We start from the raw sequence: 57,671 nt of genomic DNA on the forward strand, positions 1-57,671 counted from the left end.
GCCATCCACTGGCGCGGTTCACAGTCGATAGCATTGAGCGCGGCGATGACCATCCGTTCGTTGCAGGCGGCGGCGCAGATCCACATCGCTCGGGTGGTTTCTCTCGCCCAGCCATAGCTGCGGTAAAGCCACGCACGGTGATTCCAGTATTGCGCCTCGGCAAGCCAGGCGTGAGTGGAGCGGGGACGAGCGCGTTGCCACTTTTTGATCAGCGCTAATCCTTGCGGCCCAGCCTCAACCAGCGTGTCCATATCGTAAAAAGGGTTGTCCATTTGATTCCAGGCGAAGAAATAGCGCTTTTCCGCTTCGCGGCTGGTAAAGCTCTCCGTCAGCGCCTGGTTGTAGCGTTCGTCCAGTTCGTCATAGCGTTCTTCGCGCAGCAGGCCGGGAATATCGGCGATATGCCACTCTCGTTGCCCGTCATTGAGGGGATTTTTGTGGTTGCACATCTCAAACATAGCGTTGAGCAGACGATCATCCTGTTCCATAAAGCGTCCTTTAAATCGGCTCGAAAATTTTGAATTCATTCCACGGCAGTTGTCGCCAGCGGCTGACCGGGTCTTGCAAATAATGGGTGGCTTCCTGTAAATCCCGTCCGGCAAGCGCTGTTGGCGTGTCACGTAGCGTGAGCCATACCCGGCGGGCGCGAACGTAGGCGGTGGCGTAATCCTCCCAGGAATCAAAACAGTCCTGAGCGCGCTGGGCGTTAAGTAATAACACCAGCCAGGCCTGATGTACGTCGCACCAGCCGAGCCCGGCGATACAGCGGGTCAGAAAGGCGGTGCGCATGCAGTCGAAAGCCAGCGCGTCGCGGACCTGGCCCTGGGCCGCCAGATGATGATAAAACGTGCGCGGCGAGCTGCCGATGCCCGCAGGCCAGCGGCGTAAGATATCCTCGACCTTGTGGCGTAACGCCGCGCCGTCGAGGTTTTCGCTCAAGCCCAGCTCTTTTTTTACCTGCTGTGCCAGATAGCGGCGTTTGTCATCGTCAAGTTTGAAGACCAGCTCAACGCCTTTGATCGGTAGCCCGTTGCGCCGGGCGAGGATATCGGCTAGCGCCAGCGCCCATTGCCGCCGTCGGGTATCGCGACGCAGATCCTTCAGGCGATCTTTTTCTTTCTCCTCGGCGATACGAGCCGCAATCAGCGGTTTGTTTTTTTTGTAGTTGCGCCAGCTAAAAAATAGGGCGGCAATAATAAGAACAATCCAGAACATTAGCGCTCCTCCCTGGTTGCAGAAAGATAGCGCGTGGTTTGTAGCGTCAGGCTTTCAATTTCGAAAGGTTCGCTACTGGTGTTTTTCCCGGCAAGCGTAGGGTGCCATTCATGTCGTGGAAACAGCATTTCCGCAGCCGTCGCCACGTTAGGATCAACAACCTGAAGGTAGCGTAGCGCCTCCGGGGCGCTGTGCAGCAGCAGCCACTGTAAAGCCACCGGGGGAGTGGGGAAGTGTTCCATTAAATGAAAATTGTCATGCAGCACATTGAGCAGAAAATTGAGGTCATGAATATGAGTAATAAATTTCCAACCTGAATATTCCGGCGTCGATTCATAAACTATTCCCATCCCTTCGCAATCAGCGTGGCGCTCAGGAAGTGGTTGCAGATGGCGTAACAGAGATAAAACATCGTTAGCATATTTCTTAATAGGATGGCGATTTTGCTTACCTTTAATCTGATCAATGCTCAGGCCGTTATTACCAACCACCAGGCTTATTGTGACGTGGGGAATATTATTGCCGTCGCGCAGGCTGAACAGGCGAAGTTTCTGTTGTTCAATTTGCCGGGCGTAGTAATCACCGTAGCCGCCGGAAAGCGCGCCTTTATTATCAAAATCTCCGACGCAGTGTTGCATATGCCAGGATTCATACGCCATCTCACTGCGCAGGCCGGGGTTTGTTGCATCAAGCTCAACCAGCACACCGTTATTCACCGCCATCACCGGTTTTAGCGCCTCGCTGTTGGAGGGATACCAACCTTGTTCACGCAGGCGCTGCATTTTTTGATGCTCCGCTTCGCGCATTGCCAGCACGGTAAAGCAGTTGATGCGCTGTAGTTTAGTTTCCAGCCGCGTTCCTTCCTGCCGCGAAAGAAATTCCACTAAATCTCTTTCCATTGCCACGAGTTGCGGGTGCTGAACGTTAAGGTAGTAAAAGCGCTCATCGCCACCCAGCTTTGGCACCAGCCAGGCGGGGATTTCTGCATCAGCGCTAAAATAAACGGCATAATCGGCGACGGAGCGCACAGGATAAACATGAGGAAAGTCACCGATGATCCAACGATAAAAATGGTTGCTTAACCAGCGCTGGATATTTTCGCTGTCGCCGCGTTGTTGGCTCCGGGAAAAAATAGACGATTTTACATTTGGCGCATTTATTATATTGCGTGGTTTATAGCGGTGAGATGACGTTTCTGTCATAAAAATCCATGTATAATTAAGCTGGCATTATGCTTATGTATTTTTAGATTCACTTAATGAATTAATGCGCAATAAGTTTAAAAAACTACTCACAGTATATCGGTAAACTAAAAAGATCGGCCAAATAATTTATTGTCCCCGATCGCGTTCGTCATGGTTTTCGGGATACCGCTCGGCCAAAGGAAAGAGGACAGTGTGTTAATTCCGCCAGAATAGCGTTGGCGGAAAATATCGTCTTACGACCTTGTTATTGTTATGCTAATAATCATTATACCAGGCGACACGCATCCGCTTCCCAGCGATATCCCACCCCGTAGACCGCGCGTATAAATGACTGTTCGGCATCCAGCGATTCCAGCTTGCGGCGCAGGTTTTTAATGTGGCTGTCGATAGTACGATCGGTCACCACACGGTAGTCGTCGTAGAGGTGGTTTAACAACTGCTCGCGGGAAAAAACTTTACCCGGTTCAAGCGATAAGGTTTTTAGCAGGCGGAATTCAGCGGGGGTTAAATCCAGCGCTTTACCACACCAGGAGGCCTGAAAGCGGCTTTCATCAATCATTAACGGGCTTTCGGCATCCTGCTGCTGGAGTTCGCGCTGCGGTTTACAGCGGCGCAAAATGGTTTTCACGCGGGCCACGACTTCGCGTGGGCTGTAAGGCTTACAGATATAATCATCGGCGCCGATTTCCAGCCCAAGCAGCCGGTCGATCTCTTCGATTTTGGCCGTGACCATCACAATGGGGATGTCGGAAAAACGGCGAATCTCCCGGCATAGCGTCAGACCATCGGTACCCGGCAGCATCAGATCCAGCAGGATCAGATCCGGTGGCGTTTGACGCACATACGGCAGTACCTTGTCGCCATGATTGATGAGCGTGGGGGCGTAACTTGCCGCGCGTAAGTAGTCAATAAGCAGCTGTCCCAGCTTGGGTTCATCTTCAACAATCAAAATGCGCGGCGTGTTTTCATCAATGGGTAATTCAGTCATACTTCTCTCTGTAAATCGCGATCCAGCGGTAACTCTACTGTAATGCTAACCCCGCCAAAAGGCGAATGAGCGGCGTGAAGATGACCGTTATGCGCGTGTACAATATTGACGCATATTGCCAGCCCTAGTCCAGAACCGCCGCTGGCGCGGTTACGGGACACTTCCGTGCGGTAAAAACGGTCAAAAAGCTTCTGTAACTGTTCATCGCTGACGCCCGGTGCAGAATCGGCAAAGGTCAGGAATAATGATTTGTCGCGTTGTTCGGCGGAAATATGCAGGCCGCCGCCGCTGTCGGTGTAGCGCAGACTGTTTTCCAGTAGATTATTAAACAGTTGCATCAGGCGATCCGGGTCGCCGAAGACGGTCATGCTATCCGGCAACGCGTAATGTAACGTTAGCCCCCGGCTGGTAAAGCGCTCTCTGAACGCGCCGCCAGCGACTTCCAACAGGGGAACAAGATCGACGGTCGTTTTTTGGTAAGCCAGCGCGCCCTCGTCAGACAACGACAGCTGATGCAGGTCGTCAACCAGTTTGGTAAGCGTACCGACTTCCGCCTGTAGCGAGGTAACCGATTCTGGCGTGAACTGGCGAACGCCATCCTGAATGGCTTCCAGTTCGCCGCGCAATACCGCCAGCGGCGTGCGCAGTTCGTGGGAAATATCCGCCATAAAGTCGCGGCGCATCTGCTGGTTTTTTTCCAGCGTACTGGCAAGCTGGTTAAAGTCCTGCGCCAGTTTTCCCAGCTCATCGGCGCTGGTTGGGGTCACGCGCGTGGTAAAATCCCCCGCCGCCAGTCTGTGCGTACCCTCGACCAACCGTTTGACCGGGGCGAGCAGGCCACGCGCCAGCAAAAACGTCGCCAGCGCGGCCAGCAACGTTGATAACGCCACGATCATCCAACTGGCGCGCCGCTGCTGCATATCAAAATTAATATCCGTATTGCGCGTCAGCCGCTCGACAGGAGAGGCGATAATCGCGCCGACTTCGGCGCCATTGACCAGAATGGGGCGGCGAGTACCGTCATGCGGCACCGGACCGCGTGGGCCGACCAGCACCCGGCCATTTTGATCGACGACCCAGAATTGGGTGCGCCAACCGTGCGGCGGCATACCGGGGCCGGGTTTATCCCGGTCGTTGTCATGCTCAAATGAACGCAGAATCTGGAAAACGAAGCGATCGTTGTTGCGTAAAAAACGCCAGTTGCCGTGTTGCTGGTACTGGTCGCCCAGCGCATCGCCCAGCATTTGTAGCCGCTGCTCGTTGCCGTGTTTGATATAGTCAATAAATCCGCGTTCAAAACTGACGCGCACGGCCCAATGCATACTGATCAGCAGCACGATGCAGGTGGCGAAAATCGCCAGAAACAGCTTGCCGGTGATTCCGGGCCGCCAGACTTTCATTACAGGCTCCTTTTACGCCGTGAAATGACCATGTTTTGCTGTGTATCGTTCGGCACGCGGGCAAAAATTATCGCCGGTAGCGCGATAATAACCGCCATACATAACCAGGTATACATAAAGACGTGATGTGTGGCGCTACTGTCTATCCCGATATGCTGTTGGCCAAACATACCCAGCAGCATTCCGGCAATAGTGACGCCGATACTCATCGAGAGCTGCATAATCATCGATAATAAGCTATTGCCGCTGCTGGCCAGCGTATCGGGAAGGTCTTTTAGCGTTAAGGTGTTCATGGAAGAAAAGCGCGCCGAGTTCACCATTCCCTGCAAAAGCAGTACCAGCGGCAGGAGATAATACCAGCCGAGCAGCGCGACCGACATAAACAACAGGCTAACCAATGCCAGTCCGAGCGTAGTCGCCACCAGAACCCGACGATAGCCAAAACGGTTAACTATCTGCACCACAATCCGCTTCATTCCCATGCTGCCCAGCACCATGGGGATCATCATCAAACCGGCATGAAACGGTGAAAAACCAAGACCAATTTGTAAAAAGACCGGCGTCATAAACGGCAGCATACCGCTGCCGATACGCCCGGCAAAACTGCCCAGCAACCCCAGTGAAAACGTGGGCGTGCGGAACAATCGCAGGCTGAATAACGCGCCTGAGTTTTTTTTGGCATGGAAGAGATAGAGCAGAATGGCTGCCGCGCCGCCCGCAGCAAGTCCGGCTAATGTCCAGGGCGAGATCCCCATGCTTTTACTACCGTCCAGCGCCAGCGTGAGTACCGCCATGCCGATAGCTAACAGCAGGAACCCCGGCAGATCAAAGCGCCGGGTCTCTATGGTGTAGTTTGGCATCAGCATAAAGGTCGCCATAGCGCCGACAATTCCCACCGGGATATTGATCAGAAAGATCCAGTGCCATGAAGCATATTCCACCAGCACCCCGCCCAGCGCGGGGCCGAGTAACGGCCCGATCTGACCCGGCAGGGTGACGAAGGTCATCGCCGCCATATATTGCGCGCGCGGCACGATTTTCATGACCGTCAGGCGTCCGACCGGCACCATCATCGCGCCGCCTACGCCTTGTAAAACCCGCGCTAATACCAGTTGATTAAGCGTGCCGGAGAGGGCGCAAAACAGCGAACCCAGCGTGAACAGCACGATGGCGGCAAAGAAAATATTACGCACGCCGATTTTGTCTGCCAGCCAGCCGCTGGCGGGGAGCATCACGGCGACGGTAAGAACATATGACACCACTACCATGTGCATATGCAGCGGGCTTTCCCCCAGGCTTTTCGCCATGGAGGGCAGCGCAGTGTTGACGATGGTGGTATCCAGCGACTGCATAAAAAAGCCGAATGCCACAATCCAGAGTTGCCAGCGGGTGTTGTCAGGAAGTTCTGTCATATCTCTACTATCGGTTTGCTATTTTTACGCGAAAAACGCAGCCGCAGACGATCGAAAAAGAGGTACACCACCGGCGTGGTATAGAGCGTCAGGAGCTGGCTCATGACCAAACCGCCGACAATGGTTATCCCCAACGGCTGCCGTAATTCCGAACCGTCTCCGCCAGATAACACCAATGGCAGTGCGCCGAACAGCGCCGCCAGCGTGGTCATCATTATTGGACGGAAGCGTAACAAGCAGGCCTGGAAAATGGCTTGTTCCGGCGTCAGGCCGCCGCTTCGTTGCGCTTCAAGCGCAAAATCGACCATCATAATGGCGTTTTTCTTCACAATGCCAATTAATAGCATGATCCCTATCAGGGCGATTAGGCTGAAAGGGGCATTGAAGAGTTCCAGCGCCAGAAGCGCCCCAACGCCCGCCGATGGCAGAGTAGAGAGAATGGTCAGCGGATGGACGTAGCTTTCGTACAGTATCCCCAGCACAATGTAGACGGTAGCGATCGCCGCCACTATCAAAATAAGCTGCGAATTCATGGTCTGCTGGAACACTTGCGCCGTTCCGGAAAAACTGCCGCGTACCGTCGGGGGGACGCCAAGCTGCGTCATGGTGCGATTAATGGCCTCCGTCGCCTGCGATAACGATGTGCCGGTCGGCAGGTTAAAGGCAATCGTGGACGCCGCGGAAAGTCCCTGATGGTTCACCGACAGCGGCGCATTGGCGGGCCGCCATTGGGCGAAATAAGAGAGGGGGATCGCTTTTCCGTCGCTGTTGATAACAAACATTTTCTCCAGCGCGCTGATATCCTGGCTATAGCGCGGATCGACTTCCATCACCACTTTATACTGGTTCATCGGCTGATAAATGGTGGAAATTTGCCGCTGGCCGAAAGCATTATTTAACAGACTGTTTGCGGCCTGAACATCAATGCCCAGTCGTGACATGGTGTCGCGGTCGTAGATAAGGTTCATCTCCGCGCCGTTATCCTGCTGGTCGGAGTTTACGTCCGCCAGTTGCGGCAGGGCCGAGAGCGCTTTGCGTATTTTCGGCTCCCACTCGCGCAGCGCCGCCAGAGAGTCAGACAGCAACGTATATTGGTAACTGGCGTTAGCCTGCCGCCCGCCGACGCGAATATCCTGTACCGCCATCAGAAACAGCCTGGCGCCGGGTTCTTTTGCCAGTTTGACCCGTAGTCGGTCAATGACTTGCTGCGCCGTCTCTTTGCGTTCGCCGCGCGGCTTCAGCGTAATAAACATCATGCCGCTATTCACCCGCGAGCCGCCGGTAAAACCAGTGACATTATTCACCGCCGGATCGTCGCGAATAATTTTCATAAAATCCTGCAGCTTGCCGCGCATGGCCTGGAAAGAGATGCTCTGGTCAGCCTGAATACCGCCCATCAACACGCCGGTGTCCTGCTCCGGAAAGAATGTTTTAGGGATGGCGATATAAAGCCAGATGTTCAGCGCAACGGTGCCAAGAAAAACCACCCCGACAAGACGCGTATGGTTAAGCACCCATTTTAACGACGTGCCGTAACCCTGTTGCAAGGCGACCAGCAAACGGCCAACGCCCCGTTTACGCGGTTGGGTGCGCGGTTTGCTTGATTTAAGCATCCAGCCGCACATCATCGGCGTCAGCGTGAGCGAGACCACCAGCGATATGCCAATCGCTACCGAGAGGGTAACGGCGAATTCCCGTAATAAGCGTCCTGGCAGGCCGCCCATTAACAGCAGCGGCAGAAATACCGCCACCAGCGACAGACTCATGGAGATGACCGTAAACCCGACTTCCCGCGTACCCTGTAATGCCGCCTGCAAAGGTTTCATTCCCGCCTCCAGATGGCGGGCGATATTTTCCAGCACCACAATGGCATCATCAACGACAAATCCGGTCGCGATAGTCAGCGCCATCAGCGACAGATTGTTGAGGCTGAAGCCGCACAGATACATGGCGGCGAAGGTGCCGATGAGCGAAACGGGAACGGCGACGGCGGGGATTAGCGTGGCGCGCCCGGAACGCAGGAATAAAAACACCACCAGGATCACCAGCGCGACAGAGATAGCCAGCGTCTCTTCTACCTCTTGCAGCGATGCGCGAATCGTCGGCGAACGATCCTGGGCGATTTGTAAATCGATAGCGGCGGGGATCATTGCCCGCAGTTCCGGCAGTTTTGCCCGGATGCCGTCGACCGTCTGAATAATATTGGCCTCCGGCAGCTTGCGGATCATCAACAAAATAGCGGGTTTAGCGTTCGTCATCCCGGCGTTACGGACATCCTGCACCGAGTCGGTGACGCTGGCGACGTCGCCCAGGCGTACCGCCGCGCCGTTGTTATAGTGAATAATCAGCGGCTGGTATTCGGCGGCGGTTTTCAGTTCGTCGTTGGTCTGGATTTGCCAGCGGTGGACGCTATCTTCAATTGCGCCTTGCGGTCGGCGTACGTTGGCGCTGTCGATCGCTTCGCGGACCTCATCCAGCGAGACGCCCTGGTTAAAGAGCGCCTGCGGGTTTAAGCCTACACGTACCGCGGGCAGGGAGCTGCCGCCGACGTCAACGTCGCCGACGCCGTCAATTTGCGCGATGGTTTGCGCCAGTTGGGTAGAGGCGAAATCATACAGTTTGCCCTGTGACCAGCTCTCCGAGGTGAGCGTTAAAATCATAATCGGCGCGTCGGACGGGTTGGCCTTGCGATAAGTCGGGCGGCTGGGCATTCCGCCTGGCAACAAGCTTTGCGCGGCGTTAATGGCGGCCTGCACGTCGCGCGCCGCGCCGTTAATATCACGATCGAAATTAAATTCGAGAATAATGCGCGTACTGCCGAGCGAGCTGCTGGAAGTCATTTCATTGACGCCTGCAATGCGTCCCAAAGAGCGTTCCAACGGCGTCGCCACTGACGAAGCCATGGTTTCCGGCGAGGCGCCCGGCAGCGAGGCGCTAACCATAATCACCGGGAAATCGACCTGCGGCAGCGGGGCGACCGGCAGCAGACGAAAGCCCAGAATGCCGCACAGCGTAATGGCGGCGGCAATCAAAATGGTGGCGACCGGGCGGTAGATGAAAAGGGCGAAAAAGCGCATCTACGCCTCCTCTTTATGGCGCGGAAAGCGACTTTTCACGTACAGCGACAGGCGGTCAAACAGGAGATAAATCACCGGTGTGGTAAACAGAGTTAATACCTGGCTGACCAGTAGGCCGCCCACCATCGCGATCCCCAACGGGCGACGTAATTCCGCGCCAACGCCGGTACTCAACATTAATGGCAATGCCCCGAGCAACGCCGCCAGCGTGGTCATCAGAATCGGTCGAAAACGCAGCAGACAGGCCTGGAAGATAGCGTCGCGCGGACTCATCCCCTGTTCGCGTTCGGCGGCGAGGGCGAAGTCAATCATCATGATGGCGTTTTTCTTCACGATGCCGATCAGCAAAATAATGCCGATAATGGCGATAATATCGAGCTCGCTACCAGCGATGATCAGCGCCAGCAGCGCGCCGACGCCCGCCGTAGGCAGCGTTGAGAGAATCGTGATCGGATGGATAAAACTCTCATACAGCACGCCGAGCACGATATACATCGCCACCACGGCGGCGACAATAAGCCAGACGGTGCTGCCCAGCGCCGCCTGGAAGGCGAGCGTACTGCCCTGAAACTGCGTTGTAATATCCGCTGGCAGGGCGAGCGTTTTTTCCGTATCGAGAATCGCCTGCACCGCATCGCCGAGCGAATAGCCCTCCGGCACGTTAAACGAAAATGTCGTGACCGGGAACTGATCTAAATGATTGATGGAGAGCGGAGCGAAGCGCTGCTCAATGCGGGCAATCGCGCTGAGCGGTACGGTGCCGCCGTCGCGGCTCGTCAGGCGAATCGTCTCCAGCGCCGCCAGGCCCGGCGTGCTGGCGGTATTATGTTCCAGCACGACGCGGTACTGGTTCGCCTGGGTATAAATCGTTGAAATCAGGCGTTGTCCGAACGCGTTGTAGAGCGCGTTATCCACATCCGCCATGCTGATACCCAGACGGCTGGCGCTGTCGCGGTCGACATTCACCCAAGCCGCTAATCCTCGATCTTGCCAGTCGCTGCTTACCTCGGAAAGCTGTGGTAACGACTGTAGCGCGTTCTGCAGTTTTGGCACCCAGTGGCTGAGCGCATCGAGCGTCGTGGCCTGCAGGGTAAACTGATACTGCGTGCGGCTGACCTGCGTGTCGATGGTTAAATCCTGCGTCGGCTGGAGATACAGCGCCACGCCGGGAATCGTCGCCACGGCGGTTTGCAGCCGGGAGATCACCTGCTGCACGCGGTCATCACGCGCATCCAGCGGCTTGAGGTTAATTTGCAGGCGCGCGCTATTGAGCGTGGGGTTAGCACCGTCTACGCCAACAAAAGTCGTCAGGCTTTGCACCGCCGGGTCCTGTAATATCCGCTCCGCCACCTGGCGTTGACGTTGCGCCATACTGGCATACGATGACGATTGCGGCGCCTGCAGCGTCCCCTGGATAATGCCGTTATCCTGTACCGGAAAGAACCCTTTCGGAATGACTATCCACAGCATAACGCTGAGCAGGAGCGTGGCGAATGCCACGCTCAATGTAAGCCACGGATGGTTGAGCACTTTCGCTAATCCGCGTCCGTAGCTGGCGATCACGCGGTCAAACATCCGCTCGCAGGCGCGGGAAAAGCGGTTTTGTTTACGCAGAGACTGCTGGCTGAGCATACGCGCGCACATCATGGGCGTGAGCGTCAAAGAGACGACGGCGGAGATTAAAATCGCTACCGCCAACGTCACCGCAAATTCGCGGAACAGTCGACCAACAATATCGCCCATAAAGAGCAACGGGATCAGCACCGCAATCAGTGAAAAGGTGAGGGAAATAATGGTAAAGCCGATTTCGCCCGCGCCTTTGAGCGCCGCCGCCAGCGGTTTTTCTCCTTTTTCGATGTAGCGCGAGATGTTCTCGATCACCACAATTGCATCGTCCACCACGAAACCCGTGGCGATAGTGAGCGCCATCAGCGTCAGGTTATTAATGGAAAAATCCAAAAATACCATCACCGCAAAGGTGCCGATAAGCGACAGCGGTACGGCGACGCCGGGAATAATTGTGGCGGGAATATTACGTAAAAACAGATAGATAATCATGACGACCAGCGCGATCGCCAGCATCAGTTCAAACTGGGTATCGCGCACGGAAGCGCGAATATTGGTGGTGCGATCGGACAGGACCGTGACCTTCACCGATTTCGGCAGGCTTTCGGTAAGCTGGGGCAGCATCTGGCGAATGCTGTCCGCTGTCGCAATGATATTGGCGCCAGGCTGGCGTTGAACGTTCATCACGATAGCCGGCGCTTGATTCGCCCATGCGCCGAGCCAGCTATTTTCCGCCCCCTGTTCGACGGTGGCGACATCGCCCAGCCGTACCGGCGCGCCGTTTTGATACGCGATGATAAGCCTGCGGTATTCGTCGGCAGACTGCATCTGATCGTTAGCAGAAAGCGTCACCGCCCGTTCGGGGCCATCCAGACTGCCTTTCGCCGAGTTGACGTTGGCGCCGGTAATTGCGGTACGGACCGTTTCGCTGGTCAGACCGAGCGCGGCGACAGCCTGAGCATTCAGTTTTACGCGTACCGCAGGGCGCTGCCCGCCGGCAAGCGTCACCAGTCCGACGCCGGAGACCTGCGAGATCTTCTGCGCCACGCGGGTTTCTACCATGTCCTCTACCTGGGTCATCGGCATCGCGTTTGAGGTGACGGCAAGCGTCATAATCGGCGGGTCCGCCGGATTGACTTTGCTGTAAATCGGCGGATTCGGCAGGTCGGAAGGCAATAAATTGGTGGCTGCGTTAATCGCCGCCTGTACTTCCTGCTCGGCAACGTCCAGCGGCAGCGTCAACTGAAACTGTAGCGTTACCACCGACGCGCCGCCGGAGCTTTGCGACGACATCTGCTTCAGTCCTGACATCTGGCCGAACTGGCGCTCAAGCGGCGCGGTGACGGCGGAGGTCATGACATCCGGGCTGGCGCCAGGGTAGAGCGTAACAACCTGAATAGTGGGGTAGTCGACCTCCGGCAAAGCGGCGACGGGCAGGAAGCGATAGCCGATAATCCCGGCGAGTAAAATCGCCGCCATCAGCAGAGTGGTAGCCACGGGGCGCAGAATAAACAGACGCGAAGGGCCGCCCGTGCTGCCCGGAGGTAATACCTGCATCAGGCGCGCGCTCCTTTTTGACCTTCATGGCGGGAAGGGGATTTTTCATCCGCCACGGTGGTTTGCGGCTCAACGACCTCGACTTTTGCGCCTTCCGTCAGCCGATCAATACCATCGGTAACGACGCGATCGCCTGCCGACAAGCCTGCGCTGATCACCACGTTTCGGTTATCCTGAATACCGATTTTTACCCGCTTCTTGCTGACGTTATTTTCGTCGTTCAGCACCCACACAAAGTGGCCCTCATTGCCCATTTGCACCGCCGCGGCAGGCACCACAACGGCATTTTGTTCGGTATCGACCAGCATCCGGGCGTTCACAAATTGATTGGGGAACAGCGTATCGTCCTGATTGGTAAAGCGCGCTTTAATTTTGATCGTTCCCGTCGTGGGATCAATCTGGTTGTCCAGACTGAGCAACACACCTTCGCTCAATTTGTGCGAGTTAGTCCGATCCCAGGCTTCTACGACCAGCGTTTTCCCCGCTTTCTGCGCCTGAACCACGGTCGCGATATCGCTTTCCGGCAGAGTAAAAATGAGATCAATCGGGTGCGTTTGCGTAATGACGACAATACCTGCGGTATCGCTGCTGGAAATCTGGTTGCCGACATCCACCTGTTTCAGACCCACGCGTCCCGAGACCGGGGCCGTGATACGACTCCAGTCGAGCTGTAACTGCGCGCTGGCGACATTGGCTTCATCCGCTTTAATGGTTCCCTGGGTTTCGTTGACCAGCGCCTGTTGCGCATCCAGTTCCTGACGGGAAACCAGATTGGTTTTTGCCAGTTGCTGATAGCGCGCCAGATCACGACGTGCATTCGCCAGCGTAGCGTTATCTTTTGCCAACTGTCCCTGAGCCTGCGCCAGGGCGACCTTAAACTGGCTGGGATCGATTTGCGCCAGCAGATCGCCTGCGTTGACCTGCTGACCTTCCTGAAAGTGCAGGGCGATGAGTTGACCATCCACGCGGCTACGTACCGTAACGGTATTCGCGGCGGTCACGGTACCCAGCCCGCTCAGATAGCGCGGTACGGCCTGCGTGGTCGCGGTCGCGGCCTGTACCGGCGCCAGAGGGCCGTCGCGCATACCGCGGCGACCTGCGGCGGCGGTATGCGGCGCTTGCGCGGCGACGCCCGGCGCGGCGGTCGGGCTTTCGCTACGGCTATGCCAGAACCAGAATGCGGCGGCGGCCACTACAACCCCAATCGCTATTGCCCAGCGGAAAGTATTACTGCCTTTCATCGGTATAAGTTTCTCATCCTGAAACGTTTTGCGGAATGTTGCTCCCTCTATTGTAGTCAGCAGGGAAGGGAGAAAAATGGAGGAATTATGGAACACGGTCGGGATTATTCTGAATGGCGACCCGCTTTGCGAGGCGCTACGCAACTCTCATCGGTGAAAATCGTTAACGCGCCGGAGTGCGGTAAAGTGGCGGCACGGCAATGAAGGTAAGCCACCGATTTCAGCAGGACGCTGAAACGGGAAAGCCCCTCCCGAGGAAGGGGCCAAAATAAGGAAAGGGTTATGATGAAGGTAGTCATCATACTGGTGATACTCTTAGTGATTAGCCTACCAGCTTACTAAGACACCAGGGGGAGGAGGAATCCTCCCTTACCCTCACTCCTGACGTTAAGCCACATCAAGAATAATGTCAATCCATCAGCGCTGGGCTTGCGAGGCGCTTAGCGGAAAACGACCTCCGCCCAGCGCGCCAGTCCTGCGGTGACGGAGCCGAAATCATCGCCGCCAGCGACGGGTATGCCCGGTAGCTGTTTGGAAAGCGCTTTTTTAATCAATGGCGAACGGGCGCTGCCGCCGGTCAGATAGATGACATCCGGTTTTTCCTGCGCGCTGTCCAGCGCCAGTTGCACCTGTTCCAGAATGCGCGTCAGCGGTTGATCCAGCGCCGCTTCCAGTCCTTGCTGGCTGATAGCGACCGCCAGGTCGTCGCTGATAAATGGCAGCCTCGCCATAACATCCGCCTGGCCGGAAAGGGCGATTTTGCTCTCTTCCGCGCAGCGTACCAGGCGGTAGCTAAGCCGCTGACGCCAGACCTTGAGCAACAACGCGACCTTGTCTGCTTCACGCGCGTTGCGAACCAAATCGTTCAACAGACGACCATTCGCGCTACTGTAAAAATCGCTTTGCGCCGGGACGTCGTTAATCGCGACGGCGTTCCACCACGGCAGCACCGGCAGGGCGATGCCTTTTTCGGTTTCGCCGCCCATGCCCAGCAAAGGCATCAGATTTTTAAAGGCCAGCGCGATATCCAGATCGTTTCCGCCCACGCGGCAACCGCTGTGCCCCAACAGGCTGTTTTCACGATCGGCGCGCTGACGCCACTGCGGCCCCATCAGCAGCATGGAACAGTCGGTGGTGCCGCCGCCAATATCCACGACCAGCACACGCTTCTCTTCCCGCAGCGTAGCCTCGTAGTCCAGGCCCGCCGCGACCGGTTCGTACTGGAATACCACCTCCTGAAAACCGGCGCGTTTTGCCGCCCGCTCCAGAATACCCTGCGCCTGGCGGTTCGCGTCATCGCCGCCGAGTCCCTGAAAGTTGATCGGGCGACCGATCACCGCCTGGGTAATGGCCTCCGGCAATTGGCTGTGCGCCGTATGACGAATATGTACCATCATGGCGCAGACTAAATCTTCAAACAGCGCGACCTGCTGCGGTTTCAGGCCGCTGGCGCCTAAAAAGGATTTCGGCGATTTGACAAACCAGACCTCCTGGGGATCGTCAATATAGTGCGCCAGCGACGCCAGACCAAACTGTACGCTTTGCGCGCCAACCTCAATATCTTCCTCGCGGTTGTAGCGTATCGCGCGGCGTAGCAGCGCCTGGGTTTCTTCGTCCGTTGCCGGCACATCATGATGGCGATACAGCCACTCGCTGACCGCTTCGCGCGTCGGCGCGCACAGCATAGACGGCAGTAATGCGCTGTTATTCTCCATTGTCAGCAACTGTGGATGCCCGTCGCGCATAATGGCGACCGAGCAGTTTGCCGTACCGTAATCAAATCCTATAAACACCTTAAAATCCCCATGCCAGTGAAGAAGGGGCGTGACTTTAGCGAAATGTCGTCGCGGCGACAACTGGAATATGAAAGCAAGGCGTTACGTGCGATTAGCGTTTATGCTGAAAGGTCAAATAAAGGAGAAAAGTATGTTTACCCTGAGCTGGCAACCGCCTTACGACTGGTCGTGGATGTTGGGCTTTCTTGCCGCGCGTGCGGTGGATGGCGTGGAAACGGTAGGCGAGGGCTTTTATGCGCGCAGCCTGGTGGTGGGCGAGCATCGTGGACTGATCAGCGTGAGCCCCCATCTGCCCACCCACACTGTGCAGGTCAGCGTGAGCGCCGGATTACTTCCTGTCGCGCCGGCGTGTCTGGCGAAGGTTTCGCGTCTGTTTGATCTTGACTGCCAGCCCGCGCAGGTTGCCGCCGTGCTGGGGCCACTGGGCGAGGACAGACCGGGGCTGCGTTTACCGGGATCGGTTGATACGTTTGAACAAGGCGTGCGGGCGATACTGGGGCAACTGGTGAGTGTCGCGATGGCGGCCAGGTTGACGGCGAAAGTGGCGCGCCGCTATGGCGAGGCGTTGCCGGATGCGCCCGATTATGTCTGTTTTCCCGGTCCGGAAACGCTGGCGTTGGCCGATCCGCTGGCGCTTAAAGCTCTGGGGATGCCGCTGCGGCGCGCCGAAGCGCTGATTCATCTGGCGCAGGCGACGCTGGCGGGAAAACTGGCGCTCGCCGCGCCGCCGGATATTGAGCAGAGCGTTAAAAATTTACAAACGTTTCCGGGAATTGGCCGCTGGACGGCGAACTATTTCGCCCTGCGCGGTTGGCAGGCAAAAGATATCTTTTTGCCCGATGATTACTTAATTAAGCAGCGCTTCGCCGGGATGACGGCCGCGCAGATCCGTCGCTACGCGGAGCGCTGGAAACCGTGGCGTTCCTACGCGCTACTGCATATCTGGTATACCCACGGCTGGCAACCGTCAATGGATAGCGAAATAGCTGGTATTCAGTAACAAATCCAGTGGTTGCGCTTCGGCGATAGTGTCGCCATAAATTAGATCCACGCCAATACGGGAGAGCGTATCCAGCACCTGTGGGTTTTGTACCGGCCCGGCGAGCGTTTTGATGCCCAGATGCTGGGCGTGTCCCTGGATGATCGAGGTCAGCATTTCATCCATTAAACTTTCATGAACGTTGGCGATAAGGTCGCTATCCAGCAGTAAATAATCGACGATATGCGGGGGCAGTAAATTAAACAGCTGTAAATCGCGCCCGACATGGCTGAGAATCACCTGGCAGCCGCGTTGCCGCAGTTTTCGCAGAGTCGCAGCGGCGGTCTGCGCCTGCTTAACGATAACGTCAGCCGGGATAATCAGATGTAATAACCGTGGCGGCAGTGGGCTATGCTCCAGTTGTTCCAGCAGCTCATCAATAAGGGTCGCGCTGTATAATCCCGCGGCGGACAGCGGCAGCGCAACGCTTAATCCCTTGCTGGCGACGGCGGTCGCCGCATGGTGGAAAAACTCATGGAATACCCGTCGGTCAAGCGCGTGATGCAGCGCGGAGTCGGCTAACCCTGCCCGGAACGCGCGCTCTTCCATCACTTCCCCTTCGCTGGTCCACAGCCTGAGTGAGACCAGCCAAAAGCTGGTGGCCTCCGGCGTACGCGGCGGCGCGACGTTTCTGGCAAGCATCAGCAGGTGGTTATTTTTAATCATATGCCACTGTTCTTCCAGCGGCATCATTCCCTTTGAGGAGGTTAATGCGTGCTGCGGTTCGTACACGGTCAGACGGCCTCGACCGCTATTTTTCGCGGCGTAGCAGGCAATATCGGCCTGAGACACGACCTCTGTGAGCTGGCAGTTATGTTCATTTATCATTGTGATCCCGGCGCTGGCGCCGATCCGATGCAGGCGTCCTTCCCACATAAAGTGATACTCATTAACGGCGTTGATAAGCCGCGTCACGATAAAGCGCGCGCTGTCACTATTACAATCCGGCAGCAACAGGCCAAACTCATCGCCACCCAGACGGGCCAGGAGATCGCCGGAGCGAAGCATACTGAGCATCAGTGATGCGAGCTCGCGTAATAAGGCATCGCCGGCGGCATGTCCCGCGCTGTCGTTAACCGCTTTAAAACGGTCCAGATCGATAAACACCAGCGCATGATGTTGAGGCGATTCCTGTATTGTTTGCAGGCGCTGTTGAAGCTGTTTTTCAAAACTGGCGCGGTTGGCAAGATGGGTTAGGGCGTCATGCGTTGCGCTGTAGCTGAGCTGGCGTAACATTTTTCGTGATTCGGTAACGTCCTGGATAACCAGAACCGAACCAATCTTATCGCCATCAAGCGTACTGAGCGGCGTGATACTATAATGAATATCGTAGCTGCCGCCGTTATGACAATGGAGCACTATCTCCTGTTCCATGTCCGATCGCGACCTGTCGGCGCGATAAATATCCTCCAGCAGCGGCCCCTTATTACCTGACGTAATGCGCAGAACCGTTAATAATGGCGCGCCTAAAGCATCCTCTTGCCGCCAGCCGCTCATCTTCTCGGCGATCGGGTTCATAAAGGTGATATTCATCGCGACATCAATACACACCACCGCTTCTCCGATAGAGTCAAGCGTGATGTGCAACCGTTCTTTTTCCTGAAACAGCGCCTCGTTCGCCTGTGTAATTCGCTCCATCAACCGCTGGTTTTCCTGCTCGCTTTGCTTGAGATCGTTAATATCTTCAATCTGAGCAATAAAATAGAGAGGTTGATTGTCTTTATGACGAACCAGCGAGACGGCCAGCAGCGCCCAGACGACATCGCCGTTGCGGGTGTAGTAGCGTTTTTCCATGGAATAGCTGTTGATGTCGCCGCGCACCAGCATGTTTAGCTGTTCAAGGTCGTTATTCAGGTCTTCCGGCCAGGTCAATTGCTGAAATGTCATCGTGCGTAATTCATCCTGGCTATAGCCAAGAAAATGGCTCAGAGATTTATTGACCTGTAGCCACTGACCCTCCGTACCGACCAGCGCCATACCAATGGCGGAATACTCCATCGCGTTGCGAAAGCGGGATTCGCTCTCGGTGATATGTTTGCGTTCCGTGCGAAACGCGTACATCACCATCGTCATCATATTGGCAGGCAGCAGGATCATTAAAAAAGGCAGCCACGGCATATTGACCATCACGTCGGTTTTCGGCGTGGCGAGCAGCGTGGGGTCATTGGCCAGCATGAGCGAGACCACGATAACGGTAGCTAAAAAAATTAAAAACGCCTCCATTCGCGGCAGGCGCACCGCACTCCACATCAACAGGACGATAACGCACGTAAACGGCCACGGAATATAGCGCATAGCGAGCCAGCTTAGCGCCAGCGTAATGACCAGCGTCAATAGCGTTTCCAGCAACAGATGCGGGTCGCGATGACGCAACAGATAGTGTGGTTTAAACAGTAAACCTAACGGCACCAGCGTCAGCGCGCCGATGGCTTCCGATAATACCCAAATCAGAAACGCTTTCGAGGCGACCGCTTCCGGCGCTATCAGCCAAAATAACAGGCCGCCGAGTAGCGGCGGAATCACGGCGCTGCCGATAGCCAGACGAAACCAGTCATTCAAATTTTGTAAGGGGTTGTAGCTGGGGAGCAGTTTTCGCAGCAGTATCGCGCCAGTGGCCGCCTCGATAATATTTATTGCCGTCCAGCTAAAGTTAAGCGAGGCGGCAGGAAATAAAGTCAGGGAGGCGCCGATGCTGCCGAGCGAGCAGGCGACCGCGATCCCTGGCCACAGACGGCCCGCATGGCGGTAAAACGCGACCATCATAATGGAGGTGGGGAACCACAGCGGCGCGAGTTGGGTGCCGACACGCGATAATACGAGCGAAAAGAGCGTAAAGACAAACGCGACCAGGCCTAAACTGACCAGACGCAATAGCGGGTGGGGGACGGTAACGAAAACATGTTGGGATGGTTTACTCATTACCACTCTATCCGAATCGCCGGTAACGTCGCGGAATACCGGACGCGTCAGTTTACTCTGTGATTATGCTAGTATAAACGCGTAATGATTTATACGCTGGCTGAATATAAATTGTGGCTCCCGGCGTATTCCTCCTCCAGACGGGTCGATAAAACCGCTGCCCGCGTTAAAACTGAACGCTTTTACGTCGCGACGTCGAATGCGCCGCCAACAAATTCACCGTGGCATAGCGCCGGACTGGTATCGCGCTGCTGAAATCCCTATAATTGCCGCGTTTGGCGTTTCGGCGCCCCCCTTCCTTACATCCAGGTTAATCAGGTCGCTAAATTTATGACTGATCAGTCTCATCAGTGCGTCATTATCGGTATCGCTGGCGCATCGGCTTCCGGCAAGAGTCTTATTGCCAGTACCCTTTACCGCGAATTGCGTGAACAAGTGGGTGACGAACATATTGGCGTTATTCCCGAAGACAGTTATTACAAAGATCAAAGCCATCTGTCGATGGAAGAACGCGTAAAAACTAACTATGACCATCCGAATGCGATGGATCACAGCCTGCTATTTCAGCATCTTCAGGCGCTCAAGCGCGGTTCGGCGATTGAATTACCGGTATACAGTTATGTTGAGCATACCCGTATGCAGGAAACGGTTCGCGTAGAACCGAAGAAAGTGATTATTCTTGAAGGTATTCTGTTACTGACCGACGCGCGTTTGCGTGAAGAGATGAACTTCTCTATTTTTGTCGATACGCCGCTGGATATCTGTTTGATGCGCCGTATCAAACGCGATGTGAACGAGCGTGGTCGCTCAATGGATTCGGTGATGGCGCAATATCAGAAAACGGTGCGTCCGATGTTCCTGCAATTTATTGAGCCTTCCAAACAATATGCGGATATTATCGTGCCGCGCGGCGGTAAAAACCGCATCGCTATTGATATTCTGAAAGCGAAAATCAGCCAGTTCTTTGAATAAATCTGGCGAATTGTGTACCGTTCAGTGATAACCTGGTTAGCCCTTGATGTGCTTGATTTAAGGGCTTGATGCGCGAAAGGAGAAAGTGCCATGCGTTTATGCGACCGAGATATTGAAGCCTGGCTGGATGAAGGCCGTTTGTCTATCACCCCGCGACCTCCCGTAGAGCGCATTAACGGCGCGACGGTCGATGTACGTCTTGGCAATAAATTTCGAACCTTCCGTGGCCATACGGCGGCGTTTATCGATCTGAGCGGGCCGAAAGACGAGGTCAGCGCGGCGCTGGATCGCGTGATGAGCGATGAAATCGTTTTGCCGGACGGCGAGGCATTTTATCTGCATCCGGGCGAGTTGGCGCTGGCTGTCACCTTTGAATCCGTTACCCTGCCGCCGGATTTAGTGGGCTGGCTGGATGGTCGTTCCTCGCTGGCGCGTCTGGGGCTGATGGTGCATGTGACGGCGCACCGTATTGATCCCGGCTGGTCGGGCTGCATTGTGCTTGAGTTTTACAACTCCGGGAAGCTGCCGCTGGCGTTGCGTCCGGGTATGCTCATCGGCGCGCTGAGCTTTGAGCCGCTGTCCGGCCCGGCGGCGCGGCCTTATAACCGCCGTCAGGATGCCAAATATCGCGATCAGCAGGGCGCTGTCGCCAGCCGGATTGATAAAGACTGAGCCATTCGGCGCAATACTGCCGGTCCATTGAGGGTAGCATGAGACGATTTCTGACGACGCTGATGATTCTCCTGGTCGTGCTGGTGGCCGGATTCTCTGCGTTGGTATTGTTGGTCAATCCGAATGATTTCCGCGCCTATATGGTGCAGCAGGTTGCCGCGCGTAGTGAATACCAGTTGCAACTGGACGGGCCGCTGCGCTGGCACGTATGGCCGCAACTCAGCATCCTTTCCGGGCGAATGACGCTAACGGCGCGAGGCGCCAGCGAACCGCTGGTGCGGGCTGACAATATGCGCCTGGATGTCGCTTTATGGCCGCTGTTGAGTCATCAGCTTCATGTTAAGCAGGTGATGCTGAAAGGCGGGGTGATTCAACTGACGCCGCAAACGGAAGCGGTACGCAGCGATGATGCGCCGGTCGCGCCGAAAGATAATACCTTGCCGGACGTAGCGGAAGATCGCGGCTGGTCGTTTGATATTCGTAGCCTGCGCGTTGCCGACAGCGTGCTGGTTTTCCAACATGAAAATGATGATCAGGTCACGGTGCGCGATATTCGTCTGAATATGGAACAAGATGCCGAGCATCGCGGCACGTTTGATTTTTCGGGACGCGTGAACCGCGATCAGCGGGATCTTGCTTTATCGTTCAGCGGAACGGTGGATGCTTCCGATTATCCGCATAATTTAACCGCGGGTATTGAGCAACTGCGCTGGCAATTGCAGGGCGCGGATTTACCGGCGCAGGGGATTGAGGGGCAGGGACAATTACAGGCGCAGTGGCAGGAGGCGCAAAAACGTCTTTCATTTAACCATTTAAATTTAACGGCGAATGACAGTTCTCTGACCGGACACGTTCAGGTAACGCTGGCGGAGCAGCCGGAATGGCAAATTGACCTCCAGTCCAGCAAGCTTAATCTGGACAACCTGTTGCCGCATCATAGCGCCGTGGCTCAGACAGGCGGCGCGGTGTCGCAGGGGCAAAATACGCTCCCCCTGACCAGGCCAGTTATCGCGTCGCGTGTTGGTGCGCCGCCTTATCAGGGGCTGCAAAGCTTTACGGCGGAGATTGCTTTACAGGCGGATTCAGTTCGCTGGCGGGGAATGGACTTTACCCAGGTTTCGACGAAGATGTCTAATCAGGCCGGATTGCTGGATATTACTGAGTTGCAGGGGAAACTGGCCGACGGAGAGATGTCGCTGCCCGGCACGCTTGACGCCCGCACCGCCAGTCCGCGCATCGAGTTCCACCCTCGCCTCAACCATGTTGAGATTGGGACTATCCTGAAAGCCTTCAATTATCCGATTAGCCTGACCGGTAAGATGTCGCTGGTTGGCGATTTCTCCGGGGCGGATATTGACGCAGAGGCATTTCGCCATAGCTGGAAAGGAAAAGCGCATGTTGACATGAGCAATACGCGCCTCGAAGGAATGAATTTCCAGCAACTGGTGCAGCAGGCCGTAGAGCGAAGCGGCGGCGACGCGCAGCAGTCGCAGGAAAATATGGACAACGCGACCCGACTGGATCGCTTCACGACCGATCTGACGCTAAATAAGGGCACGCTGACGCTCGACGACATGGTCGGGCAATCTTCTATGCTGGCGTTAACCGGCAGCGGAACGCTGGATCTGGTTAAGCAGAGCTGTGATACACAATTTAATCTGCGTGTGCTGGGCGGATGGAACGGCAATAGCAACCTGATCACCTTCCTGAAAGAGACGCCGGTGCCGCTGCGCGTCTATGGCAAGTGGCAGGAACTGAACTATACCCTGCAAGTGGATCAGTTATTGCGCAAGCATTTACAGGATGAGGCAAAGCGTCGGCTCAATGACTGGGCGGATCGCAATAAAGATACCCGTAACGGTAAAGATGTGAAGAAACTGCTGGATAAGCTGTAGTTTTTGGCCAAAGAGGAGTGCCGGATGGCGAGGCTAACGCGCCTCCGGCCTGCCAGGTAAGCAGGCCGGGGCAGGCGAACAGACGTTACATCTCCTGGTCTGGCTCGCCGTTATGCAGCGGAATTAACTGCACTTTCTGCACTCGATGGCTTTCTACCTGCAATGTTTTCAGCAAATAATCGCCCACCTGAACCTCTTCACCGGTTTGCGGTATGCGTTGCAAATATTCCATCAATAATCCGGCAATCGTATGGTATTCCCGTTTTTCATCCAGCGGTAGCGGCACGTACTGCACCAAATCCTCCAGCGGCATATGGCCGTTTGCTGTCCAGGAACCGTCCGGGTTCTTCTGAATATCGTGGCGGGCGTCAATTTCCTCGACTTCATTCGGCAGATTACCGGCGATAGTCTCCATGACATCGCTTAATGTCACAATGCCTTCAACCGAGCCAAACTCATCTACGACAAAGGCAAAATGGGTTCTGGCGTTACGGAACTGCTCCAGCGCAGGCAGCAGCGGCAATGTTTCCGGGAAAACCAGCGGTTGGCGAATCAGCGCCCGCAGGTTGAGCGGTTCGCCGCGCAGCGATTGTTGCAACAGATCGATGACGTGGACGACGCCGAGTAAATCTTCCTGTTCATTTTCACCCGTCACGACCAGACGCGTATGCTGGTTCTTTTCCAGCAGAGCGCGGATTTCCGCTTCCGGCGCGTTGAGATCGATATGCTCGATATCGTGACGCGACGTCATGATGCTACTTACGGTGCGCTGGTTGAGATTCAGCACCCGCTCAATCATCCTGCGCTCCTGCGGATTAAAAATCTGGCTGTCGTCATGGTCTGCCAGCATCGCGGCGGTTTCCGCATCCAGTTCGGCATCCTCTTTTTTACCGCTAATCAGCCGCATCACGGCCTCCGTTGTGCGCTGGCGCAGCGTATGGTTAGCGGAAAGAAAACGGCGGCGGTTAAAAATAGCCAGTTGGTTGAGCGCCTCGATCATCACCGAGAAGCCGATAGCCGCGTACAGATACCCTTTCGGAATGTGGAAACCAAACCCTTCCGCCACCAGGCTAAAGCCGATCATTAGCAGGAAGCTAAGGCACAAAATGACAATGGTGGGATGGTTGTTCACAAATCGGGTCAGGGACTTGCTGGCGAGCAGCATCAGGCTAATGGCGATTATCACTGCCGCCATCATGACCGCCAGGTGATCGACCATCCCCACGGCGGTAATCACGGAGTCGAGAGAAAAGATAGCGTCCAGCACCACGATTTGCGCGACCACCGCCCAGAATTTCGCCCCCTTACGCTGGGTAGGGTTGGCGCTATCTTTCCCTTCCAGCCGTTCGTTGAGCTCCATGGTGGCTTTAAAGAGCAGGAAGAAGCCGCCGAACAGCATAATCAGATCGCGGGCGCTGAAGCTTAATGCCTGTACGCTAAAGAGCGGCTTAGTCAAGGTGACCAGCCACGAGATTGACGCCAGCAGCAGCAGGCGCATGATCATCGCCAGTATCAGGCCGGTAATGCGCGCGCGGTCGCGCTGCCCCGGCGGTAGTTTTTCAGCGAGGATGGCAATAAAGACCAGGTTATCAATGCCGAGAACAAGTTCGATAACGATTAACGTCACCAGTCCGGCCCAGATTGACGGATCGGCAATCCATTCCATAGTAAGAGCAATACCTTCTGTAATATGACAATTGTCACAATTCGATCATGGATAATACGGCGGAAAAATGCAATGCCGCAGAGCAATTTATCTTTGTTACTCGGCTATAAAATAACTTTAAAATAGCCGTAATGTTTCTGTCAGAAACTAAATAATGTCAAGAATATATTTAGGAAATATCGCAGGTGGAGTGGAGTAAATAAATATTGTCAACATCAATAAAATCCTAAAATCATCTGTTAATTCATTTAATATTAATCTTAAAAATATAGAATGGCGGGTTTGTTACCTTGCCTGTCATTAGGTTAGCTGCAACAATTCTTGCAGGATTAAGATAGCGCGCTTAAATATCCTGTCACGACATCGAGAAAACTATTAATACGTAACCTTTATTTCGCTGAAGATTTTTATCTGAACGAGGATAAAATCGGAGGGGAATGCGAAAATTTAGAATAATCAGTGTATTGGTAGCTAAGAAGCCAGGGGCGGTAGCGTGCCTGAAAGCCTGAATATAAGCCTTTATTATTCTGTCAATAGCCTGCGGATGAATTGATTTTTTTTCAGAATGATGCCAGTTAATTTTCTCTGCCATTAACTGCAAGGTAAATGTGCACGGACGAAGCCGCTATTTAAATTGCACAGGATAATGACTCTGCCAAAGTGATAAATAATCAATGATGAAATCCAAAATGAAATTGATGCCATTATTGGCGTCGCTCAGCTTGATAAGTGGTTGCACAGTACTTCCGGGCAGCAATATGTCTACGATGGGGAAAGATGTGATCAAACAGCAAGACGCTGACTTTGATCTCGACCGGATGGTCAATGTGTATCCGCTGACGCCACGGTTGGTTGAGCAATTACGCCCGCGGCCCAATGTCGCGCAACCGAATATGTCGCTGGACCAGGAGATCGCCAGCTATCAGTATCGCGTCGGGCCTGGCGATGTGCTGAATGTCACCGTCTGGGATCACCCGGAATTGACCACGCCAGCAGGCCAGTACCGTAGCTCAAGCGATACCGGCAACTGGGTACAGCCGGACGGCACCATGTTTTATCCCTACATTGGCAAGGTTAGCGTCGTCGGTAAAACTTTGTCAGAGATTCGCAGCGATATTACCGGGCGTTTAGCGAAGTACATCGCGGACCCACAGGTGGATGTCAATATCGCCGCTTTCCGCTCGCAAAAAGCGTATATCTCCGGCCAGGTGAATAAATCCGGTCAGCAGGCCATTACTAACGTACCGCTAACCGTCCTGGATGCGATTAACGCTGCGGGCGGCCTGACCGATATGGCGGACTGGCGCAACGTCGTGTTGACGCACAACGGCAAAGAACAGCGCATTTCGCTACAGGCGCTGATGCAAAATGGCGATCTTAGCCAGAACCGCTTGCTCTACCCTGGCGACATCCTGTATGTGCCGCGCAATGACGATCTGAAAGTCTTTGTCATGGGCGAAGTGAAAAAACAGAGCACCCTCAAAATGGATTTCAGCGGCATGACGCTCACCGAAGCATTAGGCAATGCGGAAGGCATCGATCTGACCACTTCCAACGCCAGCGGCATTTTTGTGATTCGTCCGTTGAAAGGCGAGGGGGGACGCGGCGGCAAGATCGCCAATATCTACCAGCTTGATATGTCTGACGCCACGTCATTGGTGATGGCGACGGAATTCCGACTTCAGCCTTACGATGTGGTGTACGTCACGACCGCGCCGGTTGCTCGCTGGAACCGTCTGATCAATCAGTTGCTGCCGACCATTAGCGGTGTCCGTTATATGACGGATACGGCCAGCGACATTCATTCCTGGTAATCGTTATGTTTAACAAAATCTTAGTAGTCTGTGTGGGGAATGTTTGCCGTTCCCCGACGGCGGAACGTTTGCTAAAGCGCTTTCATCCCTCGCTGACGGTTGCGTCCGCCGGATTAGGCGCGCTGGTCGGCAAAGGCGCCGATCCTGCGGCGGCGAGCGTGGCGAGCGCCCACAATCTGTCTTTGGAAAATCACTGCGCAAGGCAAATTTCCGCGCGTCTGTGCCGGGAATATGACCTGATTCTGACGATGGAGAAACGTCACATCGCCGCCCTGTGCGACATTGCGCCGGAAATGCGCGGCAAGGTAATGCTGTTTGGTCACTGGGACAGCGAGCGTGAAATACCGGACCCGTATCGCAAAAGCCGCGATGCGTTTGAGGCGGTGTACACATTACTGGAAAGGTCTGCCCGCCAGTGGGCGCAGGCACTGAATGCAGAGCAGGGAAAACCATGACAGAAAAAGTAAAACAATCTGCGGCGGTTACGGGTAGCGATGAAATCGATATCGGGCGTCTGGTCGGAACGGTGATTGAAGCGCGTTGGTGGGTGTTGGGGACGACGGCCATATTTGCGCTGTGCGCGGTAATTTATACGTTCTTCGCCACGCCCATCTATAGCGCCGATGCGCTGGTGCAGATTGAACAAAACGCCGGTAATTCGCTGGTACAGGATATCAACAGCGCATTAGCGAATAAGCCGCCGGCTTCCGATGCGGAAATTCAGCTCATTCGATCGCGCCTGGTGCTGGGGAAGACCGTTGACGATCTGGATCTGGATATTGCCGTCACCAAAAACACCTTTCCGCTCTTTGGCGCCGGGTGGGAACGGCTGATGGGACGTCAGAATGAAATGGTGAAAGTCACGACATTCACCCGACCAGAGACGATGAGCGGACAGATCTTCACCCTCAAAGTGCTGGGCGACAAACGTTATCAGTTGGTTAGCGACGGCGGATTTAGCGCTCAGGGCGTTGTGGGCCAGCCACTCAATAAAGACGGCGTGACGATGCAGGTAGAGGCGATTGACGCCCGTCCTGATACAGAATTTACGGTGAGTAAATTCTCAACGCTTGGCATGATTAATAACCTGCAAAATAACCTCACCGTAACGGAAACCGGCAAAGATACCGGCGTTCTGAGCCTGACGTTCACGGGAGAGGATCGCGACCAGATCCGCGAAATTCTCAACAGTATTACCCGTAACTATCTGCAACAGGATATTGCGCGGAAATCTGAAGAGGCGGGGAAGAGCCTGGCGTTTCTGGCAAAACAACTGCCGGAAGTCCGCAGCCGCCTGGATGTGGCGGAAAACAAGCTAAACGCTTTCCGCCAGGATAAAGACTCGGTGGATTTACCGCTGGAGGCGAAGGCGGTGCTCGATTCGATGGTTAATATCGACGCCCAGTTGAATGAGTTGACGTTTAAAGAGGCGGAAATTTCCAAGCTCTTTACCAAAGCGCATCCGGCTTACCGCACCCTGCTGGAAAAACGTAAAGCGCTGGAAGATGAAAAAGCCAAACTGAACGGGCGGGTGACGGCAATGCCGAAAACCCAGCAGGAGATTGTGCGTTTGACCCGTGATGTGGAGTCCGGCCAGCAGGTCTATATGCAACTGCTTAATAAACAGCAGGAGCTGAAAATCACCGAAGCCAGCACCGTTGGCGACGTGCGCATCGTTGACCCGGCGATTACCCAGCCGGGCGTGCTGAAGCCGAAAAAGGCGTTGATTATTCTCGGCAGCATTATTCTGGGATTAATGTTATCGATTGTCGGCGTGCTGCTGCGCTCGCTGTTTAATCGCGGTATTGAAAGCCCGCAGGCGCTGGAGGAGCACGGGATCAGCGTCTATGCCAGTATTCCGCTGTCGGAATGGCAAAAAGCGCGCGATAGCGTCAAAACCATTAAAGGAATTAAGCGTTATAAGCAGAGCCAACTGCTGGCGGTGGGCAATCCGACCGATCTGGCGATTGAGGCGATTCGCAGCCTGCGCACCAGCCTGCATTTCGCCATGATGCAGGCGCAAAATAATGTACTCATGCTCACAGGCGTCAGCCCCTCTATCGGCAAAACCTTTGTTTGCGCCAACCTGGCGGCCGTCATCAGCCAGACGCATAAACGGGTATTACTGATCGACTGCGATATGCGTAAGGGCTACACCCATGAACTGCTCGGCACCAATAACGTGGACGGCTTATCTGACATTCTGGCGGGCAAAGGCGAGATAGCCTCCTGCGCGAAACCCACGGCGATCGCTAATTTTGATCTTATTCCGCGCGGTCAGGTGCCGCCTAACCCATCGGAACTGCTGATGAGCGAGCGCTTCGGCGAGCTGATCGCCTGGGCAAGCAGCCGCTACGATCTGGTATTAATCGACACGCCGCCGATTCTGGCCGTGACGGACGCCGCGATTGTGGGTCGTCACGTCGGGACGACGCTGATGGTGGCGCGTTATGCCGTCAACACTTTAAAAGAGGTGGAAACCAGTCTGAGCCGTTTTGACCAGAATGGCATTCAGGTCAAAGGCGTCATTCTCAACTCCATTTTCCGCCGGGCGACGGGCTACCAGGATTATGGCTATTACGAGTATGAATACCAGTCAGATTCCAAATAAAAAATAAGGCGTGCCGGATGGCGCGGCCTGTGACTGTAGGCCGGACAAGCGTAGCGCCATGCGGCAAAACTATCTGGGGAATAAGCATGACAACAGACAATCCGCTGATCTCAATTTATATGCCAACCTGGAACAGGCAGCAGTTGGCTATCCGGGCGATTAAATCAGTACTACGTCAGGACTACCGTCACTGGGAGATGATCATCGTGGATGATTGCTCCTCATCTTATCAGCAGCTACAACAATTTGTTGAGGAGCTGAACGACCCGCGCGTCCGTTATACCCATAACGCCAGGAATACCGGCGCTTGCGCGGTTCGCAACCAGGCCATTATGCAGGCGCAAGGGCACTACATTACCGGTATTGATGATGACGATGAATGGACGCCAAACCGTCTGAGCGTGTTTCTGGCCCATAAACACCAGTTGACTACGCACGCCTTTTTGTATGCCAACGACTATGTGTGCGAGGGCGAGGTCTACTCTCAGCCTGCCAGCCTGCCGCTGTATCCGAAATCCCCTTATTCGCGCCGCTTGTTCTACAAGCGCAATATTATTGGCAATCAGGTTTTTACCTGGGCCTGGCGTTTTAAAGCGTGTTTGTTCGATACCGAACTCAAGGCGGCGCAGGACTACGACATTTTTCTGCGCATGGTGGTGGAGTATGGCGAACCGTGGAAAGTCGAAGAGGCGACGCAAATTTTACATATCAACCACGGCGAGATGCAGATTACCTCTTCGCCGAAAAAGTTCTCCGGCTATTTCCATTTTTATCGTAAGCACAAAGATAAATTTGATCGCGCCAGTAAAAAATACCAGCTTTTTACCCTGTACCAAATTCGCAATAAGCGAATGACCTGGCGCACGTTGCTGACGTTGCTCTCCGTGCGTAATAGCAAACGCCTGGCGGCCGGGCTGCGGGGGCGATAACGATGCTGGAAGACTTACGCGCGAATAGCTGGAGCTTACGCCCCTGTTGCATGGTGCTGGCCTACCGTATCGCTCATTTTTGTTCCGTCTGGCGCAAAAAGAATGTGCTGAATAATCTGTGGGCCGCGCCGGTGCTGGTGCTGTATCGCGTGATCACGGAATGCCTGTTCGGGTATGAAATCCAGGCCGCCGCGACCATTGGTCGGCGGTTCACTATCCATCATGGTTACGCGGTAGTGATCAACAAACATGTCGTCGCCGGTGACGATTTTACCATTCGCCACGGCGTCACCATTGGCAATCGCGGCGCGGACAGCCTGGCTTGTCCGGTGATTGGTCACGGCGTTGAGCTGGGGGCGAATGTCATCCTGCTTGGCGATATTACTATCGGTAATCACGTCACGATTGGCGCGGGTAGCGTGGTGCTTGACAGTATTCCGGACCATGCGCTGGTGGTGGGGGAAAAAGCACGGGTGAAGGTCAGCACATGAATATTCTGCAATTTAATGTACGGCTGGCGGAAGGCGGCGCGGCGGGAGTGGCGTTGGATCTCCATCTGCGGGCGCTGCAAAAAGGGCTGACGTCACGTTTTGTCTATGGTTATGGCAAAGGCGGAAAAAAAAGCGTCAGCCACCACCGTTATCCGCAGGTGATAAAACAGACGCCGCGCGGCACGGCAATCGCTAATATCGCGCTGTTTCGTTTCCTGAATCGCGATCTGTTTGGCAATCTCGACAATCTTTACCGCACGGTTATCCAGACATCCGGCCCGCTGGTGCTGCATTTTCATGTTCTCCACAGTTACTGGCTAAACCTGGCGGACATCGTGACGTTTTGCGAAAAAGTCAAAGCGCAAAAACCAGACGTCACGCTGGTCTGGACGTTGCACGATCACTGGAGCGTCACCGGGCGTTGCGCCTTCACCGACGGTTGCGAGGGCTGGAAAAGCGGCTGCCAAAAATGCCCGACCCTAAGCAATTATCCGCCGGTCAGGGTGGATCGGGCGCACCAGCTTATTGGCGGCAAACGTCAGCGCTTTCGGGACATGCTGCGGCTGGGCTGCCGGTTTATTTCACCGAGCCAGCACGTGGCCGAGGCCTTTAACAGCGTTTATGGCGCGGGGCGCTGCCAGATTATTAACAACGGTATCGATCTGGCGACCGAGGCGATTCTCGCGCAGCTGTCACCTGTGCCGCTGAATCCGGGCAAACCGCGAATTGCCATTGTGGCGCATGACTTGCGTTATGACGGCAAAACTGACCAGCGTCTGGTACACGACATGATGGCGCTGGGCGAAAAAATTGAACTGCATACCTTTGGTAAATTTTCGCCTTTTACTGGCCAAAACGTCGTTAATCACGGTTTTGAAACCGATAAGCGCAAATTAATGAGCGCGCTCAATGAGATGGATGCGCTGGTCTTTAGCTCGCGGGTCGATAACTATCCGCTGATCTTGTGTGAAGCGCTCTCGATCGGCGTACCGGTGCTCGCTACCCACAGCGAGGCGGCGCAGGAGGTGCTGGCGAAATCCGGCGGCCAGACCTTTGCCGCTACAGATGTACTGCGCCTGGCGCAGCGGCGTAAGCCTGAGATTGCTCAGGCGGTATTTGGCGCCACGCTGGACGCCTTTCGTATGCGTAGCCGCGTCGCGTACAGCGGTCAACAGATGCTGGAGGAGTATGTCTCGTTCTATCAGAATCTGTAGCTATCTGCTGCTGCCGCTGATCTACCTACTGGTCAATGTCAAGATTGCCCAACTGGGGGAAAGCTTTCCCATTACCATCGTCACTTTTTTACCGCTGTTGCTGCTGTTATTTGTGGAACGCATTAGCGTAAAAAAATTGATGATCGCCTTAGGCATCGGCGCGGGGCTTACGGCATTTAACTTCCTGTTCGGCCAGTCGCTGAATGCCGGTAAATATGTCACGTCCACAATGCTGTTTGTCTATATTGTGGTCATTATCGGAATGGTCTGGAGTATCCGATTCAAAACCATTTCCGCGCATAACCACCGAAAGATTTTGCGTTTTTTTTATCTGGTGGTGGGTATGGTGGTCGCGCTCGCCGCGGTTGAGATGGCGCAAATTATCCTTACCGGCGGCAGCAGTATTATGGAAGGAATTTCGAAATATCTCATTTACAGTAATAGCTATGTACTGAACTTCATAAAATTTGGCGGTAAGCGTACCACTGCGCTTTATTTTGAACCGGCATTTTTCGCTTTGGCACTAATCTCAATTTGGCTGAGCATCAAACAGTTTGGTATCAAAACACCGAAAAGCGATGCTATGATTCTGGCAGGGATAATATTATCAGGATCATTTTCAGGGGTAATGACCTTTATCCTGTTTTACCTTCTGGAGTGGGCGTTCCAATATTTGAATAAGGATGCGATAAAGAAAAAACTTCCACTGGCGCTGGTCTCATTAACCCTGTTTTTGGTTGGGGTAATTATTGCATTTCCTTATATCGCGACACGACTTGGCGATTTAGGGACGGAAGGCTCATCTTCTTATTATCGTATTGTGGGCCCGTTAGTCATGGTCGGATATTCCTTGACCCATATTGATGGTGTAGTCAGATTTGGCTCACTTTATGAATATGTCGCATCATTCGGAATCTTTAACGGTGCGGATGTCGGGAAAACCATAGACAATGGATTGTATCTACTGATTATTTATTTTTCCTGGTTCGCAGTGCTAATGATGCTGTGGTATATGGGGAAAGTTTTAAAAATGGCGCTAAATGCGTTTGGCGATAATCGCAATTTTCGGGTACAGCTCTATCTTTTTACGCCGGTGTCACTGTTTTTTACCGGTTCAATATTTAGCCCGGAATATGCTTTTTTAATCGTCTGTCCGTTCATTTTGCGCAAGGCGTTAAAAATTTCATAACGGGGTGGTGGCATGTTTTTAAGCGTCGTTACCGTCGCCTTTCGCAATTACGAAGGGGTGGTAAAAACCTGGCGCTCGCTGCGCAATCTGGCGCGCGATCCGGGTCTGTCATTTGAATGGATCGTAGTGGATGGCGGTTCGGAGGACGGCACGCGCGAATTTCTGCAAAAACGTCACGGTGAGTTTAACCTGCGTTTTATCAGTGAAAAGGATCGCGGTATTTATGATGCCATGAACAAAGGCATTGCGCTGGCGCAGGGGCGCTATACCCTGTTTCTTAATTCCGGGGATGCGTTCCATGATGATGCCGCGCTGTTTGTCCGCCAACTGGCGCGGCAAAAGGGCGAGGCGATGTATATTGGCGACGCGCTGCTGGATTTCGGCGACGGGCATAAAATACGCCGGAAGGCTAAACCCGGGTATTATATCTACCATAGTTTGCCAGCCAGCCATCAGGCGATATTTTTCCCGACGGCAGCGTTAAAAAAGTATCCTTATGATCTGCAATATCATGTCTCTTCAGATTATGCGCTGGCGGCCCGTCTCTATAAAGCAGACTATCCTTTTCGGCGAATTAACGGACTGGTATCTGAATTTTCGATGGGCGGCGTGTCAACCTCGAATAATCTGGAATTATGTCAGGATGCAAAAAATGTACAGCGAAAAATATTACGTGTGCCAGGATTTTGGGCGCAATTATCCTATTTATTACGTCTGAAAACGACGGGTAAAACAAAAGCGCGGTATAACAAAGTCTAATCACCGGGAGTTATTATGCAGGATCTTAGCGGCTTTACGGTGCCGAAAGGGTTCCGCGGCGCTAATGCGCTAAAAGTACAATTATGGTGGGCGGTACAGGCGACATTATTCGCCGGATCGCCGCAAATATTGTATCGCTGGCGAGCCTTTTTGCTGCGTCTGTTTGGCGCCAAAATTGGAAAGAATGTGGTTATTCGACCGTCAGTAAAAATTACCTATCCGTGGAAATTAACCGTCGGCGATTATGCCTGGGTAGGCGACGACGCTGTGTTATATACGTTGGGTGAAATTAATATTGGCGCACATGCGGTCATTTCACAAAAAGGGTATTTGTGTACCGGTAGCCATGATTATACCAGCGCCCATTTCGATATTAACGCCGCGCCGATTGTTATTGGCGAAAAATGTTGGCTGGCAACCGATGTTTTTGTCGCGCCCGGCGTGACGATAGGTCATGGCACCGTCGTCGGCGCGCGCAGCAGCGTATTTAAATCATTACCGGCAAATGCGATTTGTCGGGGCAATCCCGCAGTGGTAACGCGCCAGCGCGTTCAGAAAGTTACTCCCTAACGGGACTATTTGAGGAAATGAAAATGTCAAAAGTCGCTCTCATTACTGGCGTAACCGGACAGGATGGGTCTTACCTGGCAGAATTTCTGCTGGAAAAAGGGTATGAGGTGCATGGTATCAAGCGCCGCGCGTCATCGTTTAATACCGAGCGCGTGGACCATATTTATCAGGATCCGCACAGCTGCAACCCGAAATTTCATCTGCATTATGGCGACCTGACCGACGCCTCCAACCTGACCCGCATTTTACAGGAAGTGCAGCCGGATGAGGTCTACAACCTGGGCGCAATGAGCCACGTGGCGGTGTCGTTTGAGTCGCCGGAATATACCGCCGATGTGGATGCGATGGGCACGCTGCGCCTGCTGGAGGCGATTCGCTTCCTCGGTCTTGAAAAGAAAACGCGGTTCTACCAGGCCTCCACCTCTGAACTGTACGGTCTGGTGCAGGAAATTCCGCAGAAAGAGACCACGCCGTTCTACCCGCGTTCCCCCTATGCGGTGGCGAAACTGTACGCCTACTGGATCACCGTCAACTACCGTGAATCCTACGGCATTTACGCCTGTAACGGCATTCTGTTTAACCATGAGTCCCCGCGTCGTGGCGAAACCTTCGTCACCCGTAAGATCACCCGCGCCATCGCCAATATCGCCCAGGGACTGGAGTCCTGCCTGTATCTCGGCAACATGGATTCGCTGCGCGACTGGGGCCATGCGAAAGATTACGTACGGATGCAGTGGATGATGTTACAGCAGGAGCAGCCGGAAGATTTCGTGATTGCCACCGGCGTGCAGTATTCCGTACGCCAGTTTGTGGAGCTGGCGGCGGCGCAACTGGGGATAAAACTGCGCTTTGAAGGCGAAGGCATTAATGAGAAAGGGATCGTGGTATCCGTTACCGGACACGATGCGCCGGGCGTGAAACCGGGGGATGTGATTGTGGCCGTTGATCCGCGTTATTTCCGTCCGGCGGAAGTGGAAACCCTGCTGGGCGACCCGTCCAAAGCGCATGAGAAACTGGGCTGGAAACCGGAAATCACCCTGTCGGAGATGGTCTCCGAGATGGTGGCGAACGATCTGGAGGCCGCGAAAAAACACTCACTGCTGAAATCTCACGGTTACGAGGTGGCCATCGCGCTGGAGTCCTGAGAATGAATAAGCAACGAATTTTTGTGGCGGGCCATCGCGGGATGGTGGGCTCCGCCATTGTACGGCAGCTTGCGCAGCGCGGCGACGTGGAACTGGTGCTGCGCACCCGCGATGAGCTGGATCTGCTCGACGGGCGCGCGGTACAGGCGTTCTTTGCCGGAGCGGGTATCGACCAGGTTTATCTGGCGGCGGCGAAAGTGGGCGGCATTGTTGCCAACAACACGTATCCGGCGGATTTTATTTATGAAAACATGATGATAGAGAGCAACATTATTCACGCCGCGCACCTGCACAACGTGAACAAACTGCTGTTTCTCGGTTCGTCCTGTATCTATCCGAAACTGGCAAGGCAGCCGATGGCGGAAAGCGAGCTGCTGCAGGGAACGCTGGAGCCGACCAACGAGCCGTACGCCATCGCCAAGATCGCCGGGATTAAACTGTGCGAGTCCTACAACCGGCAGTACGGTCGCGACTACCGTTCGGTGATGCCAACCAACCTGTACGGCCCGCATGATAATTTCCATCCGGACAATTCACATGTGATCCCGGCGCTGCTGCGCCGCTTTCATGAGGCCGCGCAGAGCCACGCGCCGGAGGTGGTGGTGTGGGGCAGCGGCACGCCGATGCGTGAATTTCTGCACGTTGACGATATGGCGGCGGCCAGTATTCACGTGATGGAGCTGGCGCGCGAAGTGTGGCAGGAGAACACCGACCCGATGCTGTCGCACATTAACGTCGGCACTGGCGTGGACTGCACCATTCGCGAGCTGGCGCAGACCATCGCAAAGGTGGTGGGTTACCAGGGCCGGGTGGTGTTCGACGCCGCGAAGCCGGACGGCACGCCGCGTAAATTGCTCGACGTCACGCGCCTGCATCAGCTTGGCTGGTATCACGAAATTTCACTGGAGGCAGGGCTTGCCGGTACTTACCAGTGGTTCCTTGAGAATCAGCAACGGTTCCGGGGGTGACAATGTTTTTACGTCAGGAAGATTTCGCCGCCGTGGTGCGGACCACGCCCCTCATCTCCCTCGATTTCATTGTGGAAAACGGCCAGGGGGAAATTTTACTGGGTCAGCGTCTCAACCGTCCGGCGCAGGGCTACTGGTTTGTGCCGGGGGGGCGGGTGTGCAAAGACGAAACGCTGGAGGCCGCCTTTGCACGCCTGACGCAGGCGGAACTGGGCGTGCGTCTGCCGCTGGCGGCAGGGACGTTTTATGGCGTCTGGCAGCACTTCTATGACGACAACTTTTCCGGTGAGGATTTTTCAACTCACTACATCGTGCTCGGCTTTCGTCTGCGCGTGGCGGAGAGCGATTTACGCCTGCCTGACGCGCAGCATGGCAGTTACCGCTGGCTGACGCCGGAACAGCTTCTGGCAGGCGATAATGTTCATGAGAACAGTCGGGCCTACTTCTCTCCTGACGCGCCGGCGGTGGGCCTATGAAGATCCTGGTCTATGGCATTAACTATTCACCGGAACTGACCGGTATCGGCAAATATACCGGCGAAATGGTGGCGTGGATGGCGCGGGAAGGCCATGAGGTGCGGGTCATTACTGCGCCGCCGTACTACCCGCAGTGGAAGGTCGGTGAGCGCTATTCCGCCTGGCGCTATCGCCGGGAAGAGGGCGAGGCTACCGTCTGGCGCTGCCCGCTGTATGTGCCGAAACAGCCCTCCACCCTAAAACGACTGCTTCATCTGGGGAGCTTTGCATTGAGCAGTTTTTTCCCACTGATGGCGCAGCGTCGCTGGAAGCCGGATCGGATTATCGGCGTTGTACCGACGCTCTTTTGTACGCCGGGAATGCGCCTGCTGGCGGCACTCTCCGGCGCGCGTACCGTACTGCATATTCAGGATTACGAAGTGGATGCCATGCTCGGCTTAGGAATGGCGGGAAAAGGCAAGCGCGGCAGCGTAGCGCGGTTAGCGACGGCCTTTGAACGCAGCGCGCTGCGTAACGTTGATAATGTTTCGACCATTTCTCGCTCCATGATGAATAAAGCGCGGGAAAAAGGCGTCGCGGCGGAAAAAATCCTCTTTTTTCCGAACTGGTCGGAAGTGGCGCGCTTTCAGGACGTTAATGACGCTGACGTGACGGCTTTGCGTCAGCAGCTTGGTTTGCCAGAGGGCAAAAAAATTGTGCTTTATTCCGGCAATATCGGCGAAAAGCAAGGGCTGGAAAAGGTGATTGACGCCGCGGAACGATTACGCGATCGACCATTGATTTTTGCGATTGTCGGCCAGGGGGGCGGCAAGGCGCGGCTGGAGAACATGGCCCGCGAACGCGGCCTGCCAAATATTAAATTCCTCCCGCTGCAGCCTTACGACGCCTTACCCGCGCTGCTGAAAATGGGCGACTGCCATCTGGTGGTGCAAAAGCGCGGCGCAGCGGATGCGGTACTGCCCTCCAAGCTGACTAACATTCTGGCGGTCGGCGGTAATGCGGTGATTACCGCTGAGCCGCACACCGAATTAGGACAACTTTGCGCGCGCTATCCGGGCATCGCCGTTTGCGTGGAACCGGAGTCGACCGACGCGCTGGTTAACGGGATTAGCCAGGCGCTCGCCATGCCGAAAAACAATACGACGGCACGTGAATACGCCGAACGCACGCTCAATAAAGAGAACGTGCTACGCCAATTTATTGCAGATATTCGGGGATGATAATGCGTCAGACAAAACTTTACCCGGTTGTGATGGCCGGTGGCTCCGGTAGCCGATTGTGGCCGCTTTCTCGCGTGCTTTATCCAAAACAGTTTCTGTGCCTGAAAGGCGATCTCACCATGCTGCAAACCACCATTTGCCGTCTGAACGGCGTGGAGTGCGAAAGCCCGGTGGTTATCTGCAACGAACAGCACCGTTTTATCGTTGCCGAACAGCTCCGCCAGCTCAATAAGCTGACGGAGAACATTATTCTTGAGCCCGCCGGGCGCAATACCGCGCCGGCGATTGCGCTGGCGGCGCTGGCGGCGACGCGCCAGCATACGGACTGCGATCCGCTGATGCTGGTACTGGCGGCGGATCATGCGATCGCCAATGAAGAGGCCTTCCGCGACGCGGTGCGCGGCGCCATGCCCTATGCCGACGCGGGCAAACTGGTGACCTTCGGTATCGTGCCGGATCTGCCGGAAACCGGCTATGGCTATATCCGGCGCGGTGATGTCGTGCCGGGCGCGACGGATGCGGTGGCTTTTGAGGTGGCGCAGTTCGTTGAGAAGCCGGGGCTGGAAACCGCTCAGGCCTACGTCGCCAGCGGCGATTACTACTGGAACAGCGGCATGTTTCTGTTCCGCGCCGGACGCTATCTGGAGGAGCTGAAAAAGTTCCGCCCCGATATTCTGGCCGCCTGTGAACAGGCGATGCGCGGCGTCGATCCGGATCTTGACTTCATTCGTGTGGATGAAGAGGCCTTCCTCGCCTGTCCGGAAGAGTCCATTGACTACGCGGTGATGGAGCGGACGGCGGACGCAGTGGTGATGCCAATGGACGCGGGCTGGAGCGATGTCGGCTCGTGGTCCTCGCTGTGGGAAATCAGCGCCCACACCCCGGAGGGAAACGTCCACCACGGCGACGTCATCAGCCATAAAACGGAAAACAGCTACGTTTACGCCGAATCCGGCCTGGTGACCACCGTCGGCGTGAAGGATCTGGTGGTGGTGCAGACCAAAGACGCCGTGCTGATTGCCGATCGCCACGCGGTGCAGGACGTGAAAAAGGTGGTGGAGAAGATCAAGGCCGACGGACGCCATGAGCACCACATGCACCGCGAGGTTTACCGTCCGTGGGGCAAATACGACTCCATCGACGCGGGCGAGCGCTATCAGGTGAAGCGCATTACCGTCAAGCCGGGGGAAGGACTGTCGGTGCAGATGCACCATCACCGCGCCGAGCACTGGGTGGTGGTGGCAGGGACCGCCAGAGTCACCATCAACGGCGAGGTTAAGCTGCTCGGTGAAAACGAGTCCATCTATATTCCGCTGGGGGCGACCCACTGCCTGGAAAATCCGGGAAAAATACCGCTCGATTTAATTGAAGTGCGTTCCGGCTCGTATCTCGAAGAGGACGACGTGGTGCGGTTTGAGGACCGTTACGGGCGGGTCTGACGCCTGCAATTATGCCCGATAAGCGCAACGCGCCATCCGGCAATGAATAACAATAACGATGTTGGCCATTTACGGTCAGGGCTAACTGTTGCCTGAAGAAGGGTAAGAACATGACAAAATTAACCTGTTTCAAGGCCTACGACATTCGCGGCAGGCTGGGCGAAGAGCTCAATGAAGATATCGCGTGGCGGATTGGCCGCGCTTACGGCGAATATTTAAAACCGAAAACCATCGTGCTGGGCGGCGACGTGCGCCTGACCAGCGAGGCGCTGAAGCTGGCGCTGGCGAAAGGGTTACAGGACGCGGGCGTCGACGTGCTGGATATCGGTATGTCCGGCACCGAAGAGATTTACTTCGCCACCTTCCACCTCGGCGTGGACGGCGGTATTGAAGTGACCGCCAGCCATAACCCGATGGACTACAACGGTATGAAGCTGGTGCGCGAGGGCGCCCGCCCGATAAGCGGCGACACCGGTCTGCGCGACGTTCAGCGTCTGGCGGAAGCGGGCGATTTCCCGCCGGTGAACGACGCCGCGCGCGGCAGCTACAGACAAATCAGCCTGCGCGACGCCTACATCGGCCACCTGCTCGGCTATATCAGTGTTAACAATCTCCCCCCGCTGAAGCTGGTGTTTAACGCCGGCAACGGCGCGGCGGGGCCGGTCATTGACGCCATCGAAGCGCGTCTGGAGGCGCTGGGCGCGCCGGTGGAGTTCATCAAAATCCACAACACCCCGGACGGCACCTTCCCGAACGGCATTCCCAACCCGTTGCTGCCGGAGTGTCGCGACGACACCCGCAAGGCCGTTATTGAACACGGGGCGGACATGGGCATCGCCTTTGACGGCGACTTCGACCGCTGCTTCCTGTTCGATGAGAAAGGGCAGTTTATCGAGGGGTACTACATCGTCGGGCTGCTGGCGGAAGCGTTTCTGGAAAAACACCCGGGGGCGAAGATTATCCACGACCCGCGCCTGACCTGGAACACGGAGGCAGTGGTGACGGCGGCGGGCGGGACGCCGGTGATGTCAAAAACCGGGCACGCCTTTATCAAGGAGCGGATGCGTACGGAGGATGCCATTTATGGCGGGGAAATGAGCGCGCATCACTATTTTCGTGATTTTGCCTACTGCGACAGCGGGATGATCCCGTGGCTGCTGGTGGCGGAGCTGGTGTGCCTGAAGGGGCAGTCGCTGGGTGAACTGGTCCGCGACCGGATGGCGGCGTTCCCGGCGAGCGGGGAAATCAACAGCAGGCTGGCGGAGCCGGCGGCGGCCATCGCGCGAGTGGAAGCGCACTTTGCGGAAGAGGCGCAGGCAGTGGACCGCACGGACGGTCTCAGCATGTCGTTCGCCAACTGGCGTTTCAACCTGCGCTCGTCAAACACCGAACCGGTGGTGCGCCTGAATGTGGAATCACGCGGCGATATTCCGCTGATGGAAGCGCGAACACGCACTCTGCTGGCGCTGCTGAATCAGTAACGTCAGATCTCCCCTTACCGCCTGCGGGTAAGGGGCCAATCACAGGAACAACGATGACAAATCTAAAAAAGCGCGAACGAGCCAAAACCAATGCATCGTTAATCTCTATGGTGCAACGCTTTTCAGATATCACCATCATGTTTGGCGGGCTGTGGTTCATCTGTGAAGTCAGTGGACTGCCATTCCTGTACATGCACCTGTTGGTGGCGCTGATTACGCTGGTTGTTTTTCAAATGCTGGGCGGGATGACCGATTTTTATCGCTCCTGGCGCGGCGTCAAAATGTCGACAGAGTTAACGCTGTTACTGCAAAACTGGACGCTGAGCCTGATCTTCAGCGCCGGTCTGGTGGCGTTTAATGATGACTTTGACAACCGCCTCGCCACCTGGCTGGCCTGGTATGCGTTGTCCAGCCTGGGCTTAGTGTTATGCCGTTCATTTATTCGTTTCGGCGTGGGCTGGCTACGCAATCGTGGTTATAACACTCGCCGGGTCGCCGTCGCCGGGGATTTGCCTGCGGGCCAGGCGTTGCTGGATAGCTTCCGTAATGAGCCGTGGCTGGGTTTTGAGGTGGTGGGCGTCTATCACGATCCCAAACCGGGCGGCGTCTCTGCTGACTGGGCCGGGAACTTCAAGCAGTTAATTGACGATGCGAAAGCCTCGCGAATTCACAATGTTTATATCGCCATGTCAATGAGCGACGGCGCCATGGTGAAAAAACTGGTGCGCGAGCTGGCCGACACCACCTGCTCGGTGATCCTTATTCCCGATGTGTTCACCTTTAATATTCTCCACTCGCGCGTGGAGGAGATGAGCGGCGTTCCGGTCGTTCCGCTGTATGACACGCCGCTATCAGGGATTAACCGTCTGCTTAAACGGGCAGAAGATATCGTGCTGGCGTCGCTGATTCTGCTGCTCATCTCACCGGTACTGTGCTGCATTGCGCTGGCGGTCAAATTGAGCTCGCCCGGGCCGGTGATTTTCCGTCAGACGCGCTACGGGATGGACGGCAAGCCGATCAAAGTCTGGAAGTTCCGCTCAATGAAGGTGATGGAGAACGATAAGGTCGTTACCCAGGCGACGCAAAACGATCCGCGCGTTACCCGGGTAGGCAACTTTTTGCGTCGTACCTCGCTGGATGAATTACCGCAGTTTATCAACGTATTAACCGGCGGGATGTCTATCGTCGGTCCTCGCCCGCACGCGGTGGCGCATAACGAACAGTATCGTCAGTTGATTGAAGGTTACATGCTACGCCACAAGATGAAGCCGGGCATCACCGGCTGGGCGCAAATTAATGGCTGGCGCGGTGAGACCGACACGCTGGAGAAAATGGAAAAACGCGTGGAGTTCGACCTGGAATACATCCGCGAATGGAGTATTTGGTTCGATATCAAAATCGTTTTTCTGACGATTTTTAAAGGGTTTGTTAATAAAGCGGCGTATTAAGAACCTGACCCACAAGGCTATTTTACTTGCCATATTGCACCAGGGCAGCGTGTACGCTCCGGTTTTTCCGCGCTGTCCCTGTTCAATCTGGCTGCGCCAATGATGCCTTGTGAACAGGTTCTGGAGAAAAGAATGAGTTTACGACAAAAAACGATCAGCGGCGCTAAATGGTCGGCTATCGCCACGATAGTGATTATCGGTCTGGGGTTAATTCAGATGACGGTGCTGGCGCGGATCATCGACAACCACCAGTTTGGCCTGTTGACCGTCTCGCTGGTGATTATCGCGCTGGCCGACACGATCTCGGACTTTGGCATCGCGAACTCGATTATCCAGCGTAAAACGATTGGGCATCTGGAGCTGACCACGCTCTACTGGCTAAACGTTGGGCTTGGGATTGTGGTATTTGCGGTGGTCTTTTGGCTGAGCGATGCGATTGCCCATGTTTTGCATAACCCGGATCTCGCGCCGTTAATCAAAACGTTGTCGCTGGCGTTTATCGTGATCCCTCACGGGCAGCAGTTCCGCGCGCTGATGCAAAAAGAGCTGGAGTTCAATAAGATCGGCATGATCGAAACGACCTCCGTGCTGGCGGGGTTCACCTTTACGGTGATTAGCGCCCATTACTGGCCGCTGGCGTTAACCGCGATTCTCGGCTATCTGGTGAACAGTGCGGTGCGAACGCTGCTGTTTGGTTACTTCGGCCGCAAGATTTACCGTCCGGGGCTGCATTTTTCGCTGGCATCGGTGTCCACGAACCTGCGTTTTGGCGCGTGGCTGACGGCGGACAGTATCGTCAATTACATCAACACGAATTTATCGACGCTGGTACTGGCGAGAATTCTCGGCGCAAGCGTCGCCGGGGGATATAACCTCGCGTACAACGTGGCGGTTGTGCCGCCGGCGAAGCTTAACCCCATCATTACTCGCGTGCTATTTCCGGCATTCGCCAAAATCCAGGACGATACCGAGAAGCTGCGCGTCAACTTCTATAAGTTGCTTTCCGTGGTGGGAATTATCAATTTTCCCGCGCTGTTGGGTCTGATGGTAGTGGCGAACAATTTTGTGCCGTTAGTGTTTGGCGAGAAGTGGAACAGCATTATCCCGATCCTGCAATTGCTGTGCGTGGTGGGGCTGCTGCGTTCGGTCGGCAACCCGATTGGTTCGCTGCTGATGGCGAAAGCGCGCGTGGATATCAGCTTTAAATTCAACGTCTTTAAAACGTTTCTGTTTATCCCGGCAATTCTCATTGGCGGCCATCTGGCGGGGGCGATTGGCGTGACGCTGGGGTTCCTGGTGGTGCAAATCATCAACACCATTCTGAGCTATTTCGTGATGATTAAGCCGGTACTCGGCTCCAGCTATCGTCAGTATATTCTCAGCCTGTGGCTACCGTTTTATCTCTCATTGCCAACATTTATTACCAGCTACGGCGCAGGAAAGCTGGTCGACGGTTATTTACCGTTGTCGGGGGTATTCGCGCTACAGGTTATGGTCGGTATTTTGAGTTTTATTTTAATGATTATTTTTTCACGCAATGCGCTGGTGATGGAAATTAAAAATCAGCTTTTTGGCAGTGCAAAAATGAAAAAGTTATTACGTGTCGGATGACGGGGATATAAGAGGCTATTTATGAAATTATTAATTTTAGGCAACCACACATGCGGCAACCGTGGTGATAGCGCCATTATGCGCGGTTTGCTTGATGCCATCCGTCAACAGGCGCCAGAGGCGGAGATGGATGTGATGAGCCGTTTCCCGGTGAGTTCCGCCTGGTTGCAGGGGCGCCCGATTATTGCCGACCCGCTGTATCAGTTAAGCCAGAAACAGCAGGCGGCGGCAGGGCTTAACGGTCGGGTGAAAAAAGTATTACGCCGTCGTTTTCAGCATAAAATTTTATTGTCTAAAGTCGCCCAGGAAGGATCGCTGCGTAATTTTGCTATCGCGCCGGAATTTGCCGAATTCGCGCAATTTATTGCGCAGTATGACGCCGTCATTCAGGTGGGCGGTTCAAACTATGTCGACTTATACGGTTTGACTCACTTTGAATATCCGCTGTGCGCGTTTATGGCGAACAAACCAATTTATATGGTGGGACATAGCGTCGGCCCTTTCCAGAATCCTGACTTTAACCAGCTCGCCAATTATGTTTTTGGGCGCACCAGTGCGCTGATCCTGCGTGAAACCGTCAGCCGCGATCTGATGACCGCCGCGCAGATCGATACCCGGAAAGTGGAGCAGGGGGTGGATACTGCCTGGTTAGTCGAACGCCGTCACGACGAGTTTGTTGCCAGTTATGCTGTGCAGCACTGGCTGGACGTCACCGCGCGCCGCAAAACCGTCGCGATTACGTTGCGCGATCTGGAGCCGTTTGATAAACGCCTGGGCACCACTCAGCAGGCCTATGAGCAGGCATTTGCCCAGGTCGTGAATCGCCTGATTGCGGACGGTTATCAGGTACTGGCGCTGTCGACCTGCACCAGTATCGATCGCTATAACCGCGATGACCGGATGGTTGCGTTACGGATGGCGAAGTATGTAAACGACTCAGAGCATTTCCATATCGCGATGGACGAACTCAATGACGTGGAAATCGGAAAGATCCTCGCATCCTGCGTACTGACCATCGGGACGCGCCTGCATTCCGCCATTATCTCCATGAATTTTGGCACACCCGCCATCGCCATTAATTATGAACATAAATCCGCCGGGATTATGCAGCAGCTAGGCCTGGCGGAATTGGCCATCGATATCCGTCACTTGCTGAACGGTTCATTACAAAGCGTGGTGGCCGATACGCTCAATCAATTGCCTGCGCTAAAGGCAAAAGTGGCTAACGCCGTCACCGAGGAGCGGGCGAAAGGGTTCACGATGATCAAATCCGTTCTCGACAGAATTCGGGAGGAACAATGAAAGTCAGCTTTTTTCTGCTGAAATTTCCACTCTCATCGGAAACCTTTGTGCTGAATCAGATTACTGCGTTTATTGATATGGGCCATGAGGTGGAGATTGTCGCGTTACAAAAAGGCGATACCCAACATACTCACGCCGCCTGGGAGAAGTATGGCCTGGCGGCGAAAACCTGCTGGTTACAGGATGAGCCCCAGGGACGGCTGGCGAAACTGCGCTACCGGGCATGTAAAACGCTGCCGGGGCTGCATCGGGCGGCGACCTGGAAAGCGCTCAATTTTACCCGCTATGGCGATGAATCACGCAATTTGATCCTTTCCGCGATTTGCGCGCAGGTGAGCCAGGCTTTTGTGGCGGATGTGTTCATCGCGCACTTTGGTCCGGCGGGCGTGACGGCGGCCAAACTACGCGAACTGGGCGTGCTTCGCGGCAAAATCGCGACTATTTTCCACGGGATTGATATTTCCAGCCGCGAAGTGCTCAGTCATTACACGCCGGAGTATCAGCAGTTGTTTCGTCGTGGCGATCTGATGCTGCCCATCAGCGAACTGTGGGCCGGTCGCCTGAAAAGTATGGGCTGTCCGCCGGAAAAGATTGCCGTTTCGCGCATGGGCGTCGACATGACGCGTTTTACCCATCGTTCGGTGAAAGCGCCAGGGATGCCGCTGGAGATGATTTCCGTCGCGCGCCTGACAGAAAAAAAAGGCCTGCATGTGGCGATTGAAGCCTGTCGGCAACTGAAAGCACAGGGCGTGGCGTTTCGCTACCGCATTCTGGGGATTGGCCCGTGGGAACGTCGGCTGCGCACGCTCATCGAGCAGTATCAGCTAGAGGATGTCATTGAGATGCCGGGGTTTAAACCGAGCCATGAAGTGAAGGCGATGCTGGATGACGCCGATGTTTTTTTGCTGCCGTCGATTACCGGTACGGATGGCGATATGGAAGGTATTCCGGTAGCGCTGATGGAGGCGATGGCGGTAGGGATTCCCGTGGTATCTACCGTGCATAGTGGTATTCCGGAACTGGTGGAGGCCGGCAAATCCGGCTGGCTGGTGCCGGAAAACGATGCGCAGGCGCTGGCGGCCCGACTCGCTGAGTTCAGCCGGATTGACCACGACACGCTGGAGTCGGTGATCACGCGCGCCCGTGAAAAAGTGGCGCAAGATTTTAATCAGCAGGCGATTAATCGCCAGTTAGCCAGCCTGCTACAAACGATATAAACGAGGTGGTATGCCCGCGACTAAATTCTCCCGACGTACCCTCCTGACGGCAGGTTCTGCGCTTGCTGTTCTTCCTTTTCTGCGCGCCTTGCCGGTACAGGCGCGTGAACCTCGCGAGACCGTCGATATTAAGGATTATCCGGCGGATGACGGTATCGCCTCGTTCAAACAGGCCTTCGCCGACGGACAGACCGTGGTCGTACCGCCAGGATGGGTGTGTGAAAATATCAATGCGGCGATAACGATTCCGGCGGGAAAAACGCTGCGGGTACAGGGCGCGGTGCGTGGGAATGGCCGGGGACGGTTTATTTTGCAGGACGGGTGTCAGGTGGTGGGGGAGCAGGGCGGCAGTCTGCACAATGTGACGCTGGATGTTCGCGGGTCGGACTGTGTGATTAAAGGCGTGACGATGAGCGGCTTTGGCCCCGTCGCGCAAATTTTCATCGGCGGTAAGGAACCGCAGGTGATGCGTAATCTCATTATCGATGACATCACCGTTACCCACGCCAACTACGCCATTCTCCGCCAGGGATTTCATAACCAAATGGACGGCGCGCGGATTACGCATAGCCGCTTTAGCGATTTGCAGGGGGACGCCATTGAGTGGAATGTCGCGATTCACGACCGCGACATCCTGATTTCCGATCATGTCATCGAACGCATTGATTGTACCAATGGCAAAATCAACTGGGGGATCGGCATCGGGCTGGCGGGTAGTACCTATGACAACAGTTATCCTGAAGACCAGGCAGTAAAAAACTTTGTGGTGGCCAATATTACCGGATCTGATTGCCGGCAGCTGGTGCACGTAGAAAATGGCAAACATTTCGTCATTCGCAATGTGAAAGCCAAAAACATCACGCCCGATTTCAGTAAAAATGCGGGTATTGATAACGCAACGATCGCAATTTATGGCTGTGATAATTTCGTCATTGATAATATTGATATGACGAATAGTGCCGGGATGCTCATCGGCTATGGCGTCGTTAAAGGAAAATACCTGTCAATTCCGCAAAACTTTAAATTAAACGCTATTCGGTTGGATAATCGCCAGGTTGCTTATAAATTACGCGGCATTCAAATTTCCTCCGGCAACACCCCCTCTTTTGTCGCCATCACCAACGTACGGATGACGCGTGCTACGCTGGAACTGCATAATCAACCGCAGCACCTCTTTTTGCGTAATATCAACGTGATGCAAACTTCAGCGATTGGCCCGGCGTTAAAAATGCACTTCGATTTGCGTAAAGATGTCCGTGGTCAATTTATGGCCCGCCAGGACACGCTGCTTTCCCTCGCTAATGTTCATGCCATCAATGAAAACGGGCAGAGTTCCGTGGATATCGACAGGATTAATCACCAAACCGTGAATGTCGAAGCAGTGAATTTTCCGCTGCCGAAGCGGGGAGGGTAAGTATCGCTATTTTTACGAAAATTCCTGGGAAAAAGTTGTTCATACTTAATGTTATGGGGCCGACTAAGACGTAATGTAGAGCGTGCCATCATTATCCCTGGCAGCAGAGTAATTCATGCTGGCGAAAACAAGCTAAAGAGCTATAATTCAGCAACCATTTTACAGGTGGAAGAAACAATGATGAATTTGAAAGCAGTTATACCGGTAGCGGGTTTGGGTATGCATATGTTGCCTGCCACCAAGGCAATCCCAAAAGAGATGCTACCGATCGTCGACAAACCGATGATTCAGTACATTGTCGATGAGATTGTGGCTGCAGGGATCAAAGAAATCGTACTGGTGACTCACGCGTCTAAAAACGCCGTTGAGAACCACTTCGACACCTCTTATGAACTTGAATCACTTCTTGAACAGCGCGTTAAGCGTCAGCTTTTGGCGGAAGTGCAATCTATCTGCCCACCGGGCGTGACGATTATGAACGTTCGCCAGGCACAGCCGTTAGGGCTGGGGCACTCTATTCTGTGCGCGCGTCCGGTCGTGGGCGATAACCCTTTCATTGTGGTACTCCCGGATATTATTATTGATGATGCTACCGCCGATCCGCTGCGCTATAACCTTGCGGCGATGGTGGCGCGTTTCAATGAAACGGGTCGCAGCCAGGTGCTGGCGAAGCGCATGAAAGGTGATTTATCGGAGTATTCCGTTATCCAGACGAAAGAACCTCTGGATAATGAAGGCAAAGTCAGCCGGATTGTGGAGTTTATCGAAAAACCGGATCAGCCGCAGACGCTGGATTCCGATTTGATGGCGGTAGGCCGTTATGTGCTTTCAGCCGACATCTGGGCGGAACTGGAAAGAACCGAACCGGGCGCCTGGGGCCGCATCCAGCTCACCGATGCCATTGCTGAGCTGGCGAAAAAACAGTCGGTTGACGCGATGCTAATGACGGGTGACAGCTATGACTGCGGTAAAAAAATGGGCTACATGCAGGCATTTGTGAAGTACGGGCTGCGCAACCTGAAAGAAGGAGCCAAGTTCCGTAAGAGCATAGAGCAGCTTTTGCATGAATAAGTATTAACAACCGTGATAAATGGTTGGTGATAAACATAATAACGGCAGTGAACATTCGAAGCGGCAAGTTGGCTGAAACGAGTGTTGACTGCCGTTTTAGTTTTGTATAAAGGGCTTAAGTAACAAGGGGTTATCTGGAGCATTTTAATGCTGATTTTATAAGATTAATCCTTGTTTCCGGATGCAATTAATAAGACAATTAGCGTTTAAGTTTTAGTGAGCTTTGCCCTGCTGGGCGAGGTTTGTAACAAGTCGATATGTACGCAGTGCACTGGTAGCTGATGAGCCAGGGGCGGTAGCGTGTGTAACGACTTGAGCAATTAATTTTTATTGGCAAATTAAATACCACATTAAATACGCCTTATGGAATAGAAAAGTGAAGATACTTATTACTGGCGGGGCAGGTTTTATTGGATCAGCTGTTGTTCGCCATATTATTAAGAATACACAGGACACTGTAGTTAATATTGATAAATTAACCTACGCCGGTAATCTTGAATCCCTTTCTGATATTTCTGAAAGTAATCGCTACAATTTTGAACACGCGGATATTTGTGATTCCGCTGAAATAACGCGTATTTTTGAGCAGTACCAGCCGGACGCGGTGATGCATTTGGCTGCGGAAAGTCATGTGGACCGTTCGATTACCGGGCCGGCAGCATTTATTGAAACCAATATCGTCGGCACCTATGTACTTCTTGAAGTTGCGCGTAAATACTGGTCTGCACTTGGCGAAGATAAAAAAAATAATTTTCGTTTTCATCATATTTCCACTGATGAAGTTTACGGCGATTTACCGCATCCTGATGAAGTTGAAAACAGCGTTACGCTGCCGTTATTTACTGAAACGACGACATATGCGCCAAGTAGCCCCTATTCTGCGTCAAAAGCATCCAGCGATCATTTAGTCCGTGCCTGGCGGCGTACCTATGGTCTACCAACGATCGTTACCAATTGTTCTAATAACTATGGCCCTTATCACTTCCCTGAAAAACTGATTCCGTTGGTCATTTTGAATGCGCTGGAAGGAAAGTCTTTGCCAATTTATGGCAAAGGGGATCAGATTCGCGATTGGCTATATGTAGAAGATCATGCTCGCGCGCTTCATATGGTAGTGACTGAAGGCAAGGCAGGGGAGACTTATAACATTGGTGGACACAATGAGAAGAAAAATCTCGATGTGGTATTTACCATCTGTGATCTGCTGGATGAGATTGTACCCAAAGCGACTTCTTATCGTGAACAAATCACTTATGTCGCGGATCGTCCGGGCCATGATCGTCGTTATGCCATTGATGCAGGTAAAATTAGCCGCGAATTAGGCTGGAAACCGCTGGAGACCTTTGAAAGCGGTATTCGTAAAACAGTGGAATGGTACCTTGCAAATACTCAATGGGTAAACAATGTTAAAAGTGGGGCGTATCAGAGTTGGATAGAACAGAACTATGAAGGACGCCAGTAATGAATATCTTACTTTTTGGTAAGACAGGGCAAGTAGGCTGGGAGTTGCAACGTTCTCTGGCACCGGTAGGGAATCTGATTTCCCTGGATGTCCATTCAAAAGAGTTTTGCGGTGATTTTAGTAATCCGAAAGGCGTTGCCGAAACCGTTCGTAAGCTTCGTCCCGATGTGATTGTTAACGCAGCAGCCCATACTGCAGTAGATAAAGCAGAGTCTGAACCAGAACTGGCGCAGTTACTTAACGCCACCAGTGTGGAAGCCATCGCTAAAGCGGCCAACGAAACTGGCGCATGGGTAGTGCATTATTCAACCGATTATGTATTTCCTGGTACCGGCGATATCCCATGGCAGGAAACGGACGCTACGTCGCCGCTGAATGTCTATGGCAAGACCAAACTAGCGGGAGAAAAGGCCCTGCAGGATAACTGCCCTAAGCATCTTATCTTCCGCACCAGTTGGGTTTATGCAGGTAAGGGCAATAATTTCGCAAAGACAATGCTTCGTCTGGCGAAAGAGCGTCAGACACTTTCAGTCATCAACGATCAGTACGGTGCGCCAACCGGTGCGGAATTACTGGCTGACTGCACGGCTCATGCGATCCGTGTGGCGTTAAAGAAACCAGAAGTCGCAGGTCTTTACCATCTGGTTGCCGGGGGAACCACAACCTGGCATGACTACGCGGCCTTAGTCTTTGACGAGGCGCGCAAAGCAGGGATAACGCTTGCGCTGACTGAGCTTAATGCTGTGCCGACCAGCGCCTACCCGACGCCGGCGAGCAGACCTGGAAATTCGCGTCTCAATACTGAAAAGTTTCAGCGTAATTTTGGCCTTATTCTGCCGCAATGGGAATTAGGAGTTAAGCGTATGCTGACTGAAATGTTTACGACGACAACCATCTGATAAATTTAAATGCCCATCAGGGCATTTTCTATGAATGAGAAATGGAAATGAAAACGCGTAAGGGCATTATTTTAGCGGGGGGCTCCGGCACTCGTCTTTATCCGGTGACCATGGCGGTAAGTAAGCAATTGCTACCAATTTATGATAAACCGATGATTTACTATCCCCTTTCCACGCTTATGCTGGCAGGCATTCGGGATATCCTGATCATCAGTACGCCACAGGACACGCCGCGTTTTCAACAACTACTGGGAGACGGCAGCCAGTGGGGGCTGAATCTTCAATATAAAGTACAGCCAAGCCCGGATGGCTTAGCACAGGCGTTTATTATTGGTGAAGAGTTCATTGGTCATGATGATTGTGCATTAGTACTGGGTGACAATATCTTCTATGGTCATGATTTACCAAAGTTAATGGAAGCTGCCGTTAATAAAGAAAGTGGTGCTACCGTCTTTGCTTATCATGTAAACGATCCGGAGCGCTACGGTGTGGTTGAGTTTGACCAAAGTGGCACAGCCGTTAGTCTGGAGGAAAAACCGTTACAACCGAAGAGTAATTACGCGGTAACGGGGCTGTATTTTTATGATAATAGCGTGGTGGAGATGGCGAAAAATCTTAAGCCTTCCGCTCGCGGTGAGTTAGAAATCACGGATATTAACCGTATCTATATGGATCAGGGAAGATTGTCTGTCGCTATGATGGGGCGCGGTTATGCCTGGCTGGATACAGGGACGCATCAGAGTTTGATAGAGGCCAGTAATTTTATTGCAACCATCGAAGAACGCCAGGGGCTAAAAGTGTCCTGCCCGGAAGAAATCGCATTTCGTAAAAATTTTATAAATGCACAACAGGTTATAGAACTGGCCGGGCCATTATCAAAAAATGATTATGGCAAATATTTGCTGAAGATGGTGAAAGGTTTATAAGTGATGATTGTGATTAAAACAGCAATACCAGATGTCTTGATCTTAGAGCCTAAAGTTTTTGGCGATGAGAGGGGATTCTTTTTTGAAAGTTATAACCAGCAGACCTTTGAAGAGTCTATTGGACGTAAAGTTACATTTGTTCAAGATAATCATTCAAAATCCAAAAAGAACGTACTCAGAGGGCTGCATTTTCAGAGAGGAGAAAATGCACAGGGTAAGTTAGTTCGTTGTGCTGTCGGTGAGGTTTTTGATGTTGCGGTCGATATCCGAAAAGAGTCGCCTACTTTTGGTCAGTGGGTTGGCGTAAATCTGTCTGCTGAGAATAAGCGACAGCTTTGGATTCCAGAAGGTTTTGCTCATGGTTTTGTTACTCTTAGTGATTATGCAGAATTTCTGTACAAAGCAACTAATTATTACTCACCTTCATCAGAAGGTAGCATTCTATGGAATGATGAGGCAATAGGTATTGAATGGCCTTTTTCTCAGCTGCCTGAGCTTTCAGCAAAAGATGCTGCAGCACCTTTACTGCATCAAGCCTTGTTAACAGAGTAAGCATCGTGTCTCATATTATTAAGATTTTTCCATCAAATATTGAATTTTCCGGTAGAGAGGATGAATCAATCCTCGATGCTGCGCTATCGGCTGGCATCCATCTTGAACATAGCTGCAAAGCGGGTGATTGTGGTATCTGTGAGTCCGATTTGTTGGCGGGAGAAGTTGTTGACTCCAAAGGTAATATTTTTGGACAGGGTGATAAAATACTAACCTGCTGCTGTAAACCTAAAACCGCCCTTGAGCTAAATGCGCATTTTTTTCCTGAACTAGCTGGGCAGACAAAAAAAATTGTCCCATGCAAGGTAGATAGTGCTGTACTGGTTTCAGGCGATGTTATGACTTTGAAGTTACGCACACCACCAACAGCAAAAATTGGCTTCCTTCCAGGACAGTATGTCAATTTACATTATAAAGGTGTAACTCGCAGTTATTCTATCGCTAATAGTGATGAGTCGAATGGTATTGAGTTGCATGTAAGGAATGTTCCCAATGGTCAGATGAGTTCGCTCATTTTTGGGGAGTTACAAGAAAATACTCTTATGCGCATTGAAGGGCCTTGCGGAACATTTTTTATTCGCGAAAGTGACAGACCTATAATCTTCCTTGCAGGCGGTACTGGATTCGCTCCAGTTAAATCAATGGTTGAGCATCTCATTCAGGGAAAATGTCGTCGTGAGATCTACATTTACTGGGGAATGCAAGATAGTAAAGATTTTTACTCTGCATTACCGCAGCAGTGGAGTGAACAGCATGAGAACGTTCATTATATCCCTGTTGTTTCTGGTGATGACGCCGAATGGGTGGGAAGAAAGGGATTTGTCCATCATGCCGTGATGGATGATTTTGATTCTCTAGAGTTCTTCGATATATATGCATGTGGTTCACCTGTGATGATCGATGCCAGTAAAAAGGACTTTATGATGAAAAATCTCTCTGTAGAACATTTCTATTCTGATGCATTTACCGCATCTAAATAATATTGAGGATAATTTATGAAAGCGGTCATCCTGGCTGGTGGACTTGGCACCAGACTAAGTGAAGAAACAATTGTAAAACCAAAACCGATGGTAGAAATTGGTGGCAAGCCTATTCTTTGGCACATTATGAAAATGTACTCTGTGCATGGTATCAAGGATTTTATTATCTGCTGTGGTTATAAAGGATATGTGATTAAAGAATATTTTGCGAACTACTTCCTTCACATGTCAGATGTAACATTCCATATGGCTGAAAACCGTATGGAAGTTCACCATAAACGTGTTGAACCATGGAATGTCACATTGGTTGATACGGGTGATTCTTCAATGACTGGTGGTCGTCTGAAACGTGTTGCTGAATACGTAAAAGATGACGAGGCTTTCCTGTTTACTTATGGTGATGGCGTTGCCGACCTTGATATCAAAGCGACTATCGATTTCCATAAGTCTCACGGTAAGAAAGCGACTTTAACAGCTACTTTTCCACCTGGACGCTTTGGCGCATTAGATATCCAAGCTGGTCAGGTCCGGTCATTCCAGGAAAAACCGAAAGGCGATGGGGCAATGATCAATGGTGGTTTCTTTGTGTTGAATCCATCGGTTATCGATCTCATCGATAACGATGCAACAACCTGGGAACAAGAGCCATTAATGACATTGGCACAACAGGGGGAGTTAATGGCTTTTGAACACCCAGGTTTCTGGCAGCCGATGGATACCCTACGTGATAAAGTTTACCTCGAAGGGCTGTGGGAAAAAGGTAAAGCTCCGTGGAAAACCTGGGAGTAAGTAGATGATTGATAAAAATTTTTGGCAAGGTAAACGTGTATTCGTTACCGGCCATACTGGCTTTAAAGGAAGCTGGCTTTCGCTATGGCTGACTGAAATGGGTGCAATTGTAAAAGGCTATGCACTTGATGCGCCAACTGTTCCAAGTTTATTTGAGATAGTGCGTCTTAATGATCTTATGGAATCTCATATTGGCGATATTCGTGATTTTGAAAAGCTGCGCAATTCTATTGCAGAATTTAAGCCAGAAATTGTTTTCCATATGGCAGCCCAGCCTTTAGTGCGCCTATCTTATGAACAGCCAATCGAAACATACTCAACAAATGTTATGGGTACTGTCCATTTGCTTGAAGCAGTTAAGCAAGTAGGTAACATAAAGGCAGTCGTAAATATCACCAGTGATAAGTGCTACGACAATCGTGAGTGGGTGTGGGGCTATCGTGAGAACGAACCCATGGGAGGGTACGATCCATACTCTAATAGTAAAGGTTGTGCAGAATTAGTCGCGTCTGCATTCCGGAACTCATTCTTCAATCCTGCAAATTATGAGCAACATGGCGTTGGTTTGGCGTCTGTGAGGGCTGGTAATGTCATAGGCGGAGGCGATTGGGCTAAAGACCGTTTAATTCCCGATATTCTGCGCTCATTTGAAAATAACCAGCAGGTTATTATTCGAAACCCATATTCTATCCGTCCCTGGCAGCATGTACTGGAGCCTCTTTCTGGTTACATTGTGGTGGCGCAACGCTTATATACAGAAGGTGCTAAGTTTTCTGAAGGATGGAATTTCGGCCCGCGTGATGAAGATGCGAAGACGGTCGAATTTATTGTTGACAAGATGGTCACGCTTTGGGGTGATGATGCAAGCTGGTTACTGGATGGTGAGAATCATCCTCATGAGGCACATTACCTGAAACTGGATTGCTCTAAAGCAAATATGCAATTAGGATGGCATCCGCGTTGGGGATTGACTGAAACACTTGGTCGCATCGTAAAATGGCATAAAGCATGGATTCGCGGCGAAGATATGTTGATTTGTTCAAAGCGTGAAATCAGCGACTATATGTCTGCAACTACTCGTTAAGAAAATAAGTTTAAGGAATCAAAGTAATGACAGCAAATAACCTGCGTGAGCAAATCTCTCAGCTTGTCGCTCAGTATGCGAATGAGGCATTGAGCCCGAAACCTTTTGTTGCAGGTACAAGCGTTGTGCCTCCTTCCGGGAAGGTTATTGGTGCCAAAGAGTTACAATTGATGGTTGAGGCGTCTCTTGATGGATGGCTAACTACTGGTCGTTTCAATGATGCCTTTGAGAAAAAACTTGGGGAATTTATTGGGGTTCCTCATGTTTTAACGACTACATCTGGCTCTTCGGCAAACTTGCTGGCACTGACTGCGCTGACTTCCCCAAAATTAGGCGAGCGTGCTCTCAAACCTGGTGATGAGGTTATTACTGTCGCTGCTGGCTTCCCGACTACAGTTAACCCGGCGATCCAGAATGGTTTAATACCGGTATTCGTGGATGTTGATATCCCGACATATAATATCGATGCCTCTCTCATTGAAGCTGCAGTTACTGAGAAATCAAAAGCGATAATGATCGCTCATACACTCGGTAATGCATTTAACCTGAGTGAAGTTCGTCGGATTGCCGATAAATATAACTTATGGTTGATTGAAGACTGCTGTGATGCCCTTGGGACGACTTATGAAGGCCAGATGGTAGGTACCTTTGGTGACATCGGAACCGTTAGTTTTTATCCGGCTCACCATATCACAATGGGTGAAGGCGGTGCTGTATTCACCAAGTCAGGTGAACTGAAGAAAATTATTGAGTCGTTCCGTGACTGGGGCCGGGATTGTTATTGTGCGCCAGGATGCGATAACACCTGCGGTAAACGTTTTGGTCAGCAATTGGGGTCACTTCCTCAAGGCTATGATCACAAATATACTTATTCCCACCTCGGATATAATCTCAAAATCACGGACATGCAGGCAGCATGTGGTCTGGCTCAGTTGGAGCGCGTAGAAGAGTTTGTAGAGCAGCGTAAAGCTAACTTTTCCTATCTGAAACAGGGCTTGCAATCTTGCACTGAATTCCTCGAATTACCAGAAGCAACAGAGAAATCAGACCCATCCTGGTTTGGCTTCCCTATCACCCTGAAAGAAACTAGCGGTGTTAACCGTGTCGAACTGGTGAAATTCCTTGATGAAGCAAAAATCGGTACACGTTTACTGTTTGCTGGAAATCTGATTCGCCAACCGTATTTTGCTAATGTGAAATATCGTGTAGTGGGTGAGTTGACAAATACCGACCGTATAATGAATCAAACGTTCTGGATTGGTATTTATCCAGGCTTGACTACAGAGCATTTAGATTATGTAGTTAGCAAGTTTGAAGAGTTCTTTGGTTTGAATTTCTAATTTAATTTATTCTATCTGGTGATTGCGATGACCTTTTTGAAAGAATATGTAATTGTCAGTGGGGCTTCCGGCTTTATTGGTAAGCATTTACTCGAAGCTCTAAAAAAATCGGGGATTTCAGTTGTCGCAATCACTCGAGATGTAATAAAAAATAATAGTAATGCATTAGCTAATGTTAGATGGTGCAGTTGGGATAATATCGAATTATTAGTCGAGGAGTTATCAATTGATTCTGCATTAATTGGTATCATTCATTTGGCAACAGAATATGGGCATAAAACATCATCTCTCATAAATATTGAAGATGCAAATGTTATAAAACCATTAAAGCTTCTTGATTTGGCAATAAAATATCGGGCGGATATCTTTTTAAATACAGATAGTTTTTTTGCCAAGAAAGATTTTAATTATCAACATATGCGTCCTTATATAATTACTAAAAGACACTTTGATGAAATTGGGCATTATTATGCTAATATGCATGACATTTCATTTGTAAACATGCGATTAGAGCATGTATATGGGCCTGGGGATGGTGAAAATAAATTTATTCCATACATTATCGACTGCTTAAATAAAAAACAGAGTTGCGTGAAATGTACAACAGGCGAACAGATAAGAGACTTTATTTTTGTAGATGATGTGGTAAA

46 protein-coding genes and 1 pseudogene (2 of these 47 cut by a window edge) are annotated in these 57,671 nt (G+C 53.0%); 35 read left to right on the forward strand and 12 right to left on the reverse strand.

Annotated elements, in window-relative coordinates; genetic code table 11:
• The 9 genes from ACH0WD_RS14735 to mdtA all read right to left on the reverse strand — a co-directional run.
• A protein-coding gene (locus ACH0WD_RS14735) for a DUF4034 domain-containing protein (protein WP_000434225.1) crosses the window boundary here: on the reverse strand, positions 1–488 show its 5' end (the start). 1,624 nt of this gene lie to the left of the window's left edge; the window shows 488 of its 2,112 coding nt (coding positions 1–488); it begins with the start codon at positions 486–488; the stop codon falls past the left edge of the window.
• A gap of 10 nt (positions 489–498) precedes the next feature.
• Complete coding sequence (locus ACH0WD_RS14740; RefSeq protein WP_000498586.1) at positions 499–1,215, reverse strand: DUF1266 domain-containing protein; 717 nt, start codon at positions 1,213–1,215, stop codon at positions 499–501.
• Positions 1,215–2,417 carry a hypothetical protein gene (locus ACH0WD_RS14745; RefSeq protein ID WP_000141074.1) on the reverse strand — a complete coding sequence of 401 codons (1,203 nt, stop codon included), beginning with the start codon at positions 2,415–2,417 and terminating at the stop codon, positions 1,215–1,217. The genes ACH0WD_RS14740 and ACH0WD_RS14745 overlap by 1 nt, the downstream gene beginning before the upstream one ends.
• Positions 2,418–2,685: 268 nt before the next feature.
• Entirely contained in the window at positions 2,686–3,408 is a 723-nt protein-coding gene (gene baeR, locus ACH0WD_RS14750) for a two-component system response regulator BaeR (protein WP_000137854.1), read from the reverse strand.
• Complete coding sequence (gene baeS, locus ACH0WD_RS14755; RefSeq protein ID WP_000870073.1) at positions 3,405–4,808, reverse strand: two-component system sensor histidine kinase BaeS; 1,404 nt, start codon at positions 4,806–4,808, stop codon at positions 3,405–3,407. Before baeS ends, baeR begins: the two co-directional genes overlap by 4 nt.
• Positions 4,808–6,220: an MFS transporter gene (locus ACH0WD_RS14760; protein WP_000137818.1), complete on the reverse strand. Its 1,413-nt coding sequence runs from the start codon at positions 6,218–6,220 to the stop codon at positions 4,808–4,810. Before ACH0WD_RS14760 ends, baeS begins: the two co-directional genes overlap by 1 nt.
• On the reverse strand, positions 6,217–9,297 hold the full coding sequence (gene mdtC, locus ACH0WD_RS14765; RefSeq protein WP_001210083.1) for a multidrug efflux RND transporter permease subunit MdtC: 3,081 nt from the start codon (positions 9,295–9,297) through the stop codon (positions 6,217–6,219). Before mdtC ends, ACH0WD_RS14760 begins: the two co-directional genes overlap by 4 nt.
• Positions 9,298–12,420 (reverse strand): multidrug efflux RND transporter permease subunit MdtB, encoded by a 3,123-nt coding sequence (gene mdtB / locus ACH0WD_RS14770; RefSeq protein ID WP_001197797.1) that lies wholly within the window; start codon positions 12,418–12,420, stop codon positions 9,298–9,300.
• On the reverse strand, positions 12,420–13,661 hold the full coding sequence (mdtA, locus tag ACH0WD_RS14775; protein WP_000678816.1) for a multidrug efflux RND transporter subunit MdtA: 1,242 nt from the start codon (positions 13,659–13,661) through the stop codon (positions 12,420–12,422). Before mdtA ends, mdtB begins: the two co-directional genes overlap by 1 nt.
• 282 nt (positions 13,662–13,943) lie before the next feature.
• On the opposite strand from mdtA, the gene ACH0WD_RS14780 reads away from it, so the two are divergent.
• Positions 13,944–14,003 carry a type I toxin-antitoxin system Ibs family toxin gene (locus ACH0WD_RS14780; RefSeq protein WP_105887528.1) on the forward strand — a complete coding sequence of 20 codons (60 nt, stop codon included), beginning with the start codon at positions 13,944–13,946 and terminating at the stop codon, positions 14,001–14,003.
• A 98-nt stretch (positions 14,004–14,101) separates the two neighbouring features.
• On the opposite strand, the gene yegD is transcribed toward ACH0WD_RS14780, so the two are convergent.
• On the reverse strand, positions 14,102–15,454 hold the full coding sequence (gene yegD / locus ACH0WD_RS14785; protein ID WP_000469624.1) for a molecular chaperone: 1,353 nt from the start codon (positions 15,452–15,454) through the stop codon (positions 14,102–14,104).
• Positions 15,455–15,587: 133 nt separating this feature from the next.
• Here yegD and alkA point away from each other — a divergent pair, with 133 nt between their 5' ends.
• Positions 15,588–16,457, forward strand: coding sequence for a DNA-3-methyladenine glycosylase 2 (alkA, locus tag ACH0WD_RS14790; protein WP_000494703.1), 870 nt, complete (start codon positions 15,588–15,590; stop codon positions 16,455–16,457).
• Here the strand turns inward: alkA and ACH0WD_RS14795 are convergent.
• Positions 16,425–19,415 carry an MASE1 domain-containing protein gene (locus ACH0WD_RS14795; RefSeq protein WP_000042957.1) on the reverse strand — a complete coding sequence of 997 codons (2,991 nt, stop codon included), beginning with the start codon at positions 19,413–19,415 and terminating at the stop codon, positions 16,425–16,427. The genes alkA and ACH0WD_RS14795 overlap by 33 nt on opposite strands.
• A gap of 330 nt (positions 19,416–19,745) precedes the next feature.
• Between ACH0WD_RS14795 and udk the strand changes: the two genes are divergently transcribed.
• The 3 genes from udk to asmA all read left to right on the forward strand — a co-directional run bounded on the left by udk (position 19,746) and on the right by asmA (position 22,954).
• Positions 19,746–20,387: a uridine kinase gene (gene udk, locus ACH0WD_RS14800; RefSeq protein ID WP_000132082.1), complete on the forward strand. Its 642-nt coding sequence runs from the start codon at positions 19,746–19,748 to the stop codon at positions 20,385–20,387.
• Positions 20,388–20,477: 90 nt separating this feature from the next.
• Entirely contained in the window at positions 20,478–21,059 is a 582-nt protein-coding gene (dcd, locus tag ACH0WD_RS14805) for a dCTP deaminase (RefSeq protein ID WP_001234783.1), read from the forward strand.
• Positions 21,060–21,097: 38 nt separating this feature from the next.
• Positions 21,098–22,954 carry an outer membrane assembly protein AsmA gene (asmA, locus tag ACH0WD_RS14810; RefSeq protein ID WP_001252258.1) on the forward strand — a complete coding sequence of 619 codons (1,857 nt, stop codon included), beginning with the start codon at positions 21,098–21,100 and terminating at the stop codon, positions 22,952–22,954.
• 85 nt (positions 22,955–23,039) lie between these two features.
• Here the strand turns inward: asmA and ACH0WD_RS14815 are convergent, their stop codons facing one another.
• On the reverse strand, positions 23,040–24,620 hold the full coding sequence (locus ACH0WD_RS14815; protein ID WP_000454713.1) for a TerC family protein: 1,581 nt from the start codon (positions 24,618–24,620) through the stop codon (positions 23,040–23,042).
• A gap of 674 nt (positions 24,621–25,294) precedes the next feature.
• Between ACH0WD_RS14815 and ACH0WD_RS14820 the strand changes: the two genes are divergently transcribed.
• From ACH0WD_RS14820 to ACH0WD_RS14965, 30 genes and pseudogenes are all read left to right on the forward strand, one after another.
• Positions 25,295–26,434 carry a polysaccharide export protein gene (locus ACH0WD_RS14820; protein WP_000978077.1) on the forward strand — a complete coding sequence of 380 codons (1,140 nt, stop codon included), beginning with the start codon at positions 25,295–25,297 and terminating at the stop codon, positions 26,432–26,434.
• 5 nt (positions 26,435–26,439) lie between these two features.
• Positions 26,440–26,889: a low molecular weight protein-tyrosine-phosphatase Wzb gene (gene wzb / locus ACH0WD_RS14825; RefSeq protein WP_000482226.1), complete on the forward strand. Its 450-nt coding sequence runs from the start codon at positions 26,440–26,442 to the stop codon at positions 26,887–26,889.
• Positions 26,886–29,045 carry a tyrosine-protein kinase Wzc gene (gene wzc / locus ACH0WD_RS14830; RefSeq protein ID WP_000137235.1) on the forward strand — a complete coding sequence of 720 codons (2,160 nt, stop codon included), beginning with the start codon at positions 26,886–26,888 and terminating at the stop codon, positions 29,043–29,045. Before wzb ends, wzc begins: the two co-directional genes overlap by 4 nt.
• Positions 29,046–29,131: 86 nt before the next feature.
• Positions 29,132–29,974 (forward strand): colanic acid biosynthesis glycosyltransferase WcaA, encoded by an 843-nt coding sequence (gene wcaA / locus ACH0WD_RS14835; protein ID WP_000205695.1) that lies wholly within the window; start codon positions 29,132–29,134, stop codon positions 29,972–29,974.
• A 2-nt stretch (positions 29,975–29,976) separates the two neighbouring features.
• Positions 29,977–30,465, forward strand: a complete 489-nt coding sequence (gene wcaB / locus ACH0WD_RS14840) for a colanic acid biosynthesis acetyltransferase WcaB (RefSeq protein WP_000888724.1) — start codon at positions 29,977–29,979, stop codon at positions 30,463–30,465.
• Entirely contained in the window at positions 30,462–31,679 is a 1,218-nt protein-coding gene (gene wcaC, locus ACH0WD_RS14845) for a colanic acid biosynthesis glycosyltransferase WcaC (protein ID WP_001023846.1), read from the forward strand. The genes wcaB and wcaC overlap by 4 nt, the downstream gene beginning before the upstream one ends.
• Positions 31,654–32,868 carry a colanic acid polymerase WcaD gene (gene wcaD, locus ACH0WD_RS14850; RefSeq protein WP_000091396.1) on the forward strand — a complete coding sequence of 405 codons (1,215 nt, stop codon included), beginning with the start codon at positions 31,654–31,656 and terminating at the stop codon, positions 32,866–32,868. The genes wcaC and wcaD overlap by 26 nt, the downstream gene beginning before the upstream one ends.
• 12 nt (positions 32,869–32,880) lie before the next feature.
• Positions 32,881–33,627, forward strand: coding sequence for a colanic acid biosynthesis glycosyltransferase WcaE (wcaE, locus tag ACH0WD_RS14855; protein WP_000480130.1), 747 nt, complete (start codon positions 32,881–32,883; stop codon positions 33,625–33,627).
• Between the two features lie 15 nt (positions 33,628–33,642).
• The gene (gene wcaF / locus ACH0WD_RS14860) at positions 33,643–34,197 is read left to right on the forward strand and encodes a colanic acid biosynthesis acetyltransferase WcaF (protein WP_001153603.1); all 555 of its coding nucleotides are present in this window, start codon (positions 33,643–33,645) and stop codon (positions 34,195–34,197) included.
• 23 nt (positions 34,198–34,220) lie between these two features.
• Positions 34,221–35,342 carry a GDP-mannose 4,6-dehydratase gene (gmd, locus tag ACH0WD_RS14865; protein ID WP_000048160.1) on the forward strand — a complete coding sequence of 374 codons (1,122 nt, stop codon included), beginning with the start codon at positions 34,221–34,223 and terminating at the stop codon, positions 35,340–35,342.
• A 2-nt stretch (positions 35,343–35,344) separates the two neighbouring features.
• The gene (locus tag ACH0WD_RS14870) at positions 35,345–36,310 is read left to right on the forward strand and encodes a GDP-L-fucose synthase (protein WP_001041704.1); all 966 of its coding nucleotides are present in this window, start codon (positions 35,345–35,347) and stop codon (positions 36,308–36,310) included.
• A 2-nt stretch (positions 36,311–36,312) separates the two neighbouring features.
• Positions 36,313–36,786, forward strand: coding sequence for a GDP-mannose mannosyl hydrolase (locus tag ACH0WD_RS14875; protein WP_001747577.1), 474 nt, complete (start codon positions 36,313–36,315; stop codon positions 36,784–36,786).
• Complete coding sequence (wcaI, locus tag ACH0WD_RS14880) at positions 36,783–38,006, forward strand: colanic acid biosynthesis fucosyltransferase WcaI (protein WP_000699641.1); 1,224 nt, start codon at positions 36,783–36,785, stop codon at positions 38,004–38,006. Before ACH0WD_RS14875 ends, wcaI begins: the two co-directional genes overlap by 4 nt.
• Entirely contained in the window at positions 38,003–39,445 is a 1,443-nt protein-coding gene (gene cpsB, locus ACH0WD_RS14885; protein ID WP_000605946.1) for a mannose-1-phosphate guanyltransferase, read from the forward strand. Before wcaI ends, cpsB begins: the two co-directional genes overlap by 4 nt.
• Positions 39,446–39,555: 110 nt before the next feature.
• Positions 39,556–40,926 carry a colanic acid biosynthesis phosphomannomutase CpsG gene (gene cpsG, locus ACH0WD_RS14890; protein WP_000164186.1) on the forward strand — a complete coding sequence of 457 codons (1,371 nt, stop codon included), beginning with the start codon at positions 39,556–39,558 and terminating at the stop codon, positions 40,924–40,926.
• Between the two features lie 53 nt (positions 40,927–40,979).
• On the forward strand, positions 40,980–42,374 hold the full coding sequence (wcaJ, locus tag ACH0WD_RS14895; protein WP_000183167.1) for an undecaprenyl-phosphate glucose phosphotransferase: 1,395 nt from the start codon (positions 40,980–40,982) through the stop codon (positions 42,372–42,374).
• A 132-nt stretch (positions 42,375–42,506) separates the two neighbouring features.
• Complete coding sequence (wzxC, locus tag ACH0WD_RS14900) at positions 42,507–43,985, forward strand: colanic acid undecaprenyl disphosphate flippase WzxC (protein ID WP_000058679.1); 1,479 nt, start codon at positions 42,507–42,509, stop codon at positions 43,983–43,985.
• A gap of 21 nt (positions 43,986–44,006) precedes the next feature.
• Positions 44,007–45,287 (forward strand): colanic acid biosynthesis pyruvyl transferase WcaK, encoded by a 1,281-nt coding sequence (gene wcaK / locus ACH0WD_RS14905; protein WP_000770902.1) that lies wholly within the window; start codon positions 44,007–44,009, stop codon positions 45,285–45,287.
• A complete protein-coding gene (gene wcaL / locus ACH0WD_RS14910) occupies positions 45,284–46,504 on the forward strand; it encodes a colanic acid biosynthesis glycosyltransferase WcaL (protein ID WP_000868500.1) in 1,221 nt (406 codons plus the stop codon). The genes wcaK and wcaL overlap by 4 nt, the downstream gene beginning before the upstream one ends.
• Positions 46,505–46,514: 10 nt before the next feature.
• On the forward strand, positions 46,515–47,918 hold the full coding sequence (wcaM, locus tag ACH0WD_RS14915) for a colanic acid biosynthesis protein WcaM (RefSeq protein ID WP_001111843.1): 1,404 nt from the start codon (positions 46,515–46,517) through the stop codon (positions 47,916–47,918).
• A gap of 177 nt (positions 47,919–48,095) precedes the next feature.
• Positions 48,096–48,989: a GalU regulator GalF gene (gene galF / locus ACH0WD_RS14920; RefSeq protein ID WP_000981469.1), complete on the forward strand. Its 894-nt coding sequence runs from the start codon at positions 48,096–48,098 to the stop codon at positions 48,987–48,989.
• 376 nt (positions 48,990–49,365) lie between these two features.
• Positions 49,366–50,451: a dTDP-glucose 4,6-dehydratase gene (rfbB, locus tag ACH0WD_RS14925; RefSeq protein ID WP_000697849.1), complete on the forward strand. Its 1,086-nt coding sequence runs from the start codon at positions 49,366–49,368 to the stop codon at positions 50,449–50,451.
• A complete protein-coding gene (rfbD, locus tag ACH0WD_RS14930) occupies positions 50,451–51,350 on the forward strand; it encodes a dTDP-4-dehydrorhamnose reductase (RefSeq protein ID WP_001023665.1) in 900 nt (299 codons plus the stop codon). The genes rfbB and rfbD overlap by 1 nt, the downstream gene beginning before the upstream one ends.
• A gap of 47 nt (positions 51,351–51,397) precedes the next feature.
• On the forward strand, positions 51,398–52,276 hold the full coding sequence (rfbA, locus tag ACH0WD_RS14935; protein ID WP_000857531.1) for a glucose-1-phosphate thymidylyltransferase RfbA: 879 nt from the start codon (positions 51,398–51,400) through the stop codon (positions 52,274–52,276).
• Complete coding sequence (gene rfbC, locus ACH0WD_RS14940; protein WP_000973710.1) at positions 52,277–52,828, forward strand: dTDP-4-dehydrorhamnose 3,5-epimerase; 552 nt, start codon at positions 52,277–52,279, stop codon at positions 52,826–52,828.
• Positions 52,829–52,833: 5 nt separating this feature from the next.
• Positions 52,834–53,827 (forward strand): annotated as a pseudogene (locus ACH0WD_RS14945) (CDP-6-deoxy-delta-3,4-glucoseen reductase).
• Positions 53,824–54,597 carry a glucose-1-phosphate cytidylyltransferase gene (rfbF, locus tag ACH0WD_RS14950; protein ID WP_000648785.1) on the forward strand — a complete coding sequence of 258 codons (774 nt, stop codon included), beginning with the start codon at positions 53,824–53,826 and terminating at the stop codon, positions 54,595–54,597. Before ACH0WD_RS14945 ends, rfbF begins: the two are co-directional and overlap by 4 nt.
• A gap of 4 nt (positions 54,598–54,601) precedes the next feature.
• On the forward strand, positions 54,602–55,681 hold the full coding sequence (gene rfbG, locus ACH0WD_RS14955; protein ID WP_000565903.1) for a CDP-glucose 4,6-dehydratase: 1,080 nt from the start codon (positions 54,602–54,604) through the stop codon (positions 55,679–55,681).
• A 26-nt stretch (positions 55,682–55,707) separates the two neighbouring features.
• Positions 55,708–57,021 (forward strand): lipopolysaccharide biosynthesis protein RfbH, encoded by a 1,314-nt coding sequence (gene rfbH, locus ACH0WD_RS14960; RefSeq protein WP_000126349.1) that lies wholly within the window; start codon positions 55,708–55,710, stop codon positions 57,019–57,021.
• A gap of 27 nt (positions 57,022–57,048) precedes the next feature.
• Positions 57,049–57,671 carry the 5' portion of a CDP-abequose synthase gene (locus ACH0WD_RS14965; RefSeq protein ID WP_000143399.1) on the forward strand. Its footprint extends 277 nt past the window's final position, so only the first 623 of its 900 coding nucleotides appear in the window; its start codon is at positions 57,049–57,051; its stop codon lies off the right edge, out of view.

The sequence above is a fragment of the Salmonella sp. 2020_1395 genome, from assembly GCF_043848115.1.
Classification (GTDB): Bacteria; Pseudomonadota; Gammaproteobacteria; order Enterobacterales; family Enterobacteriaceae; genus Salmonella; species Salmonella enterica.

Coding starts and splice junctions, on each gene's coding strand:
- ACH0WD_RS14740 (WP_000498586.1), bottom strand. CDS start 1,215: ATGTTCTGGATTGTTCTTATTATTGCCGCCCTATTTTTTAGCTGGCGC.
- ACH0WD_RS14745 (WP_000141074.1), bottom strand. CDS start 2,417: ATGACAGAAACGTCATCTCACCGCTATAAACCACGCAATATAATAAAT.
- baeR (WP_000137854.1), bottom strand. CDS start 3,408: ATGACTGAATTACCCATTGATGAAAACACGCCGCGCATTTTGATTGTT.
- baeS (WP_000870073.1), bottom strand. CDS start 4,808: ATGAAAGTCTGGCGGCCCGGAATCACCGGCAAGCTGTTTCTGGCGATT.
- ACH0WD_RS14760 (WP_000137818.1), bottom strand. CDS start 6,220: ATGACAGAACTTCCTGACAACACCCGCTGGCAACTCTGGATTGTGGCA.
- mdtC (WP_001210083.1), bottom strand. CDS start 9,297: ATGCGCTTTTTCGCCCTTTTCATCTACCGCCCGGTCGCCACCATTTTG.
- mdtB (WP_001197797.1), bottom strand. CDS start 12,420: ATGCAGGTATTACCTCCGGGCAGCACGGGCGGCCCTTCGCGTCTGTTT.
- mdtA (WP_000678816.1), bottom strand. CDS start 13,661: ATGAAAGGCAGTAATACTTTCCGCTGGGCAATAGCGATTGGGGTTGTA.
- alkA (WP_000494703.1), top strand. CDS start 15,588: ATGTTTACCCTGAGCTGGCAACCGCCTTACGACTGGTCGTGGATGTTG.
- ACH0WD_RS14795 (WP_000042957.1), bottom strand. CDS start 19,415: ATGAGTAAACCATCCCAACATGTTTTCGTTACCGTCCCCCACCCGCTA.
- udk (WP_000132082.1), top strand. CDS start 19,746: ATGACTGATCAGTCTCATCAGTGCGTCATTATCGGTATCGCTGGCGCA.
- dcd (WP_001234783.1), top strand. CDS start 20,478: ATGCGTTTATGCGACCGAGATATTGAAGCCTGGCTGGATGAAGGCCGT.
- asmA (WP_001252258.1), top strand. CDS start 21,098: ATGAGACGATTTCTGACGACGCTGATGATTCTCCTGGTCGTGCTGGTG.
- ACH0WD_RS14815 (WP_000454713.1), bottom strand. CDS start 24,620: ATGGAATGGATTGCCGATCCGTCAATCTGGGCCGGACTGGTGACGTTA.
- ACH0WD_RS14820 (WP_000978077.1), top strand. CDS start 25,295: ATGATGAAATCCAAAATGAAATTGATGCCATTATTGGCGTCGCTCAGC.
- wzb (WP_000482226.1), top strand. CDS start 26,440: ATGTTTAACAAAATCTTAGTAGTCTGTGTGGGGAATGTTTGCCGTTCC.
- wzc (WP_000137235.1), top strand. CDS start 26,886: ATGACAGAAAAAGTAAAACAATCTGCGGCGGTTACGGGTAGCGATGAA.
- wcaA (WP_000205695.1), top strand. CDS start 29,132: ATGACAACAGACAATCCGCTGATCTCAATTTATATGCCAACCTGGAAC.
- wcaB (WP_000888724.1), top strand. CDS start 29,977: ATGCTGGAAGACTTACGCGCGAATAGCTGGAGCTTACGCCCCTGTTGC.
- wcaC (WP_001023846.1), top strand. CDS start 30,462: ATGAATATTCTGCAATTTAATGTACGGCTGGCGGAAGGCGGCGCGGCG.
- wcaD (WP_000091396.1), top strand. CDS start 31,654: ATGTCTCGTTCTATCAGAATCTGTAGCTATCTGCTGCTGCCGCTGATC.
- wcaE (WP_000480130.1), top strand. CDS start 32,881: ATGTTTTTAAGCGTCGTTACCGTCGCCTTTCGCAATTACGAAGGGGTG.
- wcaF (WP_001153603.1), top strand. CDS start 33,643: ATGCAGGATCTTAGCGGCTTTACGGTGCCGAAAGGGTTCCGCGGCGCT.
- gmd (WP_000048160.1), top strand. CDS start 34,221: ATGTCAAAAGTCGCTCTCATTACTGGCGTAACCGGACAGGATGGGTCT.
- ACH0WD_RS14870 (WP_001041704.1), top strand. CDS start 35,345: ATGAATAAGCAACGAATTTTTGTGGCGGGCCATCGCGGGATGGTGGGC.
- ACH0WD_RS14875 (WP_001747577.1), top strand. CDS start 36,313: ATGTTTTTACGTCAGGAAGATTTCGCCGCCGTGGTGCGGACCACGCCC.
- wcaI (WP_000699641.1), top strand. CDS start 36,783: ATGAAGATCCTGGTCTATGGCATTAACTATTCACCGGAACTGACCGGT.
- cpsB (WP_000605946.1), top strand. CDS start 38,003: ATGATAATGCGTCAGACAAAACTTTACCCGGTTGTGATGGCCGGTGGC.
- cpsG (WP_000164186.1), top strand. CDS start 39,556: ATGACAAAATTAACCTGTTTCAAGGCCTACGACATTCGCGGCAGGCTG.
- wcaJ (WP_000183167.1), top strand. CDS start 40,980: ATGACAAATCTAAAAAAGCGCGAACGAGCCAAAACCAATGCATCGTTA.
- wzxC (WP_000058679.1), top strand. CDS start 42,507: ATGAGTTTACGACAAAAAACGATCAGCGGCGCTAAATGGTCGGCTATC.
- wcaK (WP_000770902.1), top strand. CDS start 44,007: ATGAAATTATTAATTTTAGGCAACCACACATGCGGCAACCGTGGTGAT.
- wcaL (WP_000868500.1), top strand. CDS start 45,284: ATGAAAGTCAGCTTTTTTCTGCTGAAATTTCCACTCTCATCGGAAACC.
- wcaM (WP_001111843.1), top strand. CDS start 46,515: ATGCCCGCGACTAAATTCTCCCGACGTACCCTCCTGACGGCAGGTTCT.
- galF (WP_000981469.1), top strand. CDS start 48,096: ATGATGAATTTGAAAGCAGTTATACCGGTAGCGGGTTTGGGTATGCAT.
- rfbD (WP_001023665.1), top strand. CDS start 50,451: ATGAATATCTTACTTTTTGGTAAGACAGGGCAAGTAGGCTGGGAGTTG.
- rfbA (WP_000857531.1), top strand. CDS start 51,398: ATGAAAACGCGTAAGGGCATTATTTTAGCGGGGGGCTCCGGCACTCGT.
- rfbF (WP_000648785.1), top strand. CDS start 53,824: ATGAAAGCGGTCATCCTGGCTGGTGGACTTGGCACCAGACTAAGTGAA.
- rfbG (WP_000565903.1), top strand. CDS start 54,602: ATGATTGATAAAAATTTTTGGCAAGGTAAACGTGTATTCGTTACCGGC.
- rfbH (WP_000126349.1), top strand. CDS start 55,708: ATGACAGCAAATAACCTGCGTGAGCAAATCTCTCAGCTTGTCGCTCAG.